The sequence below is a fragment of the Mucilaginibacter lacusdianchii genome, assembly GCF_009770985.1.
GTDB lineage: Bacteria > Bacteroidota > Bacteroidia > Sphingobacteriales > Sphingobacteriaceae > Mucilaginibacter > Mucilaginibacter lacusdianchii.
The window spans coordinates 1-57,671 of record NZ_WSRW01000005.1 but is presented as its reverse complement, the minus strand read 5'-3'; the positions used below and the strand labels follow the sequence as shown (position 1 = coordinate 57,671).

The 57,671-nt window shown below is 47.5% G+C and carries 51 protein-coding genes; 22 read left to right on the top strand and 29 right to left on the bottom strand.

Annotated features, from left to right (window positions below; all coding sequences use genetic code 11):
• Positions 1-220: 220 nt before the first annotated feature.
• The 6 genes from GPM24_RS19835 to GPM24_RS19810 all read right to left on the bottom strand — a co-directional run bounded on the left by GPM24_RS19835 (position 221) and on the right by GPM24_RS19810 (position 5,660).
• Positions 221-685: a plasmid mobilization protein gene (locus GPM24_RS19835; protein WP_158829052.1), complete on the bottom strand. Its 465-nt coding sequence runs from the start codon at positions 683-685 to the stop codon at positions 221-223.
• Between the two features lie 97 nt (positions 686-782).
• Complete coding sequence (locus GPM24_RS19830; protein ID WP_158829050.1) at positions 783-1,724, bottom strand: DUF8464 domain-containing protein; 942 nt, start codon at positions 1,722-1,724, stop codon at positions 783-785.
• An 11-nt stretch (positions 1,725-1,735) separates the two neighbouring features.
• Entirely contained in the window at positions 1,736-2,053 is a 318-nt protein-coding gene (locus GPM24_RS19825; protein WP_158829048.1) for a hypothetical protein, read from the bottom strand.
• Between the two features lie 584 nt (positions 2,054-2,637).
• Complete coding sequence (locus GPM24_RS19820; protein ID WP_158829046.1) at positions 2,638-3,474, bottom strand: RteC domain-containing protein; 837 nt, start codon at positions 3,472-3,474, stop codon at positions 2,638-2,640.
• A gap of 100 nt (positions 3,475-3,574) precedes the next feature.
• A complete protein-coding gene (locus tag GPM24_RS19815) occupies positions 3,575-4,984 on the bottom strand; it encodes a cysteine peptidase family C39 domain-containing protein (protein ID WP_158829044.1) in 1,410 nt (469 codons plus the stop codon).
• Between the two features lie 34 nt (positions 4,985-5,018).
• On the bottom strand, positions 5,019-5,660 hold the full coding sequence (locus GPM24_RS19810; RefSeq protein ID WP_158829042.1) for a hypothetical protein: 642 nt from the start codon (positions 5,658-5,660) through the stop codon (positions 5,019-5,021).
• A gap of 105 nt (positions 5,661-5,765) precedes the next feature.
• Between GPM24_RS19810 and GPM24_RS19805 the strand changes: the two genes are divergently transcribed.
• On the top strand, positions 5,766-6,392 hold the full coding sequence (locus GPM24_RS19805; RefSeq protein WP_158829040.1) for a rhomboid family intramembrane serine protease: 627 nt from the start codon (positions 5,766-5,768) through the stop codon (positions 6,390-6,392).
• Positions 6,393-6,420: 28 nt separating this feature from the next.
• Here GPM24_RS19805 and GPM24_RS19800 read toward each other — a convergent pair whose 3' ends face one another.
• The gene (locus GPM24_RS19800) at positions 6,421-6,585 is read right to left on the bottom strand and encodes a hypothetical protein (protein WP_158829038.1); all 165 of its coding nucleotides are present in this window, start codon (positions 6,583-6,585) and stop codon (positions 6,421-6,423) included.
• A 131-nt stretch (positions 6,586-6,716) separates the two neighbouring features.
• Here GPM24_RS19800 and GPM24_RS19795 point away from each other — a divergent pair, with 131 nt between their 5' ends.
• The 4 genes from GPM24_RS19795 to GPM24_RS19780 all read left to right on the top strand — a co-directional run bounded on the left by GPM24_RS19795 (position 6,717) and on the right by GPM24_RS19780 (position 8,307).
• On the top strand, positions 6,717-7,061 hold the full coding sequence (locus GPM24_RS19795) for a helix-turn-helix domain-containing protein (RefSeq protein ID WP_158829036.1): 345 nt from the start codon (positions 6,717-6,719) through the stop codon (positions 7,059-7,061).
• 84 nt (positions 7,062-7,145) lie between these two features.
• Positions 7,146-7,352 (top strand): DeoR family transcriptional regulator, encoded by a 207-nt coding sequence (locus GPM24_RS19790; RefSeq protein ID WP_158829034.1) that lies wholly within the window; start codon positions 7,146-7,148, stop codon positions 7,350-7,352.
• Positions 7,353-7,388: 36 nt separating this feature from the next.
• Positions 7,389-7,838, top strand: coding sequence for a MauE/DoxX family redox-associated membrane protein (locus GPM24_RS19785; RefSeq protein ID WP_158829032.1), 450 nt, complete (start codon positions 7,389-7,391; stop codon positions 7,836-7,838).
• 145 nt (positions 7,839-7,983) lie between these two features.
• Positions 7,984-8,307, top strand: coding sequence for a hypothetical protein (locus GPM24_RS19780; protein WP_158829030.1), 324 nt, complete (start codon positions 7,984-7,986; stop codon positions 8,305-8,307).
• A gap of 61 nt (positions 8,308-8,368) precedes the next feature.
• Here the strand turns inward: GPM24_RS19780 and GPM24_RS19775 are convergent, their stop codons facing one another.
• The 4 genes from GPM24_RS19775 to GPM24_RS19760 form a co-directional block, all read right to left on the bottom strand.
• Entirely contained in the window at positions 8,369-9,739 is a 1,371-nt protein-coding gene (locus GPM24_RS19775) for a RagB/SusD family nutrient uptake outer membrane protein (RefSeq protein WP_158829028.1), read from the bottom strand.
• A gap of 7 nt (positions 9,740-9,746) precedes the next feature.
• Positions 9,747-12,818 (bottom strand): SusC/RagA family TonB-linked outer membrane protein, encoded by a 3,072-nt coding sequence (locus GPM24_RS19770; RefSeq protein ID WP_158829026.1) that lies wholly within the window; start codon positions 12,816-12,818, stop codon positions 9,747-9,749.
• Positions 12,819-12,852: 34 nt separating this feature from the next.
• Positions 12,853-14,142, bottom strand: coding sequence for a TlpA family protein disulfide reductase (locus GPM24_RS19765; RefSeq protein ID WP_158829024.1), 1,290 nt, complete (start codon positions 14,140-14,142; stop codon positions 12,853-12,855).
• A 133-nt stretch (positions 14,143-14,275) separates the two neighbouring features.
• Positions 14,276-14,542 carry a hypothetical protein gene (locus tag GPM24_RS19760; protein ID WP_158829022.1) on the bottom strand — a complete coding sequence of 89 codons (267 nt, stop codon included), beginning with the start codon at positions 14,540-14,542 and terminating at the stop codon, positions 14,276-14,278.
• Positions 14,543-14,826: 284 nt separating this feature from the next.
• Between GPM24_RS19760 and GPM24_RS19755 the strand changes: the two genes are divergently transcribed.
• The 13 genes from GPM24_RS19755 (at position 14,827) to GPM24_RS19695 (ending at position 36,501) form a co-directional block, all read left to right on the top strand.
• Positions 14,827-15,090, top strand: coding sequence for a helix-turn-helix domain-containing protein (locus GPM24_RS19755; RefSeq protein WP_233268911.1), 264 nt, complete (start codon positions 14,827-14,829; stop codon positions 15,088-15,090).
• Between the two features lie 369 nt (positions 15,091-15,459).
• Entirely contained in the window at positions 15,460-15,699 is a 240-nt protein-coding gene (locus tag GPM24_RS19750) for a helix-turn-helix domain-containing protein (protein ID WP_158829020.1), read from the top strand.
• Positions 15,700-16,093: 394 nt separating this feature from the next.
• A complete protein-coding gene (locus GPM24_RS19745; RefSeq protein ID WP_158829018.1) occupies positions 16,094-16,687 on the top strand; it encodes a hypothetical protein in 594 nt (197 codons plus the stop codon).
• A gap of 105 nt (positions 16,688-16,792) precedes the next feature.
• Positions 16,793-18,808 (top strand): methylation-associated defense system DNA methyltransferase MAD2, encoded by a 2,016-nt coding sequence (gene mads2 / locus GPM24_RS19740; protein WP_158829016.1) that lies wholly within the window; start codon positions 16,793-16,795, stop codon positions 18,806-18,808.
• Positions 18,805-20,175, top strand: coding sequence for a methylation-associated defense system restriction endonuclease subunit S MAD5 (gene mads5, locus GPM24_RS19735; protein ID WP_158829014.1), 1,371 nt, complete (start codon positions 18,805-18,807; stop codon positions 20,173-20,175). Before mads2 ends, mads5 begins: the two co-directional genes overlap by 4 nt.
• A complete protein-coding gene (gene mads6, locus GPM24_RS19730) occupies positions 20,160-24,299 on the top strand; it encodes a methylation-associated defense system protein kinase MAD6 (RefSeq protein WP_158829012.1) in 4,140 nt (1,379 codons plus the stop codon). The genes mads5 and mads6 overlap by 16 nt, the downstream gene beginning before the upstream one ends.
• 5 nt (positions 24,300-24,304) lie before the next feature.
• A complete protein-coding gene (mads7, locus tag GPM24_RS19725) occupies positions 24,305-25,867 on the top strand; it encodes a methylation-associated defense system protein MAD7 (RefSeq protein WP_158829010.1) in 1,563 nt (520 codons plus the stop codon).
• A gap of 102 nt (positions 25,868-25,969) precedes the next feature.
• Positions 25,970-31,291: a methylation-associated defense system ATP-binding protein MAD8 gene (gene mads8 / locus GPM24_RS19720; protein WP_158829008.1), complete on the top strand. Its 5,322-nt coding sequence runs from the start codon at positions 25,970-25,972 to the stop codon at positions 31,289-31,291.
• Positions 31,288-32,007 carry a PP2C family protein-serine/threonine phosphatase gene (locus GPM24_RS19715; RefSeq protein WP_158829006.1) on the top strand — a complete coding sequence of 240 codons (720 nt, stop codon included), beginning with the start codon at positions 31,288-31,290 and terminating at the stop codon, positions 32,005-32,007. The genes mads8 and GPM24_RS19715 overlap by 4 nt, the downstream gene beginning before the upstream one ends.
• Before the next feature lie 218 nt (positions 32,008-32,225).
• Positions 32,226-32,663 (top strand): hypothetical protein, encoded by a 438-nt coding sequence (locus GPM24_RS19710; RefSeq protein WP_158829004.1) that lies wholly within the window; start codon positions 32,226-32,228, stop codon positions 32,661-32,663.
• A 472-nt stretch (positions 32,664-33,135) separates the two neighbouring features.
• Positions 33,136-34,557 carry a DUF262 domain-containing protein gene (locus GPM24_RS19705; RefSeq protein WP_158829002.1) on the top strand — a complete coding sequence of 474 codons (1,422 nt, stop codon included), beginning with the start codon at positions 33,136-33,138 and terminating at the stop codon, positions 34,555-34,557.
• Positions 34,547-35,086 carry a DUF262 domain-containing protein gene (locus tag GPM24_RS19700; RefSeq protein WP_158829000.1) on the top strand — a complete coding sequence of 180 codons (540 nt, stop codon included), beginning with the start codon at positions 34,547-34,549 and terminating at the stop codon, positions 35,084-35,086. The genes GPM24_RS19705 and GPM24_RS19700 overlap by 11 nt, the downstream gene beginning before the upstream one ends.
• 65 nt (positions 35,087-35,151) lie before the next feature.
• The gene (locus tag GPM24_RS19695) at positions 35,152-36,501 is read left to right on the top strand and encodes an HNH endonuclease family protein (protein ID WP_158828998.1); all 1,350 of its coding nucleotides are present in this window, start codon (positions 35,152-35,154) and stop codon (positions 36,499-36,501) included.
• Here GPM24_RS19695 and GPM24_RS19690 read toward each other — a convergent pair.
• The 6 genes from GPM24_RS19690 to GPM24_RS22330 form a co-directional block, all read right to left on the bottom strand.
• Entirely contained in the window at positions 36,498-36,857 is a 360-nt protein-coding gene (locus GPM24_RS19690) for a hypothetical protein (RefSeq protein WP_158828996.1), read from the bottom strand. The genes GPM24_RS19695 and GPM24_RS19690 overlap by 4 nt on opposite strands.
• A gap of 147 nt (positions 36,858-37,004) precedes the next feature.
• Entirely contained in the window at positions 37,005-37,649 is a 645-nt protein-coding gene (locus GPM24_RS19685; RefSeq protein ID WP_158828994.1) for a hypothetical protein, read from the bottom strand.
• 376 nt (positions 37,650-38,025) lie between these two features.
• A complete protein-coding gene (locus tag GPM24_RS19680) occupies positions 38,026-38,526 on the bottom strand; it encodes a hypothetical protein (RefSeq protein ID WP_158828992.1) in 501 nt (166 codons plus the stop codon).
• Complete coding sequence (locus GPM24_RS19675; protein ID WP_158828990.1) at positions 38,523-39,740, bottom strand: ATP-binding protein; 1,218 nt, start codon at positions 39,738-39,740, stop codon at positions 38,523-38,525. Before GPM24_RS19675 ends, GPM24_RS19680 begins: the two co-directional genes overlap by 4 nt.
• A gap of 500 nt (positions 39,741-40,240) precedes the next feature.
• A complete protein-coding gene (locus GPM24_RS19670) occupies positions 40,241-40,801 on the bottom strand; it encodes a hypothetical protein (RefSeq protein WP_158828988.1) in 561 nt (186 codons plus the stop codon).
• A 43-nt stretch (positions 40,802-40,844) separates the two neighbouring features.
• A complete protein-coding gene (locus tag GPM24_RS22330; protein ID WP_255459137.1) occupies positions 40,845-40,973 on the bottom strand; it encodes a hypothetical protein in 129 nt (42 codons plus the stop codon).
• Positions 40,974-41,081: 108 nt separating this feature from the next.
• Between GPM24_RS22330 and GPM24_RS19665 the strand changes: the two genes are divergently transcribed.
• Positions 41,082-44,348 (top strand): hypothetical protein, encoded by a 3,267-nt coding sequence (locus GPM24_RS19665; protein WP_158828986.1) that lies wholly within the window; start codon positions 41,082-41,084, stop codon positions 44,346-44,348.
• Positions 44,349-44,626: 278 nt separating this feature from the next.
• On the opposite strand, the gene GPM24_RS19660 is transcribed toward GPM24_RS19665, so the two are convergent.
• The 11 genes from GPM24_RS19660 to GPM24_RS19610 form a co-directional block, all read right to left on the bottom strand.
• Positions 44,627-45,292 carry a DUF6904 family protein gene (locus GPM24_RS19660; RefSeq protein WP_158828984.1) on the bottom strand — a complete coding sequence of 222 codons (666 nt, stop codon included), beginning with the start codon at positions 45,290-45,292 and terminating at the stop codon, positions 44,627-44,629.
• A gap of 426 nt (positions 45,293-45,718) precedes the next feature.
• Complete coding sequence (locus tag GPM24_RS19655; RefSeq protein ID WP_158828982.1) at positions 45,719-46,525, bottom strand: PRTRC system ThiF family protein; 807 nt, start codon at positions 46,523-46,525, stop codon at positions 45,719-45,721.
• Positions 46,522-47,232: a PRTRC system protein B gene (locus GPM24_RS19650; protein ID WP_158828980.1), complete on the bottom strand. Its 711-nt coding sequence runs from the start codon at positions 47,230-47,232 to the stop codon at positions 46,522-46,524. Before GPM24_RS19650 ends, GPM24_RS19655 begins: the two co-directional genes overlap by 4 nt.
• 10 nt (positions 47,233-47,242) lie before the next feature.
• On the bottom strand, positions 47,243-48,196 hold the full coding sequence (locus GPM24_RS19645; protein WP_158828978.1) for a hypothetical protein: 954 nt from the start codon (positions 48,194-48,196) through the stop codon (positions 47,243-47,245).
• 11 nt (positions 48,197-48,207) lie between these two features.
• Positions 48,208-48,381 (bottom strand): hypothetical protein, encoded by a 174-nt coding sequence (locus tag GPM24_RS19640; RefSeq protein WP_158828976.1) that lies wholly within the window; start codon positions 48,379-48,381, stop codon positions 48,208-48,210.
• Between the two features lie 3 nt (positions 48,382-48,384).
• Positions 48,385-48,603 (bottom strand): PRTRC system protein C, encoded by a 219-nt coding sequence (locus GPM24_RS19635; protein ID WP_158828974.1) that lies wholly within the window; start codon positions 48,601-48,603, stop codon positions 48,385-48,387.
• Positions 48,604-48,615: 12 nt separating this feature from the next.
• The gene (locus tag GPM24_RS19630) at positions 48,616-49,170 is read right to left on the bottom strand and encodes a PRTRC system protein E (RefSeq protein WP_158828972.1); all 555 of its coding nucleotides are present in this window, start codon (positions 49,168-49,170) and stop codon (positions 48,616-48,618) included.
• 23 nt (positions 49,171-49,193) lie between these two features.
• On the bottom strand, positions 49,194-49,718 hold the full coding sequence (locus tag GPM24_RS22160) for a hypothetical protein (protein ID WP_199269814.1): 525 nt from the start codon (positions 49,716-49,718) through the stop codon (positions 49,194-49,196).
• A gap of 45 nt (positions 49,719-49,763) precedes the next feature.
• Entirely contained in the window at positions 49,764-50,807 is a 1,044-nt protein-coding gene (locus GPM24_RS19620) for a DUF932 domain-containing protein (RefSeq protein ID WP_158828970.1), read from the bottom strand.
• A gap of 76 nt (positions 50,808-50,883) precedes the next feature.
• Positions 50,884-51,276: a single-stranded DNA-binding protein gene (locus GPM24_RS19615; protein ID WP_158828968.1), complete on the bottom strand. Its 393-nt coding sequence runs from the start codon at positions 51,274-51,276 to the stop codon at positions 50,884-50,886.
• 5 nt (positions 51,277-51,281) lie between these two features.
• A complete protein-coding gene (locus GPM24_RS19610) occupies positions 51,282-51,551 on the bottom strand; it encodes a hypothetical protein (protein WP_158828966.1) in 270 nt (89 codons plus the stop codon).
• 358 nt (positions 51,552-51,909) lie between these two features.
• On the opposite strand from GPM24_RS19610, the gene GPM24_RS19605 reads away from it, so the two are divergent.
• From GPM24_RS19605 to GPM24_RS19595, 3 genes are read left to right on the top strand one after another with little or no spacing between them, the layout of a single operon-like run.
• A complete protein-coding gene (locus GPM24_RS19605; protein WP_158828964.1) occupies positions 51,910-52,350 on the top strand; it encodes a hypothetical protein in 441 nt (146 codons plus the stop codon).
• A gap of 55 nt (positions 52,351-52,405) precedes the next feature.
• A complete protein-coding gene (locus GPM24_RS19600) occupies positions 52,406-52,654 on the top strand; it encodes a hypothetical protein (RefSeq protein ID WP_158828962.1) in 249 nt (82 codons plus the stop codon).
• Between the two features lie 47 nt (positions 52,655-52,701).
• Positions 52,702-54,477, top strand: coding sequence for a hypothetical protein (locus GPM24_RS19595; RefSeq protein WP_158828960.1), 1,776 nt, complete (start codon positions 52,702-52,704; stop codon positions 54,475-54,477).
• A gap of 533 nt (positions 54,478-55,010) precedes the next feature.
• On the opposite strand, the gene GPM24_RS19590 is transcribed toward GPM24_RS19595, so the two are convergent.
• Positions 55,011-57,485, bottom strand: a complete 2,475-nt coding sequence (locus GPM24_RS19590; RefSeq protein WP_199269813.1) for a TonB-dependent receptor — start codon at positions 57,483-57,485, stop codon at positions 55,011-55,013.
• Positions 57,486-57,671 lie beyond the last annotated feature (186 nt).

Genomic DNA, 57,671 nt, shown 5'->3' with positions numbered 1-57,671 from the left:
TAGTGCAGTATATCGCACCATCGGAAGATCGGCGTACCAAGTGATTTAGGTATCGATATAAAGGGATAACCGGTGAACATTGGAGCGGCGGAACAGCCTACCTGTATAATGAGCTAACTGGCGATCGCCATAGCGATTTATCCCAATAACGGGCTATCTGGTGAACGATGGATCCGGGTAAACCAATAACCATGTATCTGCATATCGCCGGACCTGCAGATCAATGCATCTTACGGCTGGCAGGTAAACGCATCAGCTTTCTCATCACGATGTCTAGTTTTTGCTGCTGCACCAGGTACTGCTCAAACAGCTGATTGAAGTCACGGATCACGTTCTCGCTCAGCCGGCTTTGAAGATGGAGCGTATTGGCGTGCCGGGCAAGCTGATTGATATTGTGCCCGATATACCCCGTTTCCCGACCGAGCTGGTCCAGCGCGGCGATTAGTTCTTTTGAGTTGATCAGGATAATCTCCACATTTGATAGCGCCCGCTGGCGAATGAATTCCGTACGGGAAAGTCCCAGTTCCTTTTCCATCCGTTCCAACAGCTCCATTTCCTTCTCTGTGAACCGCACGTTGACGAATCTGGACTTTTTACCTTCCGTGAGCGGGCGGCGCCCGGTCCGCTTCTTAGATTCTCCCATAAAAAAACGAGTCGCGAGTTTTTTGTTTCCCCCGGCGGGCAAGATACTTTTGGTGTAACAAAAAGACATCTTGCCGTCCCAAAAACACAAGGCGATACGCCTTATGCATCACCTCCCGACGGAAAGTTTTTCGCGATGCTCACCTGCTGAACGGGACCCGCACCCGGTCAAAGATACCGGATGCAGCCGCTTTCGCTTCTCCCATTGCGGCGCCGGCTTCGAGCTTGGCATTATAATCGTTGTAGCCCTTGTACGCCGCCGATCGGTCAGTGGCATAAGGTAAGCGGGTTAAAAATTCCCGGGTAGCCTGCGTTCCTGTCTTGTCCAAATCAAAATAGATGTCAATAGAAGGAAAGCTGATGGCTTTACGAATCGCCTCTTGCAGCAGGGTAGTCGAGTTCAGCACGATAACGCTGTGATCATCACCGGGCTGTTCAGTCTTCCAGCTCAAAAAATCCATGAAGCCCTCAAAAACCGACAGGCGGCGGCTATCCCCCGGCAGAAAGGATATCCCCTTGAGCCCCATGCAGCCTTTGAAAAACCGGTTCCGCACTTCCCAGGACTGCAGCTCGTTCTGCCACCCGGCGGCAAAGTACTTCCGGCGCCCCCCTTTTCCATCATCGATTTGATAATAGACTTCCTGAAGATAATGCCGGGCAGCCGGATAGATGCCGCGGCGCGTGAGGTAATCGGTGATAGCCGGATGGGTACCCAGCGGTTTGATCTCATTTACTTTGTAAGTTGGGATCTTAACGGCTAATCGGGGACGCTTTTCGCGGGGGATGCTTCGCTCGCCGGAGAGTGTTTCCTGCAGCTTGGCCACCACCTCCCCGAAAGTAAGCTGAGGCCAGTAGGCCAGGCCGAAATCGATGATATTGCCACCTTTGCCGCTGCCGTGATCATACCAGACGCCCAGCACCTCGTTGACGCTGAGCGAAGGGCTGCGATCGTTATCTCGCAGCATGCTGACATACATCGCTTCGCGGCCGTGCTTAGGTACAGGCTGATAGCCCAGGCGGTCAAGTAAACCAACCAGCGAGGCGGTTTCCTTCAATTCCTTCACAATGTTTAATAGGCTCATATAACGGATGATTAAAGTTTCACTTTCTTAGGCTTCGGTTCCAGCTCTGCAAGGATTGCCTGGAGACAGGATTCCATCTCTGCCAGAACCGGCAGTGAATCCAGCCACAGCTTATGCATGCGGATAGGCCCGGGCTTGCCGGGATGTTCCATCTTGACGAGCTGCTGCTGTAGCCAGGTTTTGACCTGCTCCTTACCATACAGCTCATAGGCTTCCCCGCGGGACAGGTACGGCCCCTCGGTGCTGGCTTCAAGCGCTGTCACGACAATTTCTAATTTCGCGGAGGCGGCGCTCAGCCGCTTTTGTAGTTTTTTACTGATTGTTTTCATGCGCCGGCTGCGGGGAACGATCCCGTACAATGCACTTCAGCCGGCAGTTAGTTCGGGATTACTCACGTCGTATTCTACAATACGGGCCCGCAGGCCTGCCTTCGCGCTTTCGGTATATTGCGGCTTGACGCTCACCTTCGCGAAATTTCCTGGTGCTAGCAGGATAATGCTTCATCCCCCGATGTCAAAGAACGGCCTGGTCCCGCACGGCGGATCCAAGGTTCTTGGTGTGCAGTGCCAACGGATATGGCACGGTCACCGGGATCAAAATTGCAGGTATCGGCGAAGGTTATTGGAGGAGCTTTGGGGTAGTACCCCAAAATAAATTTCAATTAATTTCAGGCGCCAATTCCGGCCGCAGGAGGCAAAAACTTGGCAAGAAAAGCGGGCTTGAACGCAAGAAAACTGTTTTGGTGCAGCTGCCCGGAGGGGAGAGCAATGATTGCGGATCAAAAAGTCACCCTCTTGGGGTAGTTTTGGGGTACTACCCCAAAAGGGTTTTGGAAGCGCTTTCGTTCAGGAAGCCCGGCGAAGGCGGGTCAACTGCTGCAAGATTTGCTGTTTTCCGTAAAAGCAGCGACGCGTCAGGCCCCGTGATCTTCGTCCAGCTTCTGCTGGATAGCATTTTTCATGTGGTCTAAGAATTTGGTGGAACTGTAACGCTTCCGGCGCTCAATCTTGGCGAACTGGCGCTGCGGAACGCCGATGGAAACTTCCAGATGAACCTCAAACCACCTGACGATATGATTCAAGCTGGCATTACCGTGGTTGAGCTGTCCGGTCAGCCAAAGCCCGTAGATCACCTCGACGATGGCCAGTATTTCACCGGTCCAGCGGAGCCGGTCAGCGTCCGTCTGTTCTACAGGCAACTCCCGCCCTGCTTGCATGGCACCCAGCCGGCGGGTGATATGCACCTGCAGCCGTTCGTAGGCCATGAACCGGGCAAAAAGACTGCTCATGGGGGGAAGCAAGGGGCCGGCCTGGTCGGTCACTTCCGGAACCGGCAGCCGGGTGGCCGGTTCTGCTTGCACAAAATACAGATGGTCCAGCTCCTGAAAACCATTTTTATAGTACTGATAATAGAAGCTGTGCAAACGAAAGAAGCTCTGCAATCCTTCCAGGATTTCTTCCAAGTACCTGCTCACGACCTTGGTGGTTCCGATGGGCTGATTCATCATTAGATTATAACGCATGGCTTCTTCGATACGAAATGCCAGAATGCGGGGCCGGAGGTTCTTGAAGAACGCAATTTCTTCGTCTTGACTTTGAAAGGGATGCTCCTCGATCCATTGGCGGAACCGATGCAGTTCCGCATCAATGCGGGCGAGCGCCTGCGGATATCGTTCCTGTGGCGCCAGCCGGTCCAGCGCTTCGAGTTCATCCTCCAGGCGGCGTAAACTTTGTTCCAGTGGTGTTTCCATATGATGTTTGTTAGATGTTACTTACCGGAGAACTTGGCACAGCAGTGCCCTTGTCTGTTGCCTAAGCGGCAGGACCGACAGCGCAGTAAAAGTCATCCTGCTAAGGCTGAAGTGAATCCTGAAGCGTTCTTTGCAGCTGCAGGGCGGCGTCTGTCCCCTCGGCGACCACCAGAAGGGCGCTTTGCATGCGGGCAACCAGGGTCGTCAGGATATAGCTTAGGATAACGATCGTCATGAGTATCGCGTAGCTGATCTGCATTTGGGCGAGCTGGTACAGGCCGGTCACCCAGACGGCCGTTACGCTGCAGGCACCAAGGGCTTCCAGCCCGAGCAGCTCGTGAGACAGGCCCAGCAGGAACCGGTGTCGCAGCGCTGTATGCAGCTGCTGGTTCTGCTGATGGAGCGCCTTGCGCTGCTCTTCGAGGCCTGCGATCCGGATAGCTTTTATGCGGTTCACGTCCCTCACCAACACATTTTCAGCCGAGGCGTGCAGCGCCTGGAGCCTGGTCATTGAAAAAGATAAAGGAAACAGGCGACCCAGCAGGATCAGCCCAGTCAAAACGATATAGGCCAGCTCGACAAGACCTGCGGCAGGCACGTAGCTGGTTACGACCGCGATCAGGAATACAGCGGAAAGGATGTCGGGCAGAACAACTGAAACCAAGGTGAGCAGCGCGGATTTCACCCGCTGTATATCTAACAAGATCGGTCTTGCGCTTTCCGCGGACATGACCTCCCCAGCCGCCTCCTTCCCTGGAAAAAGCCGCTCCGTCAGCAGCTGCATCAGCCGGGTCTGCAGATCGGTCTCGATACGCAGCAGGATACGCTGGCGGAGGTAGCTCATCAGGATGCGGGAGAAACTGATCAAAAGCAGCAAGATCAGCAGGGCGGCGATGATGCGGCCCTGTAGAATGGCGCTGTCGCTCATGCCTTTCTGCAGCGTCCAGGAAACAGCAACCCCAGCGAACGCGCTCAGAAGGGTAAGGACGGGTACGCTGAGCAGCAAGCCCGGCGGAAAAGCCCGGTACGACCACAAAACGCGCCAGCCCGGGCGGCCGAAAGCCTGCGGATCGGGGCTAATGTCCGGAAAATACAGGGCGGCACGAAGCGGCCAGCGGCCGAGAAGTTCTTCCTCGCGCTGCCACCCTGCCTGGCAGGCCGGGTCGGCCACCAGGTACTGGAAGGTCCCGCAGCTATCGCGGCCGCCATAACATACCTCGAAATGGTGCTCCTGCATCGGGGTCAAAGTATGCAGGATGCAAGGCGAGGAAATTTTTCGCAGCGCGGGAGGATCCACGACAACCACACGGGCATCCAGACCGTGACTGCGCGCCAGGTCTTTGAGCTCCAGCAGCGAAAAGCCGCCAGGCGGAACGGGCACGCGGTCGAGTTCGCGGACGGCGGACGGCCTTCCGGCATACAGCAGAATCATCGCCAGGCAGGCCCGGCCGCAGTCATCTTCGGCAGACTGCCGGATAAAGGAACGTTTGATCAGACACAAATTCAGCATATCAGCGCAAGAGTTAGAAAAGTGGCAAATACGGTCAGCCGAGTTCCGGGAACAGCAGCAGCGAGCAGAAAGAAACAATACAGATCCAAATGACAAGGGCCGGCACATAGCTAAGCAGCACCAGCCGGAGCGCCTGCCCGAAAGGCAACGGCATCATGCAGCGGAGGCCCATGACCAGCAGACCCCAGTAAGCGAGCTCGAATACGTTGGCGGTCTGCAGGGCGTAGTACCAGTCCGCAGGGGCATCTGGAAAAGCTGACAGGACGGACAGGATATAGACGCGGTGCCAGTCGAGCAGCGTGCCCTGGGGATAATAGTAATGAAAGTAAACGACCTTGGCAGCCGCCCCCAGCACAAACACCATCTCCGCTGCCATCACGACCGAAGTTAGGGCAAGGAAAGATGCCTGCCGCCCGAGGAGAAACAGCGCGGTATAAAGCAGCAGCGTGATGGCACCGACCTTGAACATCAAGTAGAGCGCATGGTAGATGTAAAACCATTTTTCCAAACGGGCGTATAACAAAAGATCCTGTCCTGGGACGGCGGTCAGGGCCTGCCCGCTCTTTTCGTAAAAGTTCGGTGTTAAAATGACCTGATGGGTGACCGTGATGAGCAGAAAAGAGGTACCGAGCAATACGCCCGAGGTGATCAGTACCGGCTTGATAGGGTGTTCCATGACCTAAATTTTTTAGGTAAATTTCTGGCGGCTGCGGGACACTGCCAATCAGTCTCATGAATAAGTTATTCGTTAGGCTAATAGAACTTCAACCGTGAAATGATTATGATGACGATCCGATTACTGACAAATTCGCTTGCCACCATGCCCGTTACGCTGCTCATAATGCTGCTGGTGCTCATCAATAGCTGTATAGCAATGCTCGATCCCGGATTTTTCCTCAGATGCTTGCTGCACCCGGTGACGATCTGGCGACAGCATCAGTTCTACCGCTGGGCTACGGCCGATCTGGTGCACAATGACGTGGTTCACCTGCTGATCAATGAGGTTCTGCTGTTTTTTATCGGCGGGACGTTGGAAAAGTACCTGGGGACCGCTGTCGGCGCGGGAAGCCTGCGCTACCTTATCATCTATTTGAGCAGCATGCTGGCCGGCGCGGTAATGGCAACGATTATCAACCGAAACGATTTTGATTATTCTGCGACGGGCGCTTCGGGCAGCATCGTGGGGTGCATGTTCAGCTATATGCTGCTGCAGCCGGAGGAAATCGGGTTTTATGTGCCATGGATTGGCGGGATCAATAACCTGTTCAGTGCATTGATCCTGATTGCAGGCCTGATAGTATATCAGCTGCGGAGCAAAAATCCGGTGCTCAGTCAGGAGGTGCACTTTTTTGGGGCGGTGGGCGGAATCACTGCGACACTGGTTCAGTTTCCCCAGCTCATCCTTTAATTTCCGGGGACGAGCCCCGGAAATCAGACTACCACCAGCCAAGGCAGGATGGCCCGGTGGCAGCGGCCACTGCGCCGACCACGGCACCGGCTCCGCCGAAGAGGCCGCCCACGGTTGCCGATATGGCGACGTTGTAACCGCAGTTGGCACCGCCTTTGATCTGGGCGGCTTGAGCATCAGTTAACTCTTTCATGATAATTGAATTTGGAGGTTTCTTCCCCCTATTGGGAATTGCTTCAAAATTCCGGGCTCCGGATGCCGGAACCTAAAGGCTGAAATGGTAAATTATTATCTTTACGAATAGGATACGATAAGAATTTCGTTATGGAGACGATCGGAAACAAAATCAGAATACAGCGGCTGATGAAGAATTACAGCCAACAATACATGTCGTTTATGCTGGATATATCCCAGTCAGCCTACTCCAATATTGAAAGCGACAAAACGGAGGTGACACTCAACCGTATCTACGAGATCGCCGAAGTGCTGGAAATCTCGCCCTTCGTGCTGATGCCGCCGCCCAAGTTCAGTTTGGGGATTAACCTGGCCCATTATCTGAGGACGCTGTTCAAATTCCGCAAAGCGAGCAGCCGCAGGCTCGCGCAGAAAAAAATGCAAGCGTTGCAGATGGGAATTGTTTACAGGGACATTTCAAAAAACCTGGACTAATAAATTAAAAGCACGGCGGATTGCACGCGCCCCTCCTATTATCCAACTTTAGGCTGATCAAGCTAAAAGGAGATTGGAGGCCCTATGGATTACAGATCCTACGAAAGACGACTCGACTACATTTTGGAACTGCTGCAAAAAGGCCGCTTCGGGACGCTCGTGCGCGCGGCTAAGCGCTTCGGCGTGAGTACGCGGACGGTCAAGCGCATGCTGGTGCATCTGCGCGAACGAGGCCATGATATTCAGTACGACCGCAAGCAAAAAAATTATTTCATCAAAAAAGATGAGTGACATTTTCTGTCTTGGGTACAGGTCTACCTTTATTTCATGGTACTCAACGACAAAAGATCAGCCTATCTGGCAGAGCAGGTTTCCATGTTTCTGCTCACCTTTTTATGGGTATACGCAGCATCCAGCAAGCTGCTTGCTTTCCGCACCTTTGAAATTCAGATGTACCGGCAGGCCATGCCCCAGGAACTGGCTTTCCTGGTCATCTGGACATTGCCGGCAATAGAAATTTTGGCAGCCATCCTGCTGCTCATTCCCAAAACGCGGCTGGCAGGCTTCTATCTTTCGTTCGTGCTCCTGTGCCTTTTTACCGGCTACATTGCGCTGGCGGTCTTTCACTTTTTCGAAAACGTTCCCTGCTCGTGCGGGGGTGTCCTGCGCATGCTGGGCTGGAAAGAGCATCTCATTTTCAATACTTTCTTTTTGCTGTTAAGTTTTACCGGCATATACACGATTAACAGAGAAAGGAGACTCATCTGCACACATTAAATTATTTGCAAGCTGGATTCCGGCACAAGGTGCCTCAACCCGGCCAGGCCATGCTGAAAACCTGTGATAGAGTAAGCACAACAAGTAAATTCCATTCAATTAAAGTTTTTCGGGTCCTTTTTGATTGACAAAAGAACTCAGCAACATGAAACGTAAATTTTTAGGTTTGGCCGCGGTGATCTTAGCCCTGGGCGCGAGCGCATTCACCCTTCCTGCCACACACGCCACTGGCAAACAGGTAAGTTACAAATGGTTTTCCATCAGCGGCACGCGGACGCTCTCTCAAGCAGACTCGCCAAGTAACGCCACCTACCTGGGGGAAGGCGAAACGCCGCCTGCGGGCAGCGAAAATGACTGCAGCGGCAGCGGTCATCAATGTGTATCCGGCTTTAGCGCCAATCAGGTCACCAGCACCAACCAATTGAACGGTTCTCAGGTGCCGATGGCTATTGGCTATGAGCGTCAGTAGTCTCGCTCACGACCGGATGAAAAAAGGGAAGCCTGAACAGGCTTCCCTTTTTTATGAGGATTCAATAACCAGCATTCTGCTGAAGGGCGGGATTGGCACCAATCTCCGCCTGCGGGATGGGAAACCACTGTGCTGTGGTTCGCCAGCTTGGTTTTTCCGCCGAAAGCACCGCATCTGCCTGTCCTACACGTTTAAGGTCGAACCAACGGTTGCCCCATTCACAAAAAAGCTCCACTCGCCGTTCCTGAGCGATACCGGCCAGCAACGCGGCTTTATCTGCCGGGGCAAGACTGGTGAGCCCGGCACGATTTCTGACCTGATTCAGGTCCGCGCGGGCGCCGCTCAAATCGTCGAGATTGGCTTTGGCTTCGGCACGGATTAAGTATTGTTCCGCCAGCCTTAAAAGAACGTAATGTTCAGGAGTAGCCGTCCCGCTGGCCACATGTTTGTATTTATAGGGATAACTATAATTCTGCCCTCTGATAGTACTAGATCTGATCCAGTTGGCTTTGCGCAGATCGCCGGCTTGGAAAGCATCCAGCAAATAGGTCGTCAGCACATATCGGGGCGTTACCGTCGCGGAAGAAGGCACAAAATAATAAGCTTCCCAGGTTTCCCTCGGCGCGTACGTGGGCAGCAACTTCCAGATCGTCTCGCGACTGGAACTTAGAAACACGGAAGCAAGATTGCTCTCCAGCTGAAAGCTCCCCGAGCGGATGACTTCATCCGACTCCCGCAAGGCGGAAGCGTAATCTTTCTGATAGAGGTAGACTTTGGCCAGTAATGCGGTGGCCGCATAATAGTTCGCCCGCTGGGTAACGCCTCCTGTTGCGGGCAAGGTTGCCTGGGCATAGCGCAGGTCGGCCACAATCTGCGCGTACACTTCTTCGGCCGTAGCGCGCGGCAGACGTCCGCCGACATGATAGTCCGTCGCCAGTACCAGCGGAACGCCGCCGTATAGGTTGACGAGATAAAAATTGATGAATGCGCGGACACAACGGGCTTCCGCAGTGAGCTGTGCCTTCTGCGCTTCTGTCAGTCCACTGGAACCGGCAACGCCCTCGATACAGGCATTGGCAGAATACAGGATGCTGTAAGCGGTTCGCCACATGGTCGCGTTCGTGTTGTTCTGTACCGATATATTGTTGGCATAGAATTGCGAATTGACATCGGTGGTGGTTTGTATCAATTCGTCACCGGCAAGTCCGGGATAAGCAGTCATCCCGCCGGAGGTAAAACCCAGGCTAAAAGAAGGCATCATTTTGGTGTACATGCCGATCACTGCTTCGGCGGCGTTGGCACTATCGGCAAACACTTTGTCCGAAGTCAGCTGATTTTTGGGCGAATCAATATCAACCAGTTTCCGGCAGGAAGCGAAAAAAAATAAGATCAGGACGAGGTAAATGGCAGAGTAAAAAGAGTTCTTCATCATCGTTGATTTAAAGGGTGAGCTGCAAACCGCAGGCAATCGTTTTAAGGGGTGGCACGCCATAGAAATTTTGCGTTTCCGGGTCGTTGCCTTTGTAGTGCGTAATCGTAAAAAGGTTCTGGGCAGAGGCGTAAAGGCGGAGGTTTTGGATATGCAGCTTTTTAATTATCGGGTACGGCAAGCTATACGATAGCGAAACCGTCTTGAACCGCACATAAGAAGCATCGCTATACACGCCGCTCGACTGAAAGAAGTTGGATGCGGCGTCGTAGGCATCACCATACACCGTGGACAGCTTTTGGATAGCCGCCTGGTCCCCGGGCTTGCGCCAGCGGCTTTCAAACAAGGCAACCGGTAAATTCTGCTCCATTCCCGGCAGAAAAGTATAGACCTGCTGCAGATAATTGACGCCCATTTGTTTTTTGAACTCGATGAATACATCCAGCTGAAGGCCTTTATACCGGAAGCTATTTTGAAATCCGCCATAAAATTTGGGATCGACATTAAAAAGCAAAGCGTAGTCGTTCAGGCTTCCACCACCAGGCGCAACGGGCGATGAGGTCAGTTCGCCGCTGGCATTGAGGAACTGGAACAGCCCGGTCTGCGGATCGACGCCAGCGGACCGAAAACCGGCAACGGTGCTGAGCGATTGTCCCAGAAAATAGGTGGTGGCATAGCTTGATGTGGCTAAGCCGGGAAACGAAACCAGTTTGTTGCGTGGCAGCGAGAAATTAACGGCGGTATTCCAGGAGAAATCTTTGCTTTTGAGGTTCACGGTCTGCAATACGAGCTCCAGGCCGCTGTTTTGCACCACCGCATCCCAGTTTTCCGTGACGCTGGCAAACCCGGTTTGGGAAGGCAGCTGATAGCTGATCAGCTGGTTGCCGGAACGATTGCGGTACCAGGTCGTGTTCAGCAAGATGCGATCCTTGATAAAACCCAGCTCCAGGCCGATTTCAAGCTTGTGAGTGGAGGCCCAGCTGAACGCGGGGTTATACAGATTCTGCGGCAGGTAGCCCAGCGAGTTGTCATACGTAGAAGTGGTCGGCGCCCATCTGGAGAGATACTGGTAATCGGCAACCGCATCATTTCCGGTGATACCGTAGCTGGCCCGCAGCTTTCCATAACTCAATAAGGGCAGGTGGTCACGGATGAACGACTCTTCGTTAAAGAGCCAGCCGGCACCGACGGATCCAAAATTGCCGAATTGCTTGTTGGGTCCGAACCGGCTCGAACCGTCGCGGCGTGCATTCAGGCTCAGAATATACCGATCGTTGTAGCGGTAGTTGATCCGGCCAAAAAGGGCTGCGTACCGGTACTCCGTGAAAGCGTCCGTAGCTGTCTGGGTGGCAGCGCCGGTAATGGACTCCAGAAGGTTGTCGTTGATATAGCCCGTTCCGCTGGTTTCTGTTCGGGTGTTCAGATTGCGCTGTACCGTTCCGCCCAGCAAAACATTGAGCAGACTTTTGCCTTTGGCCTTTTTGTACTCCAGTTGCGGTTCAATGATCCAGGTAGAATAATCATTACTGCCGAACCGGGTAGTGGCCTGCGGAAAATTCATCGGATTCTGTGCGCGGACCGGCGTACCGGCATACTCGTGGCTGTCAAAGGTGTTGTAACCCAGGCTGGACCGTAAGGTCAGGCCGTCAATTAGGCGATAGTTCAGCACCAGGTTACTGTTGAGCAGATTACTTTGGAGATAATACTGCTGCTGCAGAAAAGCCAACGGGTTATCCCCGGCGGTGACATTATTAAAGGGAACCCCTTGATAGGACCAGTTTAAATGCCCTGCGCCATCCACCAGGTCAGGATAGTTAGGGTCAAGGCTGAACGCCATCAGCAGATTTCGGTTGTTGGAGGAATTATTTTTATCATAACTATACCCTGTCGACAGATCGAGGCTGAACCGCTGGTTGGCCGAGGCATGATGCAGGTTGAAGCTAAGATTGGCCTTGTTGTCCGCGTAATTACCTGGAAACAGATATGTATCACGGTTGAAGCCGCCGCTCAGGTAGAAGGTCGTCGCAGCGCTTCCGCCGGACACCGAAGCGTTCAGACTGGTATGGTGGGCGTTATTATTTAAGAACTTCTTTTTCCAATTGGTATAACGTAAGGTGTCAAATACCAGCAGATCGGGCGCATAACCCGGATCATACAAGGTAAGATTGGGAACAATGCCATCATTGGCAAAAGCCTCCCGCCGCATAGCCAGGTACTGCGGCGTAGTCAGCAGCGGCATGGTATGTCCAACAACACTGATTCCCTCGGCCGCGTTCAGGTTGAACGCCGTTTTGCCCGCCGTCCCTTTCTTGGTCGTAATGAGGATGACCCCATTTCCGCCGCGGGAGCCGTAAATGGCGGTCGCATCGGCATCTTTGAGCACCTCGATGCTTTCGATATCAGCCGGATTGATACTGCTGAAGGGGCTTTGTCCGCCATAGGCATTGTTAAAATTACCGCCGATGCCCGGTGAAACAATGGATGGAAACTGATTGACGTTGCCGTTTTGGGGAGAAAAAGGAACGCCGTCAATGATGAAATAAGGGCTGTCCTTGGGAGATAGCGTGTTCGCTCCGATTTTCAGGGTATTCTGGCCACGTACCTGGACGTTTACGGATGCGCCGGGCAGGCCACTCGTCGAGGCGATCGTCAAACCGGCTACCCGGCCCTGTAGCGCACTCAGCGGATTGGAGACCGGCTGTTGTGCGATTTCACCGGCGGTGACCTTGGTGACGGATCCAACGTTATACCGCTGGGTGTTCGTACCGTAAGCGATCACCTGCACCTCATCGAGCTTATTGACGCGGACGTTCAAAACGGCCGTAAAATCGGCCTGTCCATTCCATTCCAGCTCGGCCGGCTCGACGTTCACGCCACTGAATCCGAGTACGTGCAGGCCAGCAGGCAGCATGAGGGTGAACGCCCCTTGTTCATCGGTCAGCGTTAGGATGTGGGTTCCCTTGACCGTAACCGTAATGCCCGGCAGGGGTTCGTTTTGGCTACTGCGGACATGGCCCTTAATGCTTTGGGCAATGGTCCAACAAGGCAGAATAATAAAGATAAGGATATGTAAAAGTTTCATACGGGTTTAAGGTGAGATAAGTAAAGGGGAAAAATTAATCCGGCTGCTTGTCCTCTTTGAGGACGAGGAAGGACAGCATACGGGTGGCAGGCACGAGGCGTAAGCCCTGTAGCTCCAGGCTCTTTTCCAGCGCCCGGTTCCCGGCCTGGCGGGCTGGTAGCCGGAGCGTAATACCGCCGGAGATCCCGGTTTCATTGACGACCGGGAGGGCATACACCTCATTCAGGTGCTCAACAAATTCCACAATCGGTAAATTTTGCAGGTAGATCGGCTGTTCATCCATATCGTATAGGTTGGTGGAAACCGTGTCTCCCGGCGCGCTTTGAGGGTTCCTGCGCCCGGACCGGACTAGTACGAGACAGGGCGCCTTGACGACTTCACTGTCCAGCGACACCTTGAAATACCGATGCAGTTCCTCTTGGATGAAGTGGAGGGCGTCAGGTCTGGACAGCGGCGGAAAAGAGGCTTCGTAAATGAAAGTATTGCGCGCTTTCCAGGCTGCCGAGCTGCTATCCAAAGCATAGTCCTCTGGATGCGCTACCTGGTAGTGTATACGGTTTTTACCGAAATGGGCATACGCCGGGCTGACGAACTGCAGCATTTCCAGCTTGGATTGATTGACGAAAAGACACCGGTTGACGAGCCCGCTGGAAGCTGCGTCGAGTTGCATGGCTGCAGCCAGCCCGCTTTGAAAGGGGGTGACGATTGTACGGAATAGATAACGGTCCGCCTCTCCCCCATTGCCGTTCAAAAAGACCGGCCGCCTTCGATCATAAGCAATATCCCGTTTTTCCTGGACACGAATGCTTCCATTGTGGATCACGCTTTCAATGTGCCCGGCAGTAAGCGCTTCCGCATCCGTGATGGCCACCACTTTATTTTGGAAGACCCATACATAATGCGGAATGCCGCGGTGCGGGAACAGCCGCGTCAGCAGCGTATCCTCATAAACGGTCGGAATTTTATGCAAGGATGGACGGCGGTCATAAAAGCGCTCGATGATGGCCTTGGTATCGTGGTTACCCCTGCTATTGACGCCGATAATCTGCAGCTGCTTGGCATAGCGGCTTTGCAGGGAGTCATTTCTGGGAAAGGCAGCAATACAGGACCCGCACCAGGTGGCCCAGAAATCAAGAACTACAAGTTTGTTTTTAAAGTCCGTTAAGCGAAGTGTGGGCTGGTTGTAATACAAGAAGGAAGTTAACAGCACATCCGGTATCTCCTCGCCGATGTTGACCGTATGGAGAGCCGCGGATGCCTGGCTGTAGGCACGAAAGTTCAGGCATAGCGATGCCAGGACGATACAGATCGTTAATTTTTTCATGAGAAATAAGCAGTGAAATGAATAAATAAGGGAGAGAGCCTGCCGTCGGATAGATTACCAAGCGGCGGCGTCCGCTTTACTCAGGCGGGCAGATCAGCAGTAACCAAGAGAAGGCAGGATAATACACCATGGGTTACGAGCTTTGAGGGTTACCGGATGGAGATTGGGCCTGGTGATGCGTATAGGCCGCAGAAACGAACTCAATCAGCTGATCGAAGGCGACAGCTACTTCCTCATCGGACATTCCGCCGCGAAGCGCACAGTCCCTGGTCACCCAGCACTGAAACATACGCCAGAACAGCAGCTGTACGGATTCGGGGGAGTTCCGTTTGAAGAAAGTCTCTAGGACTGTCTTCCATGATGGCGAACCTGAATTGTTTTTTATATATACCGCTTCCATATGCTCAAGGATGTGGTAAGCTGAGCGGGTCCTAGAAATAAGAAAGCCATAGGCGTGGACTCAACTTACCGACTTAGGGCACGTGAGAAAGCCCGGCCACGATAAGAGAGCCCACACCTATGGCGTGGGCACTTCACTTATCATCTCGCGGCATTAAAAATTTCTCACGTTTCTAAGTCGAGATTTAAGCGAATACCAATATTTTATAATATTTAGATATCGCAAAACAAATATAATAAAATTTAGCAAATGCGGTACGTTAAATCCGCAAATTTTCACATTTATTGGATGAAATTCATCAAAATTTAATTCTATCGGCCTTGAAAGGTAATTTCAAAGAACTTCAAGAACTGTTTGGCTCTAATTTGAAAAGGATTCGAGAAGAAAAAAACTTATCGTTAAGAACTTTAGCTGCGAATTGTGAGCTTGATGATAGTCAAATCTCAAAAATTGAAAACGGAAAAAAGAATATACAGCTTTCTACGATTTTTGAGCTTGCCAAAGGGCTAAATGTGCCCCCTAAAGAGTTATTGGAATTCCCCGTTTAGCTGAGGAGATGCCTTCCCAGCAACTACCCGTCAGACAGGTTAAATTAGCAAGCTGTGAGAAATTTAAGGCGTTGTTAATAGAAGACTTATTTAATCCACTTGAAATATATTGCCAAATAAACTATCACCCAAAGCACAATAAGCGCTAGACCATAAATTATCTGCTTACGAATTCTTAGACTTCTTCTGTTTGGAGCAAGTCCTGGTTTACTTCGCATGTTGGGATATGCTATTGGTTAGTGTACAATGATAATCAAAAGTTATTAAGGTGATATTATCTTTCCGAGAACAAATTTAACAAAGTGTGGGGATATATACCCACACTTATAAATATTGAAAAGTCAATTTTCGCTACAGTAAACACTGTGGATGGATAGCGACAAACAAAAAGAATATCTTGTTATATTAGGTAGGCACTTGGCATCGCTGCGCAAAAACAGAAAATTATCCTACAGAAAATTAGCGCAACATTGCGATATTGACTACTCGGATATTAGAAAGTATGAAAAAGGCGAGATCAACATGACGTTTCTTACCATGATTGAGTTTGCCAAAGGACTCGATGTACCGTTGAAGGAAATTTTGGATTTAGAAATTCCTGTTGCTTAGCAATTTATAAAGGTCTTTTCAGAGTCGATTTCATCATCCAAGTAAACCTATGTGATTGGAATTCATGCAATATGCCTTAATAATTTTCAATAAGCGGCCAGATTAATGATTGCGTATCTAACCAGCAAATTTTAAATCCATTCACTTATTGGCCTTACTTGGCTTCCACGAGACAAAGCCTCTTCTTATACTGACAGTCCTGTCATATTAATACAATCGCTGAGTAATTTTTGTTAAAACTTCTAATGCTTGTTTGCTCAAATGGCTATCAAATCCAATTGAATTTTTTTCGAGTAACGCGACTTCTATGATTTGACCTTTTGATATCTTGCACGATTTAGCCTGTGGTGACAAAGTTTTGAAATGTTAAGAAAGAGTATATATTTGTTACATCATGCAATACCCTAACCTTACGATTTCTCTGAGAGGACACTTCTTTAAAAAAGAGGCGTTTAGTGCCAGGGAGGTAACAGGGGCTCCAACAGCATGTTTACTGAAGTTGCTAAATTGCTCAATCAACTTGAGTTTAAACGGACTCGAACAATTCCTTCCGATCTATCAAATGTACCGCAATTTATATCCATTCAATGGATTGGCATTTAAAAACGAAATGTCACCCAAAGTTAAGATTATATATTACACAAGTAGAGCCGTATGCCAAAATAAGCTTAGTATCTGGGATAAAAGAACACTTAGCGGCATCAGCGATAAAACCCTATCCAAAAGGCATTATTCTTGCAATGTTGATAGGCAGTTAGAAGAGTTGCATTCTGACCGTACGCCCTCCGGCACGAAGATGAGCTTTATTTCCTTAAAAGAAGAGATCAAAGCACGCGACAACATACAACAATACAAAGCAGCAATCTTTGCTTCCTTGTTTTCCGAAATTCCAGTAGTGGATACCCAAAAATTTCGATCCCTTCGCAGAAAAACAGTATTTTTAAGTTCATGGCTCAATAACAAAAGATTCTCATCATCTTCAAAATAATGCGAATCTTAAATTTAAGACGTTGATTATAAATAACTTGCATTATTATGTAAACAAGGATAGAAGTGAAGATATAATGGAACTCCTACCAAATATAAATTATTAATGTCGATCGAAAGTTTAGAACAGGAAGATATAATATTAGAAGATAACCAACTGGTTTGCATTCTAACTAACGAAATAAAAAAAGTCAAAGCGCAAGAGCTAAATCTCCAATCTGTGATTCTCATGCTAAATGAAGAATACGGCTTTGACTTAGCGGATATGGCACGTGATTACTCCATACTTTTTACTGACCCCGAATCGGGAAAACAAAGAAAGCAGAAAATAGATCTTGTCATATTCGAAAAAAGCAAACCGCATCAACAGGAATATATCATTCGGATTTGCATAGTGCAGGATGACAAAGTCAAAGAGAACGACAAGCAAAAGGGAGTAAGAGCGGCACTTGAAAATGCAATGGCAGCTGTCGAAAGTTGTGAATTTGGCTTATGGGCGAACGGATCGAGTTATCACTACTTGCAAAAGGAGGACGATGCAATGGGATTTGACTTCGAGTTTGTGGATTTGTCGGACTTTCCGGGAGAAGGTGAAAGTCTTGACGACATTGATCGAGCCGATCGCTCTTCTAGTAAAAAGCCAGCCAATGATTCGTTAATGAAAGTTTTCAAGCGTTCACATGACTATATTTACGGTAATGAGGGACGTAAGAAAGATGCTTTTTGGCAGCTGTTAAACTTGATCTTTTGTAAACTTTATGATGAAAAGAGGAAGTTTATGTTCTCTGATGAAAGCTTTCGTCGTAAGTTTTGGGTTGGTGTAAAAGAGCAGAACACTGAAGATGGCCGGAGAGCGGTAGCCAAGAGGATAAAAGGTATCTTCGAAGAGTTAAAAAGAGACGAAATCTTTTCTGAAGTTTTTGATGGAAATGAAGCCATCGGATTAACAGACAAAGGCATAGCTTTTATTGCAGCTGAACTTTCAAAATATTCGTTTTTAGATGCGTCAGTTGATGTGAAAGGCATGGCTTATGAGACAATTGTAAGCAATACACTAAAACAAGAGGCCGGGCAATTTTTCACTCCGCGGAACATTATTAAAGCTATGGTGGAGATGATGCAACCCACCGAGAATGATCGGATACTCGACCCAGCCTGCGGTTCTGGTGGTTTCCTCGTAATGGTACTGGACCATGTACGTCGACAGATTGCATCGCAATTGTACCCAAATTTATCTGGACCTCTCCTATCCGAAAAGTTCAATTCTAAAGAGGTTAACGAGCGAGTAAAGAAATATGCAGAAAATAGCATCTTCGGTTTTGATTTTGATCCGGATTTGAAGAAAGCGGCTCGAATGAATATGGTTATGGCTGGTGATGGTCATGCAAATATCTTTCACGTTAATTCCCTCGCCTATCCTAATTGGGAGCATCCTGAAGAAATAGAAAAAATCCAATCGGCCATTGAAAAGAGTTTGTTGACTTTGAAGGACGTGAAGGAGGGTCACAAAAATGATGCAAGAGGGAAGTTTGATCTAGTGTTTACTAATCCTCCTTTTGGTGCAAAGGTCAAGGTTGAACCAGAAATTGCGAAGCAATACTTCCTTTCGAAGTACAGCGATGCACCAGAGGTTCTCTTTATAGAAGCTTGCTACGATTATTTGAAACCAGGGGGGAAAATGGCTATTGTTCTACCAGACGGAATTTTAGGCAATCCCAACACATTCCCAGTCAGGGAATGGATTTTAGATAAATTTAAGATTTTGGCATCCGTGGATTTAGCTGTGGAAGCATTCTTACCGCAAGTAGGAGTTCAAGCATCTTTACTCTTTCTTCAAAAGAAGACGGAGTTAGAAAGACAATTATCCCAGGAGAGAGGTGAAGACTATGCTGTATTTATGGCAGTTGCCGAGAAATTGGGAAAGGACCGTCGAGGTAATCCAATTTATATGCGAGACGATGACGGATCAGAAATACTTTTCGACTTCGAAACTCAATATGTGATTCGTAAAAGAGATGGCAGCCTTGACCTCAAAACTAGGAAAGAGAAATTAAGACTATTAGATGACGACCTTCCAAAAATTTGCTCGGCTTTTTTGGAATCGATCCAGGAAAAAAAATGAAAGTCATTCAAGTAAGCAGCAACTGGGTCATAAAAACTGGAGTGAGACTGGATGCATCTTTTCATTTAAGTGATGGGGTTTCGACCAGACGTATTCTAGAACATACTTGTCCATATCGTTTAACAACTCTAAGTGCAGAATCCTTCGAGTTGTTCAAAGGAAATATTCACAAACGCGTATATGTTCAATCGAAGGACTTCGGTCATATTTTTTACTCCGCTTCTGATCTATTTAAACTAGAGCTTGAATCCGGAAAATATGTTTCGAAAAAGCATTCACCTCACTTAGCCGAGTTAGAATTAAGAGCCAACTGGATTTTAATAACTCGCTCGGGAACTTTGGGTAAAGTATTTTACACTACAGCGAATCACGATGGCAAGATCGGGACAGACGATCTTGTTCGCATCAACCCTGCTGAGAAAGAAATCAAACGCGGCTATCTCTATGCATTTTTGGCCTCACGATACGGTTACGGTTTAATTACACAATCAAGTTACGGTGGCGTTGTCAAACATATAGAGCCTCACCATATTAAAGATATACCGATCCCTATCTTACCAGAAAGTAAGCAAAAGCTAATTAACGACTTAATCATTAAATCATCTAACTTACGCGTAGAAGCTAATGTATTAATAAAAGACGCCGTAACATCATTAGAAAGTGCTCTTCCAACAGTTATTTTCGACAAGATTTATATTACGAATATTAAGTCTAGAACAGCTCACAACTCAAGGTTAGAAGCAACTTTCAACACCAATTCTATTCAAAAATTTTATGATGAGGTAGCGAAAAATGGCATTCCAACATACACTATAAAAGAGCTATCCAAAGAAGTTTTTACTCCAGGAATTTTTAAGAGAATACGGACCGAAAAAGCTGAAAACGGAATTCCCTTTTTCAGTGGCTCTGACCTTCTATCTCACTATCCAGTTTCGGAAAATCATTTGTCCAGAAAGATGAAAAATATTAGTAATTATATTTTGAAAGAGGGATGGATTGCAATTCAAGATGCTGGAACAATTGGTTATGTATCTTACATTACTGATTTCTTGGATGGCGTATCTGCAACAAACAATTTAGTGCGTATTGTGCCAAATGCCCGAAAGAACTACAATGAATACATCTTTTGCTTTCTAAAAACTTCCGTGGGACAAAAATTATTAAAGACGTTAGAATTTGGAAGCGTGCAGAAGCATATCGACAACAATCAAATCTCGAATTTTTGTGTACCAGTAATCGAATCTCTTTTTGAGGAAATAACTGAAAAAGTCAAAGCTTCAATGAATAAGTTGAGCGAAGCCTGTTTTTTAGAACAAGATGCCATACAACAAGTCGAAACAGAAATAGAATCATGGCAAGAATCATAAAACCGCCCTACTTCGACTCGGTGGTCAATGGTGGAGAGAAACGCCTGCTTGATTATTTGGAAGTAAATCTTCCAGATACTTTCTTTCTGATACCCAATGTCGAGATTGCGTCCACCAACCCGAGAAACCAACGCACCCAGTATTGGGAGTATGATCTAATTGTCGTAACGCCTCACGCTATATATAATATTGAAAATAAAGATTGGAAAGGGCGAATCGAAGGTGATGACAATTACTGGTACTTGAATGACCGGCAAAAGCCCAATCCGTTAAAAACAGGCAGACAGAAGACAGCCATTTTGGCGTCGAAGCTAAAAGAGCATGACCCTTCCTGGGGGAAAGCCTGGATACAAAACATGGTTACGCTATCTTTTCCCAATGCTTTTGCGCCCTCGCTCTGGCAGGAAGCGGGCAAGCTCACCTTTCAATTAAATGAGCAGTTGCTGCATTACCTGATTGATCCAGGGCAGGTCGGGAAAGAAGCGGACGAAATAGAAGATATCTGTAAATCTATCGTTCAATATTTGGACGGCACGCAGAGCCAAAAAAAACCCAATGAGAAACGGGAGGTCGAAGGCTACGAAATTATTGAAGTCCTTCAACAGGAACCGAATTTCACTGAATATCTCGTCAAACCCAAAGGCGTTACCTCATCTATTAGGAAAAGGGTAAAAGAATTTTCCTTACAGGTTGCCGGCTTATCCCAGCAGGAACTTCTTCGGAGGGAAGAAGCGATTAAAAACCAGTATAAAGCCTTGCACAAGATTAAGGCGAAACCCTTCATCCTGAATGTTGAATTTAAGATTGATGAGGAAAACCATTTATTCTACGAGATTTCCGATTTTTTAGATGAAAATTCTCTTCGTGCAGAGGCTAGATCTAAAACGTTTACCTTTCAGGAAAAAATCAATATCCTGCGAAATGTAATGGCTGCGCTGAAAGAAGCACACAGAGAGAACATTTTTCACAGGGATATTAATCCGGATAACATCTATATGAGTAGTGGTTATGCGTATCTCGGAAACTTTGGTAAATCTTATTTCACGGACCACAACCAAGAGGGTTACACCGTAATGCCGACGATCACCGAATCGAATGCGACCCCCTACCACCCTCTTGAACTGACTGTGGGTGATGCGTCACGAGCTTCCGACATCTACTCACTGGGCGTACTGGCGTACTGGTTGTTTACTGGTGAAGAACCGTTCAGAACACCTTACGAGCTGGACAAAATGGGAGGTAAACTTCCGTTAGAAAAGCTTCCAAGCAGCCTTAACAAGGCACTGCCCAAATGGCTCGATGAATTGTGTGATAAAACTATCCTGACAGATGATTTCAAACGCCTGGACAGCATTGAACAAGTTGAAGAATTTATAGACGAAGCCTTACGGGAAAAGGACACCGCCCTCCCGGCCGCGAAAGCGCTTGTCCGGGAAGTTAATACGCCATTTGACCCGAACGAGCTCAAGGAAGGCGATCGACTGGGTGTCTACGTCATTCATCAGGTGCTGGGCAGAGGAGGCTATTCAAGAGTCTTCAAAGTGAAGCACCGGCTTCAGGATAAGTACTATACCCTCAAACTCTTTCACGAAAGCGTAAACGCAAACTCGGTGATTGATGAATATAAGGCTTTGATCGAGCTCAACCATCCGAACATTGTTAAGTTTGTTTGGAATGATGAAGCGCCGAGCGGCCAGTTTTATACCGTGATGGAATACCTAGACGGAGAAAATCTCAGTGCCTATACACGCACTGATGCCAAACTCCCTATCTACCGCGTATACCAAGTGGCATTGGACATTCTTCAAGCATTGGTTTCGATGCAAAAGCTGAGCAAACCGATCCTGCATCGAGACATCAAGCCGCACAATATCATCTGGGATAATGAAAAACGGTTTGTGCTTATCGATTTTAATGTAGCTTCATTCGTTGACGCAAACAAAGATTTCGTCGGCACAAACCCTTACCTCGCTCCAGATCTGATCACCAGTGGCTATAAGGTAAACTGGGACAAGTCCGCCGATACGTTTGCCCTTGGCGTAACCCTGTATGAGCTCACTTGCAAGCAGTATCCTTGGTCGCCGAGCAAAACCCCTAGGCTCAGTATGATGCCCAGGTATCCTAAGGACATAGAACCCCGCATCTCCAAGCAATTTGCAGATTTCTTGTATAAAGGTATCAACCCAAACGGTGCAGGACGCTATGCGGATGCGATGGAAATGTTAACGGCATTACAGGCAATCGGCGAAGACGGTATCTTGGCGCAAACGCAAGAAGAGCACCTGCCTGGTCTGGCCACGCCCAGCGAAGGTGATTTTCTTACTTATTTGAACTCCCTGTACAGCCAGTCGAAAAACGGCAACTTCGGAACCCGGGCCAGCGAGCACACCACCCCCTTCGACAGGCAGACCTATATTCATTCGAAGCTGGATAAAAAATTACTGCCTGACATTCTAGATGGCAAGTACAAGCTGGTGATCATCACCGGCAACGCCGGAGACGGGAAGACGGCATTTATCAAACGAATAGAACAACACGAGACTATCAGAGGCTTTACGAAACACCCGCATAAAAACGGTGCAATGTTTACCATCGACGGCGTACCCTTTGAAAGTAATTATGACGGATCGCAGGACGAAGACGAACGGGCAAACAACGAGGTGCTGGAGCAGTTCTTTGCCCCTTTCGAAGAACTCGAGCGTTATTCGGACGCGCGGCAAGGCCGTATTATTGCGGTTAACGAGGGTCGGTTAGTCGAGTTCTTGAAAACAACAGCCAAGCATTCCAAGCTAGGCGACACGATCGAAAACTATTTTTATAACGAGGGGCATTATGACCTGCCAACCGGTCTGATGATCATCAATTTGAACTTGCGTTCGGCAACCGCGCAGGATCACCTTGAACCGAGCCTTTTCCGAAAGCAAATAAAAGTGCTTACACAAAAAGAGCTTTGGTCCAAATGTACAGATTGCAGCTTGTCAGAACGGTGTTTTGTTAAGTACAATGTCGAGTCCTTAAATGACCCGGCTTCCGGTGAAGAAGTGATCTCCAGGTTAGAATGGCTTTTAAAAACGGCCAGTTTAAAAAGAGAGCTTCATTTGACTATGCGTGATTTACGGTCGTTTATAGCTTTTACCATCAGCCGGGATTTTGGATGTGCAGACATTGAAGCGCTCTACAGCAGTAGCCCGGATGACCCTGTAGAGCACTGGCAGTATTATTATTTCAACATTACGAATCCCGCAATTAATGATTCAGGCAACCAGGATCGCCTGATCAGCTTGCTTCGTGAAACAGACATCGGAGAGGTGGCCATTCCTGGCCGCGACCGCGACTTGTTTTTTGGCCATCACAAAAGCGCCGATTATTTAGAGTTTTCAGATCGTCAATACAATCTGCTGGATGAATTTAATGAGCATAAAATTTGGGTGCCTACACATGAGCAGGATCAAGAATTAATTAAGCGAATTCGGGATATTCAGAAAGCTTTCATTCGCCATCAGTACTTTGAAGGCAGATCGGAACTGTTAACCTCATCGGACAACCTGAGCAATCCCGGCAGCGAGACTACCCCTTTTCCCTCACATCTGTTACGCCTACCCTATCAATCCGTATTCCGCTTTGTTCGGGTTCTGACAGACGGCGGATTTGCTACAGGAATAAAAGAAAGTATATCTAGAGCAATATCATTAAACGAGGGCTGCGATAATCCGAATATCGACAGGAACTATCTCGTGCTGGCCTCCACCGATATACGTGACCCCTTTAGCAAATCTTTCCGTCTGTTTTCCCTTTCCAATTTTGAGCTTTTCGTCAACCGAACAGACCATTTGGTGAAGTATCTGGAATATGAGCCGGACAGCTTAACATTCCGGCATAAAGTCGAGAAACATATTAAACTGACCATTTCGCTGGATCTATACGAAATGCTGTTTTTCATTCAGCACGGCTTCAGTCCTTCCTTAAACGACCTTCGCGGAAAGTTTATAGAACTGATTATTTTCAAAAACCTGCTGGAAAACCTCAATTATACAGAGGTCGTTGTGACGGGCGATAACCTTAAATTCTATAAAATCAGCAAAGACGAGCAGGAACGTCTCCATGTTGAAACCCTAGACCTATAACACCGATGGCAATAAAGCTAAATAAAGATGATGGTTTATTCCGCAATGAACTGATTTACACCGCTGATGCCAAAGCGGTAAATATTGACAACATACTGGTCAACTTATTCATGTTGCTCCGGCATGATGGAGGCAGACCAAAGCAACGGGCCCGCGCCGGCGCAAATTCTTTTATTGACTTGGAGACACTAAAACGTGTATTTGCCAAACAAGAGAAAGATGGCGCCATTACTGGTTTTAGTGAACATCCGGAAGCCGTTGAATTATGGATCAGAAGTAACTTGGTGAATATGGTGAACCGGGGCAACTTAGATAAAGAGAAAATTTCATCTCTCCGCCCGATTCACTTGGAAAGTTACCGCGTGCGTAATCCTGCGAATACGAGGGATTACAGCACGTCGGATCAAGTATACCTTATGCTGAGTGCAAATCCCAAGGTTAGGGAGGATCTGAAAAGCTTTCTGCTCGAGGGTTGGGACAAAGTGAAGAGCCAGATACAACCGAATACCCAACTTGATGTAGATAGTCTCGGACTGCTGCAAATCATCAAAAACGTAAATCCCGGGTTTCTGGACAGTAATTCCAACTTGAACCAGATTCGTCCATTACTCAACGAGCAAGCGGAACTTTACTGTGATGATGTGAGAAGGCTCCTGGTGTACAAATCGTTAATCCCTCGGAATGTATTGATTGATTATTTGAAGACGATCACCTCTTTTCACTTGTCCATATACTTACAAAAACTCGTTTTTACACTACCGGCAATGATCCAAGGGGGCAGTGATGCCGTAAGACCAAACTGGAGTGTGGTTGTCGATGTCACAGATGATTTTGAAAGCAAGGTTGCAAGGATTGCAGCGGCTGACGTGGAAAAGCTTAACAATAATATCTATGATTATATTCGGGCTACCTTCCAGATAAATGCTGCGCTAAAAAGGCTTAAACTGGATAAAAATAATTCTAATCACCTGGCTCCCGCGTTACGCTTACTTAAAGAAAAGACACCTGACTTTGACATTTATTTTGAAACGTTATGGGACAATCTTTATGCTACGCTCGATGCTGAGGATAAAGTTTTAATGAGTGACATGGTTAAGTACGAGGACACCTACTTTGATCGATATATGGAACTCATTGTCAAGGTTCGGGGAAATTACCAGTATCGGTATCACCTCCAACTGTTAGATAATCTATGCCAGAAAAACAATGAACGGGGCTTTTTGGCACAAGGTAGAAGCCGCAAGCATCCTAGGCGATTTGTACTGGGCACCCGTTTACTGGAGACGCTCGTTCAAATACTCGTTTTAGACTCGGACGGAAAGAAGTTTTACACCAAAAGCCTTTCCATCGAAGAACTTATGCAGAAAATAAAAGATCGATATGGCTTAATTATTAATGGGTTGTCGGAAGATAAATTTAAAGATGCGGACTTGAATACTTACCTGGCTTTCAAAGACAACGTGGAAGCGTTCAAATCCAAACTTCGGCAAATCGGCTTTTACAATGACCTGAGCGATGCTTATATCTTGCAACGGATTCGTCCACGTTATGAATTAAATACTTTGTAGACACGCATGACGACAACAATTACGACTTATTATACCCGTATAATCGAACTGATACTGGAATTATACCATGACGATCTGAGTAAAGCTATTCCCGGTCACTGTATGAAAATTACCGGGTTGGGCTCCAAAGAACTGTTGGTTCTTTGGACACTCATACAGGAACGGTATCCTACAATTGACACCTTCATCATTGCCGATGAAAGCACAGCAGATGCAAAGTACATTACAGCAACAAAACTCATAGAACTAAGGAACAAGCAGGATGCTCCGCTTCTGGTGCTTATTCCTTCTAACAGTCGCACCGCTGCTGAAGATTCTTATGGCAACGCTACGTTTAAGGAAATTTCTTTGGAGGGCATCGAACCGGAACTCAAAAGACAACTCCTGAAGGATATTCCTTTGGAATTTTCAACCGTAATCCGGACAGAAATATTGGGCTATTTGGGCAAATCCTGCCCGGACGCCAATGTTATTTCTTATCTGTTATCGTTAGAACATACTGGTTATTCAAAGGAGGCGATCGGTAATCAGCTATATAAACTGGATCTGCTGCCCGATGCTGCTCTACTCGACAATGAAGGTAAGATCCGTTCCCGTCTAAATTTTAATTCCCAGAGTGCAAATCTGCTCAGCTCCTTTAACAAGCCGTTATATGACCGGATTGCAGAACTGCCACTTGAAGTAAACACCATTCAAAAAGACCTAGTCGACTTTATCAAAGCGCAAAAGCAAGCAAAAAGCACTTCCGAAATTTGCCAAATTATTTTCGAGCAATATCCAAGGCTGAACTTTGCTAACTGGAAGATACCAGATCTCGACAACAATCAAATTCAGATTTATGCCGACACATTAACATCAAGTGACTTCGTCATTGAAGACGGGAAGCAGGTACTGAAGGCACAAGGTGCCGCCGTAGCTAAGGTTAAGGTGAGATTCAGCTTTAACCGGAGCCCCAAAGACATTCCTAATCTTCACTACTTCAAAATTACGCTGATGGCGGTGAACGGCGGCGCGGGTGAGGAAATTCAGGTCTTAAAAAAAGTGAAAAACACCACGGCCATAAGCAAATCGCGCGATGTGACAGTGGATTTGAGCCCAAACCTACTGGATGAAGGTTCGTATTTTCTTAAGATTTGGGCGGAGGATGAACACGGAAATATTCTAAATGCCAACGACAACTTTAAAAACCCGGATATTCAGGAAGCTTGGGAACAGGTTACCAAAGAAAATCCAAGTACCCTTAAGAGCTCCTTCAACTACAAATTAACAAGCGACACTGAAGACTTTTACTACGTTATCGAAGACAATCCAGACAAAGGCGAAAATGACCGAAAAGACAAGTTGAGCAATGTCTTACAAGCTTATTTCAAGTATCGTATCGAAAAGTTGAAAGCCGGGCTGAATGCCCCACTGCCAAAAGCATCGCAGGCATCAAACCTTTGGATCGCTGACCTGACCAAACATACATCGACTTTCTATATTAACTATTCGGAGAAGCATAACTACCAGATCAACCTGTCTTCAAAGCTTCGGATCATCGAAGATCTGTTGCTGCAAAACAAGCGGCAATTCGGTCAAATTAAGGCTGTGCTGAAGAGCAATTCTTCAGCGTTGGGTTTTCAGAGCATTCAATTTCAACCAAGCGCACTCGGTTCGCTTATTCCGGAAAGCTTGCAGGACCTCCGCGCTGCACTTTTTGAAAAGATCGCCCAATCGAATGGGCAGAAAAATGGTGTTCTTGAAACAGCAGACGTATTTAATTTCTCGGAACTGATCAAGAACTACGTTCATGAGTTTCAGGAATGGACGTCACACTTGGGAAAGCAGATACAGGAAGAAAGCCAGCATGAGCGGAATGAGTCCAACCTTCAGGATGTGATCACGGAAGTTCAGGCACTCGATTTGGTTAAAATCAAAACGACCTTGCCGGATGGCAAACCTACAGATGCTTATCTACTGTCCCCTTTGCACCCACTTCGTCTGGCTTGGTGGGTAGAATTGCTGGACTTATTCGAAAAGTGGGAAAAAAGAACGCTCGAACATCCTGCCTTTCAATCATCCTGGCAGAATAATCTGGCAGACCTTTTCGCCGGGCAGCTGTCTCCTGCACTCAATCCGTTGGTATTTGTTGAACCGGCGACTTTCAAAGCATATCATTATACCGGAGAGCTTGCTTATGGCTGGGGCTTATACTTAAATGTACTTACGGAAGAATCAGACAACGGCATGACTTCCATCTCCAGACAACTCAAAATCTACTTTCGGCAGCTATTCAACATTACGAGCGAGAACTTTGTTGAGACAGACGTTAGCGCGGGGCTTGTGATTAAGCATATCAAAAATTATTTAGCACAGCATGCTTACACCGACAAACTGATCGTCAACCTATTCAATGCTGGGGATGGAGCCATTTTTACACAAGCTTTGATTGAACTCGAAAAGCAGCTGAATTTCGAGAACATCAAATATGAAGTCAGAATCTTTAAAGGAGACGACAAGATCATTGAACATGGAGGCGCACTGAAAGCATTGATTAACCCGGAATCCAACATTTCCGAAGAAGCCGAAGCGTTTGCACAGCCATCTGCAAACCGACTATTTCCAAAGCTCCGGTTTTCTATCAACAACATTACAGACTATCTCAAATCGCCCGGTCAATTCACCTCGCATCTGAGCTTCCTGGTGAGTCCCTTTCCCTTGACTATAGAGCTGGTAAAACCATACAGAACCGATCGAAATTTTTATTTAAACGGCCTTCTGGTAACACCGACGGTGAATGTGGAGGATAGTGGCAGCGAAATCCAATGGAACCGTTATATTTTAGGAACGAACCGGGGGAGCGCTCGACTTCAGGCTGAACCGCTCGGTATATCCCTGTTTTACAATCTGCAAAGTTTCATTGCTGGCGCTTTGGCATCAAAACCGACGGAATCAATACCCTCAACTCAATTGCGGTTGAATGACAAAGACAAAGTATTGTTGACGCACTTGCATGATTATTCAGACTGGGTAGTAACGTTTGATAAGAACATGGGACCACAAATCTTTGACCGGCCCTCTAAAGGCGGAAAAATTCCATTTCTTCTTGATTACGTTCCGGGCGAGGATATGGCAGGCATATCAGCATATCTGACAACGCGCCCCACCTCGGAGATTTTGGGTTTGTTAGGCCCCCACTTTGAGGAATTTGGCGTTGATGTGTATCGCGCTGAAGATGAAGAGCGTGTAAAAATGCTTTTGGAGGACATCAGATCTATATCAAGCTCGTTGGCGTTGCAACTCAATTCGTCCAAAAACAAAGCGTTTGAAGTTATAGGATCTGCGTTCACCAAAAGGGTCCTCGAGAAAAAGGGGTTTCTGGAGGAGTCTTTTTTTATTCCAATTGACCTGCACCACAATCTCTTTGAAAATCTTCAAAGCGAAAGCAAAAGCCGGGCGGACAATCTTTTGGTTTCTATTGACCCGGAAACCCGTTCAATCAACATCACGGTAATTGAAATTAAATGCAGAAAAAGTCTGATCGGTTCTGAACTATCCGAGTTAAAAATTAAAATGAGAGAGCAGATAGAAAACACTATCCATGCACTGCGCTTCCATTTCGATCCGGAGCATCATTTATCATTCGACAGACTTGATCGTGAACTGAAGAACAAGGAGTTTAAATCGCTTCTTACCTTTTATATGGAGAGAGCTTACCGGTATGAATTTTTGAGTGAAAACGCCTACGCCAGTTACCAAGGTTTTCTCCAAACCCTGGACGAAGGATTTCATCTATCCTTTAAACAGCTCGGCCTGATTTTCAATTACTCTGCGGAAAAAAAACATCTTAAAGAGGTAGTAGACCATGAATTGACTTTCTTTCTGTTTGGTAGAAAGCTGATTGACGACATCCTCGATGCCAACTCGGACCTAAACACCCGTCGCTTGGAAGACCACGAACTGGATGAGGAACTCGGGCAGGCACTTGGAAGCAGCACACGTTTAAAACCGTTCATGCAAAGACTTAAAGCGGGATCCTGGGATGCTCAAGCGCAAGAAAAAGTCAAGCCGTCATTTCCTGAACCGAAAGATGGGCGGGTCATCCCGGTTATCAGCATCCCGGATGATCACGACCAGGAAGCTGATGCCCCCTGGTCCATAGACCAGTCCCAGCAAGAAATTACAAAAGATCAATTCACGGGAATCGCTGAGACGCCCGAGGGTATTGAAGCACCCCAATTTGATATCCTGATCGGCAAAACCTCCGACAGCGCACAATACGGCATACTTGGCGAAAGCATCCATGGTAAGAAGATTGCAATGGACCTAAGCGAGACGAATACGATCAGCTTATTCGGCGTACAGGGCGGCGGAAAAAGTTACACTATAGGAACTATATCGGAAATGGTTTTAAAGCCTATCAGAAATTTAAATACGCTGCCAGCGCCTTTGGCAGGGGTAATTTTCCATTATAGCGAGAGCATGGATTATGAACCGGAATTTACCTCGATGACGCGTCCTAATGATAAACAGCGGGAGTTGCAGCTGCTGAAAGACCGATATGGCGCAAGCCCTACCAGTATAGACGACGTTATTATTCTCACGCCTAAAGATAAACTTGACGAGCGGCGAACGGAGTACCCTTCCTTGGAAGTATTGCCCATCGCATTCAATTCAAGAGAGCTAAGTGTTCAGGATTGGATGTTCCTCTTGGGTGCTATTGGTAACGACTCCACTTACATTAAGCAATTGAAAGCAATCATGAAAGAATTAAGGCGGGAGTTAACTCTGGAGGGAATAACACAAAGCGTTGAGGACTCGTTGTTACTAACCAACACACAAAAAGCTCTGGCCCGTCAGAAATTAAGCTTTGCGAGAGAATATGTTGATGATAGCCTGACATTAAGAGATGTGCTTAAGCCCGGACGGTTGATTATCGTCGATTTAAGGGATGAATTTATCGTTAAGGATGAAGCCTTAGGCCTCTTTGTTATCATGCTGAATATATTTTCGGCGGTCAAAAATTTGAATGGCGTACATTTTAACAAATTTATTGTCTTTGATGAGGCTCATAAGTATATGGATAATAAGGAACTGACCGGTAATATTGTAACGGCGATCCGGGAAATGCGGCATAAAGGTGTCAGTATCATGATCGCCAGTCAAGATCCGCCTAGCTTGCCAAACGAAATTATTGAACTAAGCTCAATGGTTCTTTTACACAAGTTCAACAGCCCGCAATGGTTGAAACACATTCAAAAGTCTGTTACCCAGCTATCCTCCTTAACACCCGCTGATATGAGCTCGCTGGTACCCGGAGAAGGTTTCTTGTGGGCAACTAAAGCTACCGATCGTGGCATTTCGGCAAAGCCACTGAAAATAAAAACTCGTCCTCGTGTGACGAAACACGGAGGAGCAACAATCCAGGCAACGGGCGGTAAATGAGGGCACAACAGATATCACATAAGGGGAAACGGCAGACTAATGAAGACTTGGTCCTAGAACGTTTTTTTGAGCAAAATACCTACTTTTTTTCGATCATCGACGGCATGGGCGGTTACGGAAATGGAGATCTAGCCGCCCGAATGATTGCAGAAAACATGGAAACATATTTATCCACTGTCTCAACGATTGGTGCTTATCATATTCAAAAAGCAATCAATAAGTCAAATTTGGCAATCCGGCAAAAAAATGCAGAGCGATCTATCCAAATGGGTGCCGCCCTCGGAGGCGTCATCTTAAAGGACCGCCAAGCCCTCTTCTACTGGGTGGGCGACGTTAAAATATTTCATTTTAGAGGCGGCAAGCTGATATTCGAATCCAGTGCACATACTCTGGCGAATGAGTTGCGCCAAAGCGGTTCCATCACGGCTGCAGAACGACTCTCGCGCTATAAGCATGTCGTGACCCGATCTATAAGCGGAGACAGTAAATCAGCTGCAGCGGATTTTCACGAGACGGTCTTTTCTCCGCACTCCGACCTCATCATAGTTTGCACGGACGGCGTTCATGATTTGTGGGACGGACTGCAACTAGAAACGATGATCCAAGAGAACCATGAGGAAACGTTGCTAGAGGTATTGAAAACAAGGCTTCTGCACGAGGCTGCTGATAATTTCTCTTTGGGATTACTCTCCAGCCAAACGGTGGCGAACATTTAAAGAGATTGGTTCGCCAGTCCCTTGGACAGGCTTCTGGGTTCTTCTCACTGAACTTAACGGGGTTGCTGCTCATAGGGTGAGCAACGGAATTTATTCAGCTGTTTTGGCTTGGCGCCTGTGTAAAAACTCGAAGGTGATTCGACCCTGCTCGCCCTATAGATGACTAAGCATTTAACTTAACCTGCCGTCGTATAATACTTTTATTCAAACATTTATTCATGCAAATCATGCAGATCGAAATTGCTATTCCTGCAAAAGAAGAAATCTTTGCAAAGGGTATCCCATTAAGTATTGCTGCCGAAAACGAGAGCTGGTACGGTAGGCAACTGGGTACTTATATAAAAGATTCCGGCGTCTATATTCATCATGCTAATAACATCATATTGTACGTGGGACAAACTTCCAAAGAAGGAATTTGGGGTAATTTCAATGTACGGCTTCGCAGGGAGTGCCAGTTGAAGGCTGCCGGCAACAGTTATCTTTACCAGTTATTGAGAGAACAGCACCCTGCCGTCAAAACTAGCCTTTACAATTTTGGCGAGGTCTATTCTATGTTTCAAGGGGAAATTCGCGATCAGCTTAGTCATGAACGCCTTACGCTGATTCTGGAACAGTTTATGATTGCGGCCTACCAACCACGAGGCAATCGACGATGAGCGGCAATCATAATAAATCAAGTCAATCGGTACGCGTGACAAAAGTGTAGAATAGCTTGTCTAAAGACCCTGTGTTAGATAACATTACCTAAGTAAGCATCTCGCAGTGCAATCAGATAACAAGATTATCACTCATAAAGAAACTGTGACGAGTCTTGATACCGCCGAGGGAATTAGCTCATTCCTACAGCGCATGCGGCGGAAAGATTCGAGCTGTTGTGAAAAACAACGTATTACAGTGTCCTTGCAAGGCCGTACAGCAAAAGAACTCGGGTCTGGATGATGGTTGGGGTGCAGGAGCTGATTAGAAAAAACTAGGAACAGCCATAATTAAAATCATTCAATAGGTGCTGCCGAGGCCGCAAATTCATCAGGTGACTACCCAGCCAATGACACATTTATATTGCGGGTAATGCAGGTAAAAACTATCTTCATCGCGTTACCACTGCGCATCTTAAACTGACACAAATTCATGAGTGCTCCGGCCAGACCAATAAGAGTTAATGTAACCAGCCTTCCTGGCATTTTTGCCGGCAAAGACAAGATTATTATTCCCGAATATCAGCGGCCTTACGAATGGGGAAAAGCGAAAACTGCAGAACTGCTTGCTGACTTGGAAGACTACTTCCTCACCCAAAATTCTTCATCTCCCTATTACATGGGATCTGTCTTATTTTTTTATGACCATAAAGAGAAAGCCTACGAAATAATCGATGGACAGCAACGTATAACTACCTTATTAATTCTCAAGAAAACCGTTGAGGAGACCCTTTCATCCAAACAGGACATCGAATTCAAATCACATTTGTCGTTCAAGGCCATCAAGGAAACCGCTGACTTCGCCAAAGATCAAAAAGCGCTGCTAGACCGTCTGGCAGCAAAAGACATTTTCCGAAAACTGGAGTTTACGCAGGTGATAACCTACTCTCAAGACGATTCTTTCCAGTTTTTCGACACCCAGAACAACCGGGGGATCGGGCTTGATGCGACCGACTTTTTGAAAGCATATCACCTACGGGAAATTTCTTCGGAAAGCTTGCAGGAACGTTGCGCCGTATTATGGGAAAAAGCGGCCGGCAGAAAAAAAAAGGAAAACTTCTTGCATGAGCTCTTCTACAGGTATTTGTATCGCGCGCGCACCTGGCGAAGCAAGAATGTTGCCTTTGAAAATAAACCCCGGGTGCTTGCCACTTTTCAGGAACAAACGGAAAATGCGGCACACCGGAATGAATACCCGCTTTTTGCAAACGTGTATAACCGCAGGGCCGTCAGCCGAAGGTATGCCGAGGATGGATCGTTTGAAAACATCACCAGCAGCCTTATCAGCAGCAATCCGGAATTTTTCCCCTTCAATCTGCGTCAGCCCATCTTCAAAGGTTTGCATTTCTTTCATTATACCCAAAAATACAACAGCCTCCACAGCTTACTTTTTGAACCGAATGAAAACCGAAGCGAAGCCCTTCATGAGCTTTTTCGATTTTACAATAAGGTGTATTCGGAAGACATGTCCGTTTATCTTCGGAATCTGTTTAAGCTGGCCGTCATGATGTACTTTGATAATTTTGAAGATGACCGCATCCTCAAATTTGCCTATCACCTGGACTATTTGATTGGAAGCATCCGTATGGGGCAAAAGTTGATTAAAAAGGAATCCGCACAACTTTTACTCAAGAGTCCCGCTCATAATTTACTTGATGTTATTGCTTATGCCTACAGTCCCGTAGAAATATTTGACTTTATTACGTCAATACCTGAAAAAGAAGCGGTCTACAAAGGTATTAGGAAGTTAAGTGATGACAACGTTCGCGGTCGTTACCGCAACAGAGTCGTCGCCTATTTCCAGAAGAAAAAATCAGATTTCACATACCGCAAACATTGGCTTCATGAAAAATAGCGTTCATTCCACTTTAGTTTCGGTCAAGGACATCATTGGTTCCAAGGCGGTATTTAACATTCCCCGGTACCAAAGATTGTACGTTTGGACCCATGAACAAGTCAATATGCTGCTGACAGATTTTTTTCAGGCGTGTAAAGAGGATAGGAATCTTTTCTATCTGGGCAGCGTGCTCATTGTAAAAAAATCAGACGACGAGGACTGCTATGACCTGATCGACGGGCAGCAACGTTTTACCACATTGTGGCTGCTCAGCCTTATTCTTGGTGGTGAACTGAGCGAATTTACTTCTTTAGGCAAACAGTCAAGGCTCAGATTTTCCATCCGGGAGGAGGTCAAAGCCTACTTTGAAGCATCTCTGAACAATAAGACCATCACGCCGGCAATGGATGAGAACATCGAGTATGGCAGCTTGGCAAGAATTGTTGAAGCCAAGATACAGATACAGGGCTTCATTGAGAAGAAATTTGCGGCAGACAGCGACGCCTTAGTGATTTCCGAAACTTTGTATGTCACCGAGTCAAGTTGATTGTTTCTTTAGTGCCAAATTCAGCACATCTGAATAAGCTTTTCGAGGTGATAAATAATCGGGGGATGCAGCTACAGCACCATGAGATCCTGAAAGCCTCTCTGCTTAGTAAGATTGTGCGCAGTAAAACGTTGCGGATCAATTACGGCAAGCTTTGGGATGCCTGTGCCGACATGAATACATACGTGGAACGAGCGTTACGACTGGAAGCAGGTTCTTCCGTCGCGAAATTCTACCATGAGGGAACAGGCCGGTATGACTTCAATCAAATCTTAAGCATGATGAGCGAAGAGGATATCTCTGCCAAGCCCTTAAGGCTTTCCGAAATCATTGACAGCTACAAGCCCAAGCACATTTCACAAAAGCGTAAGGTGGAGTTTGAAGAGCATCCCGAAACGACGGAAGACGCTTTCGAAGCCGTCAGGAGCATATTATCTTTCCCGCAGTTGCTGCAACACACCTTACGAATCCATCGCAAACGCCGTGGCAAGGAAGATATCACGCGGATCAACGAAAAGGAACTGCTGCAGAGTTTCAAGGCCACTCTGAAGGAGATGAACGAGGAAGAGGCATTGGACTTTCTTAGGCTATTGTTCGAAGTGCGGGTCTGCTTTGACCGGCATATCATCAAATGGGTGACGATCGCTCCCAATGAAGAGGTCCACTTGCTCAAAAGGCTGGTGAGGAAAAACAGGGACTATGGCAGTAAAACCTATTTTCATCTGCGTGAGAAAACAAAGGAAGTCGAAGACTTTGCACTTTTACAAAGCATGCTTTACCATACCCAACAGATAACCACGCAATACTGGTTGACACCTATGTTGATGGAAATGCTTAAATCCAATGATGAAGGAGCGCACTATCGTTATCTTCGCAAGTTGGACAACTACCTGTACAGTACAGGGAAGAAAGAAGAAGACGCTGGCATTCGGACCTGGCAATTACTGGATGCAAAGATTCCCTCCCCTGCTCCGGAATTCAGGCTGGAAATTTTAATGAATGCTGATGGAACAGGTTTTGCACATTACTGGTTTTATAAACTGGAATTTGTCTTATGGTTTCTAAAACGGACAGACCATCAGGATTGGAGTAACTTCCGTTTCACTGCAAAAAACTCGATAGAACATGTGTCACCGCAGAAACGCCTGCCTCAGGATTTTAATGGCGTCAGTTCCACGTATCTGGATACTTTCGGTAACCTTGCATTGGTTACCCGAAGCATCAATTCCGAATTTGGCAACAAAGAATACAACGTCAAGCGTAAACAATTCCTTAATAAAAAAGAGGATGGGAAACTGGAATCATTAAAATTAGACATCATTTATAGAAGCCCTCACTGGAATGACGACCTATGCAATAAGCACCGCCATGACATGATCGAGTTATTGAGACAATACTTAAATATTTCGATCTAATTCCCTGAAGCACGCTCGAAATACCAGTTACGGTTTTTCGCCTTCCGTATGACTTTACAGTAGGGTATCAGGTGTAAAGCATCATTTTCGTCAAGTAGGCGGATAAAATCTCTTATCGGTTTTCCTGCCCTGTGGTCTTTTGCAAAAATGCCTTTCATAATAAAGAGCGGCATCAAATTTTTAGCCAGCTCGATATCTACCTTTCGGTTGACAGCAAAGTAGTCCCTGACGATTTGATCTATTCTACCGGCAAGATGAATTGTGTGATTTTCCATCGCATGCAATTGTTGTCCCTGCAAAAGTAAACAAATAGAAGCATCCGTTCCATTGAATGATAATGGGTTAAAGCCGCTCACTCACGAGCTTCCACATTAAGAAGCACGGAAACGAAGCATTATATCATCTGCAATAGATTTTCCAAATAACAAAAATAACCGCCTACCTCTGATAGCCAAAAATTTTCGTTGTATAGAGGTAGGTGGATTTTCAATTTCTCGCGACAATTAATCAATACCGTGTTTTAGCCGGAAATTTGGGTCGGCCATATGCCCGTAGTAAAAAGTAGGCTTGACCTCAAGCTTTGTATAACCTATACCACCCGCGACTCGGGAAAGCTCTATCTCTACTTTGGAATACCTTTGCGGATTATTCGTATTGGTTGGGTAATCAAATATCACGGACATCCGGACACCGGATTGAATCGTTTGTAAATCAACATGAGAAATCCAGTCCATTTCTCTTATGTTCTTTCCAAACATCCTGAACTCCTTTGCACGTTCCTCTACAAGCGTCAATGCTAGGTCCTGAAAGCCTGTCCATACTCTCCCTGAAAATTGTTCATCGGCGATGATAGGTGCGTAAACGCCTTTCGCAAGTATATTGCTGGACGGAAGTTCTGACGGAAGGTTTTCCAGGGATAAAAGGCGTTGATCAACCAGAGATGTTGCGGGGTTTAGAATGATGATCTCCGCATCCGGTAGATTACTAATAGGACATTGTTTGTCCGCGATCAGCGCGGCACGCGACTTGTAGCCAAAATACGCTGACACAAGCTCATGTGCATGTGAGGATTTTAATTGAATGCCGTAATTGTTTTGAGTGAAGGCGCGTAAGGAATCCGCGCAAGTTTTGGTAATTTCAAGTTTCATAGCAACCCTTGTTAATAGCTGCTGGACTTTTCAGTCGTCGAGAGTGTTTAATGACAACCATGCCAGCGATTTAACAAAAATTTGCTGTTTGACTTGTCGGTTATTGATTTATCTCGCGTTTCAGTCACTCACAACTGGGGCGCTCGATTCCTTTTCGAAAGTAAAAGGAAAATTCGAATAACGCAAAAGGAATTTAAACAAATGGGAATGGATCTATCGTTCATAAATACAAAAAGCGTCCATGATCTCGTATTTGCCAGGTCTTCATAAGCCGTAAAGTTGAGTTTGAGGACTTAACTATCGTAATCGAAGACCGCCATTTCTGGATTGAAGTTGCGCGTAAATGTGGAAAAGAGATTCAATGAGTACTAAATCATCATTTCACCGGAATTTCACCTTGTTTATCCATCCGGAATCCATAGGTCCGGAAAAACCGAAGATTTTCTTCATTATCGATCACCTTGAAAGACAAGAACCGCTTATTACATTGATATGCTTTTTTGTACCGAAAAGGTGCTAGATCGTGATTCGCACGAAGTAATTGAATAGTATTAACCAGCTGATCGGTCGATTTCTGCTGCCATCCCGCATGCATTCGGTCTTTTAGCTCAACCAGGTAAAGGCACAATGCAGTTGTCAGCATGCCGTCACATAGACTTTCCTCATCCTTAGTGCCTTCCTTGAATGCTTTGATGCAATGATCCAGAGGTGTAAAGACAACAGCTACGTGATCTGGATTAAGAATGGTGGCGATCCACTGATCGGGGTGTTCCGTATCACTGTAAGCCTTGGTGTTATTCTGGTCGTCGCAGAGACCAAAAACCTCATCATGACGAGCTGCTTCCCTGCATTCGGAAGTCAGGAATTCAATGTTCATAGCTCCTGCTCAATCTCCAGTAAAGTATCAAATGCCTCGTTACCGGCTGATAAAAACTGGTTAAGATAATTTTTGTCGGAAGGAATTCCTTCAAAGTTCGGCAGATCACAAATGCTTCCCCTTTGCTCATCAAACTGATACACAGCCACCTCCTCTGCTTTCAAGGTGGACTCTATAGGTACCACCCGCTTGATTTTATCCAATAATTCTGTTGGGATATCTCTTTTCAGCAATGAGCCTGCCTGGATCGCAATACTCAGGAAATTGATGATATAGGGACTATGTGTTGTCACCACCAATTTATTCTGTTCATGCATATTTTTAAAGCGAATCAAACTGTTCAACACCTGCTGCTGGGAGGACGGGAACAAGTTTTGTTCTGGTTCCTCGACGATATTGACAAAAGAGGAATAACTGAAACGGCTTGAGAGATATTCGAGCGACGCTTTCCTGACTTCATCCGAGATGTTCGGATTAGCGAACAGATCTTCAATTTCGCGCCGGATCCGCTTACTTTCTTCTATGCTCAGATCTTGTGTGGACTGACTTGTTTTCTTGTTAAGAGAAGTCGCCAGATAGTGTGAAACTACATATAAAGGCACGAATGACTGAAAGCCACTTGATGCCTGGGTCAGGTTGATTTGGTAATCGCTTCCGCTGATATAGGAGGTCCGGGTAAGTTCTTGGTATTCAAACTTCGCGTCATTTACAGGAAGATCCACCTGCCCACTGAGGCTTTCCAAGGCAGCGATGAATTCATCCGAGAAAGTATAAAGCGTGGAGGGCAGGCCTTTCAAAACATCAACATTTCTCACAGAACTCAGGAAATTACGCTCGGAAGGAACATACATGATCTTGGGGAAAGCATAACCGTTCTCTTCATTTTTTTGAAAAGTAACTTCGCCACGGACATAAGAAATAAAATAAGCTCTCCCTTCGTACTCTATAATGGAATCCGGACGGAGATAGTGCTCGATATTCTGATAACTGACATGACTTCTGAATTGCCGCGCGTCAAGTCCCTGGCTTCCAAAGTCCCCCCTGACCAAGGCCTTTTCAATCCAGGACATCGTAGAGATCAGTTTTGCCACTGTACTTTTCCCTGACCCTTGATTACCAATAAAGACCGTCATGTTGCTGATGTCAAGCCACCCATCATTAGACCGATAACCTTCCCTAACCGGACCGACATTTTGAATGCGAATTCTGCTCATTGATATTCCTCTCAACAAATTTAAGTATTTTAACACGTCCATTTCATGTATGTGTTAAAATAACTGTCTTGTTCTTGAGCCAATGCTTCTACCCGATCAGGCAGAAACCTTTCCCTCTTCCCCGCTTATCAAATCTCGCTCAGTACAAAGCAGGGTGAACGGCATGAACCGTCCCTTCCTTTAACAGCGAAGAGTCTTAGTCGATCTGTATACAAAAATATTTCAGTTGCAATTCGGGAAAGCAAATCAAATGAGCCAAGCGGATGATAACGTCCCATGCGTATTCACAAGGATTGAAAACGAACAGATTTAGTTATTAACAAAATCCACGATCACTCAAACTTATCAACATTTACACACTTAGCTTTCATTAAACTTGGGGATTCATTATTTTCGAGAAAATGATTATATGAAAGCAGCATTAACCTTTAGCCTAGTTGTTCCTGATGAGTATCCGGACATTCCGGTGGATCAGCCCCAACCAACGACCACAGAGCTTCCTAAAGACATAAGATAAGCAGGTAGACGGCTGTGGACAATAGAGCGGTGATCCCGGTCCATTTGAGAATCTGGGAGAACCGTTCTATCCGTTCAGCATTTTGTTTTTTGTTGTAACTAATTCTATGCTGGCAGTTTTTGATCTCATTAATTTTAAGGATCAATACTTTATCAGGTGAAGAACACTCCCGTGTCAACACACTTTTCACTGCTATATCTCTAGGCTCGCGTCCAACAACCATGGTATTCCTGGGAAACACCAGTCTGATCAAAAAGAACAAGTTCACACAACAAGCAATCACTAACAACAAAAAAAATCCAACGTTCAGGTAAGTTTGCTGAGGTCCTTTGTGTAGTTCCGTGATAAGAAAGCTGATAATTGTACTGGTCACCGGCACCATGAACAGCAGCACAGTAAAAGCCCGTGTAGTTGTCTTATCTGCTATATCAAGCGTATGACGGAGTGCTTTGTCCCCCTGATCCAAAATATAGTTCGCTAATAAGTCATCAATATTTGCTTTGTCTTCTGTATCCAGATCCCATGGCGGTGTGTCGTTTGTCATGTCCAAAAAGCGCTATTGTAAGTTATGAAATGTAAAAGTAAATTTATCTCAGCCAATCGGTGATAGAAATAAACGTATTCAAATTAGCGTAAATCACGCGCTCGTTAAGCGGTTGCAAAGGATCTGTTTCCAATGACGAGAAGTAAGATGTGAGCACGTTCGAAAATTCCATCTTTAAATATTCGAATAATATGGGAAAATGTGAAACCGAAATATTCTCGATTTATTAAATTCCTAACTTTGCTTTCAACTATTGTATCGACCAAACCTGTCCTTATTTATGAGTATCTCGAAACTCTTCTTATTTTCAAAAAATGCGGATGCCACAGCTACAGAGCAGGGCTTTCTTTATCAGAAATTAACCACTCTCAAAACTTGGCTTCAAAACCGGATCAATAACATTGATGAACGTATTTACTGCGACCTGGAAGACGACATCTTTCAGCGGGACTTGATTAAACACCAGGCAAAATTTAGGCAAATCAAGCTCTATTCTACCAACTTCTCTTTCTCAAAAGAAGAGATTCAAAAAACACTAACGCATTTCTTCATGCTGTTCTGCAAGGGTGATTATCTCCACGACGAAGTAACATTCGCCTTTGAAACCAATTCGGGCATTGCGCGGGAAACACGAGGAAACGATGGTGATCTGCTTAGGGAATGGGCAACCGATCAGGGCAATATCACAGATGAGCAGATGGAACGCATTCTTGAAAGGGTAAAACCTATTATTGATGAGTATATCAGTGAGGCATACCAGAAGTTGATGGATGCGGAATCTAAAGCCCAACTGCAAGAAGCGAAAAATATCTATGACCAGCTGCCGGACGAGGTATGGCGTAAATTTATCAAATCCATTAAGTGGCAGTTCGACCAAGTGAATCAGTCGGAGGCTATTCCAAAGTTGTATGAGGAAATAGAAGTCTTGGTACCTGATTTACCGGTGACAACAGGTGCACCTGGTACATCGGTAGCTTTACTATTATACGATATTACAAAAAAGACAACGGAAAAAGATCCGGAACAAAAATATGTAACGAATCAATCGCTTGATTTATTGCTGTTAAATGGCGGCAACGAAAAAGATCAATGGTATGCCAATGCGCTTCAAGATTGGTCCGGGGTTACCGAACTGGGGGCGTTTAATTTCGGAGAGTTTCATGAAGTAATTAATGCGGCAAGATATTGCCGCTGGGAAATGCATAGAAGCGGCCATGCCCAACAATGGTGTCGTCTGCTAAAGCTTTACATTAAAAAAGAAGATACGCTGACGGTAAGTAGAAGGAAAGCGATTTACGAGTATATATTTCTTTTGCTGTCGCCTGACCCGAAAACGGGAAGGCCCGGCGGAACAATGGCTGGTCAGCAACGAATAATTAAATATTATTTTGGGGAGTTTCAGCATCGAAATCATGCAAGGGATATTGAAGAAGACATCACGATGCTGCAATTGGTGCAAACCCACCGCATGCGAGATACTAACTTCCTGAGCAGCGAGGAAATCGAGGAATGGCAGAAGTTAATCGCTCAGAGTATAGAGGAACTTTTACAAAACGCACGAAATGCGGACGAGAAATGTCTGGCGCTTGAATTAAAAGGACATATGCTGAGCGCGTTTGACCCGGAAGTAAAGCCAAGCGAAAAAATCAATGATGCCATTGCCGTTTACCGGGAAATTATTCCGCTTTTAGAAACGGCTAAGACCTACAGTATATCCCGCCTTTTTGACTTATTAGGTCAGCTGTTGTCGATGTTCATCCTTCATGACGCGGATGAGGAAGCGATAGAAGGCTTGGAAGCATTCATCATGGAGATACAGGATGCCGCCAGCAGAACTGGCAGGCAGCATGATGCTGCTCACGCGTTGGTCGAAAGGGGCGCTATTTACCTGCAAAAGAAGAATGCGAAAAGCTTCCTTAAGGCATTGGAGTTGTTTCATCAGGCCAAAGCCTTGTGGAATCTCGATGAAACCAGGGAAGGGTTTGTACTGGCGCTGCTGAATATTTCGCAAATATATGCAGGCTTGGGTCTGCACCTGGCCGCAAAATACTACGGCTTGTGTGCCGTTTGGGCCTCCACAAGCTACGGCGATGCTGCCATCTTCAAGCGGATCAGTGACGGGTTCACGATGGTCTTCCATGCAGATTTCCATCAGGGAAGCTGGATCAGCGCGCTGGAAGATTATTTTCAGTATATTACATTCCGTCTGGAGTTCAGGCCCGAAACGCTCGATCTGGAAAAAGATGAGCAATTCAGAATTACATCAATTGAGATCGCCGGCCTAATCGGCTTGATCCCTGTCCTGCACCCGGAAATGTCGGAATACATTGAAGTCTACAAGCAGAGACTAGGCTGGGTTTATGAAACGCATCTGCGGGGAATGGTGGAAGCATTTACAGCAAAATTCCAAAATACAGATTCAGGGGCACTATTTGTCAAAGCGAATGTCAGCGGCACTCCCTTGAATGATGTTGGACCGAAAAGGAATTTGCGTTTCAAGGTTTTAGGGATGGACTTTTGTCTGCATTTCAAGAATGATGCGATCACCAATGCAGTTGCGGAAGAGTTTGGGGCGCTTTTGCAGATTACCCTTGCGGAACTCGGCCTTCTTCAGGCAGATCTACACTTTCTCAACGTTGCTGTTCGCGTTAATATCACCGCCGGAGGAGATTATAAGATGTCTATTGACCAGGAACCTGACCACGAGAACACCATTTTTAAACTGAGCATACCTCCGTTTAGCGGAACTGAGCAAGCGGACATTCAAAAGCACTATGGTTTTCTGGCTACCAATATTCAACTACTCCTCGAAAATTTAACCCTACTGAAAACTGATGAGTTTGAAGCTCTTTATGCTGACATCTATGCCAAACAAAAGCTTGGTGAAAAAGGGTTAGCCGTCAACACTTATCAAAAAGTCTATTTTAACTTACAAAGTATCGAAGATTTCAATGAAAGCCGGAGAGAAGCACTTCCGGCATTCAGCAGCGAGGACTATTCAACAAACGTTCCGGATGTCTTGCCCCCCGTTGACGGGTTAAGCAGCAAATATAGCGCTGAGTTTTCTAACAAGAAGATCAGTGAACGGTACGATAATTTAAAAATGCACCTGCATCTGACTTTGAAGAAATGGGAGAACGATGATCGGTCTAAATCCAAGATTACTGAATGGCGCAAAGCTGGGTGGCTGGATTGGCAAATTTTAATGACCTTATCCAATTTTATTCTTAATAACAAAGCTCGAATCATGTCCGGTACACAAGGAGCAGTGGGCCAAGATTCACAAAAGAAATTTGAAGCGGAGTTCCTGCGCCTGAATGCTATAGACGAATCAGCATGTTTCATGGACATTCCCATTGAAGTGATCGATTATCCTGAGCTTGACTTTTGGCTCGAAAAAATGCCGGTAGATACATTGCCTACATTTGGGCTGCAAAATGGTATGCGTTGCCCTAATTTTAAGGCCATTCGTGCTTTTCTTTCGCAACGGTTTGCATTTGACAAAGACGACCTACCAAAGGATAGCCCTTTATCCGGCCTTTCATAGCACGAACGAGGAGTAAAATACGGTTACTTATTTTTAAGAAAACCTCGAATGCAATGAATAGCTACGAACGGTCAAGTTCTTACCCTAGGCTTATTTCTGATGTACTTTCGCAGGTAAGGCTGGTACGGATTCGAATGGTATGGAAGAGCATGCCTCGGGTTCGTTATTCGTGTAGGTAAACTGTATTTTGAGGGCTTGCGAAGAATGACAATTTACCGGGCAAAGAGTTCTGAAGATAGCAAAAGTAAAAACACTGCGATAGGGGTATTAGCGTACTTCTACCACTTTACGTCCTTAAACCCAGTGTAATCAATCTCAAATATCCCACAACCAAGCTCCTGAGCAGTTCGCGCTATCTTGCCGTTTAAATTATTATAAGTTGGCCCCCATTTTTCTGTTTGGTTTAACAGATAAGGAATATTTCTAAAACGGGTCTTGTTCGCATTCATCTCCAGATAATCCATCTGGATCTGCTGATTAAAATGCCATACCCATTCATGATTTACATTGAGTGCATGAGGTCCGATAAAAGTTTCAATGTGCTGAGCGCCCTTTCCATCATATTCGTGGAGCGCTTTTTTTGTCCAAAATTCCAACCGGGAAAGGCAAGTCTGTTCTTCTTCGTCTGTGGCTGTATAAGCTGCATTGAATCGCAAACAAGCTAGCGTGAATAAGAGGTCTATCCAAGAATAGTTGAAGCCAAATTCAGTTACATGAACACCAGATGCAATTTCTACAGGCCGCATCAACCTGGTTTCCTGATGAGCGTGCCTGACCTCGTAGGCGATACTATGCAATATCCTGGTTCTGCCACCTTTTGCATCGTCAGTCCATTCACCATCTCCTGCAAGTTTATGAACTAGATCATATAAAAATCGAAAGTCATCTTCATCTCCCCAGATGGTAATCCCGGTGCCGCGTTTTGTACAAGTTGCTGAAAACATGATGATGCAAAAATAGATTCTAACTAACGAATATCAACTCTCTAACGGGAAAGATTGTAGAAAGCCAGAATCTCTTTTGTATTCAATAGTGGCAATCACCCAAAAGGATTTAGATCTAACGTTCAACTAACCTTACACCCGTAATTGATGGGTGATTCTCAGGCGAAAAAACCCGTCAGAATGTTAATTCCACGCAAATGTACCTCTCGAAGCGCACCCCGCCAAAAAAAGTCGTCTATAAATAAGCTGGCATTTCTTGCCTGCGCAAGTGATGCCACCCTTGTTTGCCCGGAAGCCTGTTGCGATGTAAAGAAGCAAATGCCTGCAGGGCGCGCCAGTTCGCACCCGGTGCCCCCGCTTCGCAATTGAGGACGTGGTCTATCCCCTTCCGTTGTATCTGCTGCCTAGTAAAAACCAAGCAAAAAGCTACCTTATCAAAATCGGCATGGCCCGGAAGTCATGCAGATTCAAAAAGAAGCCCCGGTTATAAAGGATGCCCTCCCGGAACAACAGCCACAGCAAAGAGGCACCCATGTTAGCCAGCGTGGAATTGATAAACAAATCCTGCTTGGTGAGCGCTTCCGCCAGCGAGCAGCTTGGCGTGTCATTTTTTGCATCCGCGTTTTCCAACAGGGCTTTAAACGTTTCCGTCACAAAAGGCAGGTGGCCGCAGGGCTGGTGCCGCTGTGAGGGCGGCTGCGTCAGCTCGCCGATGGTGGAAAGCAGCACCTGACCGGTGGTTTTGCTGTTACCCAGATCCATCCAGTACAAAGGCCGGTTGCGCTGGTAGCTGTGCCGATCTTTATACTCCCCTAAAATGCCAGCAATGGCAAACCGGGCGGCAGCCGTATCGACGCAGGAAACATACAGGTTGGCGGCTCCCTCGTCTTTCAGACCGCTCAGCGTTAAGGCGTCGAACCTGCGCGGAACCGCTTTCCAGTTCGTGCCGAAAAAACGGTTCAACCGCGTGATGAGGGCAACGCCCTTGTTCATCCCGATCTCGCTCTGGGCAAACAGCTGCCTGCCGAGGTTAGCCGGGCTGACGGTATCATCATCAAATACGGTGACCTGCAGGCCGGGATAGTCGAGGGCGAGCATGCCCTGGTGCATCCGGGCGAGGCAGGTCAGCATCTGGCTGCCCGTACCGCCTGCGCCGATGAGATGGACCGTGACGGGATTGGTGGGGTTGAGCAGATAGTAGTCGGTGAAATGGACAGGCGTTAAGGTATTCATGGGAGGAGGTATTTAAGTTGATATTGGGTTTCGATCAGACGGTCTTGCGGAAAGGGTTCGCCACTGGAACAGAGGTGCTGCCAAAGCTGCACGATGTTGCCCTTGATGGGGCCTTCGCTGTGGATGGTGTGGCTGAAGTAGCTGTTATAAAAGTCCTGCTGCCACCCTTGGATGAAGCGTTCGAGGCTGCAACTCGCCGGGAATTTGACCTGCACGTTGCCCATGCACACCTTGCCATCCTTGTACACGTTAAAGAAGGGCGCTTTGCAGAGGGGCGTTTCCAGCGTAACCGTCTCCCCTTTCACGGCAAACACCTGCAAACTGTTTTTCCCGGCTTTCCAAATCAAGCCCGGCACCCGCGCCCTGCCGCTGGGGATGGGTAAGGAAGGGCTAAACAGGAGCGTTTCCTCCCGCGGCGGGGTGTGCCACAAGGCCCAGCCTTCGCCGGGATGGATGTACAACACATAGGATGGCAACAACCCTTCGGGCATCAAAAAACCGCCAGTCTTTCGTTCGCTGACCCGCAGCGAACGGGCTAAAGCCGTGCTTTCCCGGACGGACAGCGGATGCGCGTTGATGGGGCGGCCTGCACTGTCCATGTCATAGCTTTCGATGTAGTAGTCGGGTTCGCTGCCTTGCTTTTTAAAAATGACCAGTGCCTTGTGCGGATGGTACAGGTGGCCGAAATCAGCGGTGATATTTTGCATGGGGTTGGATTTATAAAAGGGTACACAAATCGTTTATCAGGGAGAACACGGCGTATTCGTAGGCCAGTTCGTCCCGGTAAGGTTCTTGCGGGATATGAAAATGGGTCAGTAGTTCCGGCTCCTGCTCCCCGCTGCGTTCGTTAAAGTCGTTCTCCACCATCTCTATCAGCATCTCCCCGAGTGCCCCGGAGGTACTGGCCACAAAGCCGATATATTCGTGCATGCAGATGGCAGAACTGTAGCTGTATTCCCCGTCCTCATCACTCACCTCGCTGGCATGGGCAAACAGGCTGGCACCGGGATATTGCCGTGAAAGGGCAAGCATGGTCTTCGCCACTTCGAGCGCGGCCAACTGTTCCGGTGTTTCGGGCTCGAACGCGGCAATCAGGTCAGGAAGCCGGGGGATTAACCCCGGTTCCATTATTCTGGCCTGCACGAAGTCCCCGGCCAGTTCAGCCAGCCTTTGGTCTTCACGCTGCTGCGTGTAAGCGCCTGGCTCTTCCTCCTCGCCCTCGTCCACCCATTCGCTGAGGATTTCGTAATTGTAGGCCATATAGGTATCCGCCTCGCGGTAATAACCAATCCCCGCTTCCCGGTGCAGGTAAGCAAACACGGCGGTCAGCAGTTCCGCAGTTGCGGATTCCCCCGGCTGCTGCCACAGCCGGTAAAGCGGCACCACCGGGATGTAGTAGGCAAAGTATTCCCGCCGGATACGCTCGCGGACAGACAGGCAAACGCTGCCGCTTTCCTGCCGTACGATGAACAGTTCTCTGGCACGGTCTGCTACGGCCAGGGCCGCGCGAAGTTCCTGCGCCGATACCAGCACATTGTAAGGGTAAGGCAGCCGCTGGCGATTAGCGAGCTTTAGCCCATAGTGCTGCCGCAGGTAAGCGAGCGAGCTAAAGTAGTCATGCTCTGCGGCCGAACGCTCAGGCAGCGCCGGGGTAGTTTCGTATTTGGGCATGAACGCATGCGTTAGAAAACCATCGGCAGCAGGTGACGCGGTGCGGCGCGCGGACGGTTTTCCCTGACCGCCTGCGCGTCCGGCAGGCGATCGAGGTCGTTGAGGTTGGCGGCGATTTGCCGGTGCAGTTTCCATTGGGCTCTGGTTCGGGGTGAGATTGTAAAGGGGTCTTTTCGCTTATTCATGGTCTATCCTTTGGTGCCGATGGTGGAGACAAACTCGAACTCCTGCACATCGTCGCGGATTTCAGGGCCGACAATTTTGGCGGTGGTGAGGATGGCGTACAGGCTGGAAAAGTGGTTACATACCGCTTCCGGGCTGAAATTTTCATTGGGGTCATCCAGTTTGATTCGGATGCCGTTTTCGGTATGGATAAATACACGGGGGAGTTTTTGGACGTCTAACATAGTCTTTGGGGTTTAGAATAATCGGATTTTGTTCAGTTGCTCGCGGCCGGTTTCCAGTTCGGCTCGCAGCTTTCTTAGTTCGGCTGCTTTGTCCGGGTGTTCGGCTTCCGAAGGCAGCAGAGCCAGTCCCTCGTGGTATTTGCAGGCGGCTTTGAGTTCCGCGATGGTTTTCATCGCCTGTTCGTACGCGCGTTTCCGTTCGGCTTTGGCGTCCGGCATTTCGTGGTCGGTATCGCCTATGGGTGCGGCAGTTTTGGCCGCCGCCTTTTTATCCTGTTCCATTCTGGAGGCGGCTTTGGCTTCGGCCACACTTTTCAGGTGCCCTTCCATGTTGGACAGCAAGCCAGCCACCTGCCGCGCAGGCTGCGTGATTTGGGCAAAGAAGGCCTCGTCCAGTTCTTCGGCGGTTCCGCTCAAGGTTAGCGGGATAATGCGGCTGGCGGCTTTGTCCCCACAGGCGGCCGTGAACATCGCAGATACCACCAGGCTGCCGGTTTCGGTCAGCGTGATGGCCAGTTTAAAAGTGCCGGGCGCCTTTAGCCCGGCTATTTGTTTGAAAAAATTCATTGTCATAAAATTTGTCTTTGGGTTTATTCGTCTTTGATAATCACCAGGTGGCTTCCTTTCATCCGGTAGATAAAACCGCCATTGGCCACGAGGCTCCGGCGGCGGAGTTCGTGCGCCTCGTCGTCCCATTTAAGATCCGGCAGCCCGTTCGCTCTGCCCACCAGTTCTTTGTTGGACAGGTATTTGAACTGCCGCTTGGTAAACTTGTCGGTGTCGGTTTCTATCTTCTTCAAATAGGACAGGTAACGTCCGGTGAGGTCAAGGCCTTTTTTGAAGGTATCTTTGGCTTCGTGATAGCTTTCTTCATAAAAGCGGATGATGCGTGCGGCGAGGTCAATTTCCCAGCGATAATCGGCATTGCTGCGCTGCTCGTCCATCGTGCAATGCTCACGGAGGAGTTCGAGTTCCTCGTCAGGGTCGCGCAGGGCGAGCAGGGGCAAAATAAGTTCTTCGACGATATAGCCCTGTTCGGGCGCGCTGCTGCTGTCAGCCACGCATTTCAAAAATTCACCGCCTGTCAGGGTGATATACAGGTTTGAACGTGTCATGTCGGTATTTTTTAGGAAAGGATGATGACTCCCCCTCTTTGAGGTTTAGTTGATGATGAAATGGTTTACTTGCAGTTCCTTGGCAAAGTCGGTGCAGAGGTCAAAAGCGGCCTGCCCGCGCTGCCTGCCTGTCCCGTCCAGGATGGATTTGAGTTTGGCCTCCCCGTCCTTGTAGGTGCGGACGTTCTGAAAGTACCCGGTCACGGCGTTATAAGCACCGAACAGCGTTCCGGCAGTGGTTTCGGCCTGCTGCGAAGGGGCGCTCAGGGCGTATTCGCAGACCTTGTCCACCATACCCCGGTAGACGCTGGACAGTTCATCCGTTCTGCCATTCACCAGATGGTCGAGCGTTTCCCGGTTCGGCACCATTGCCACCTCGATGAGGTGCCTGACTTCGCGGTCGGTCATGCGCACCTTCGCCCACTGGTTAAAAATGCCGCTGAGTTCGTCCGTCATGCGGTTAGCGATGCCCATGAGCTTGTGCGCCTCGGCCAGCCGTTCTTTCGCGCCTGCGGTATGGCGTATTTTGATGGCGTTGGTGTGGTTGCGCAGGGCAGCGTTCAGCGTATTGTTGCAAACTACTCTGACCGGGGTAAATGCGGCGGTGATGCTGCCGTAACCATCGTGCGAGGTGGTGAGGAACAGGTATTTCTCGATGCAGTCCTCGCGGCCTACGCGAATATAGCCGGGCAGCTTGGCGGTGATGAAGATGCGTTCGCCTTTGCCGAGCGCGCCTGCGGTCTCGTACTGGATGCCCTCGCCGCCCACGATGCAGTCAAAAAAGCTGAAGGCATCGACGTTCTGCACGATTTCGTAGTCCTTGCCTACCGTTCCGAGTACGGCAAAGTTATCGGCGCGCACGGTGGCAAACTTTTCGGGCACGTGCTGTTTGTCTGAAGTCCGGCCCTCGGGGTCGTAAGCATACATGGGCCATTTCTCAACGGTATAATCGAGACCGGCAAAGCGTAAAGCCTCCGCGCTGGTCGGGTAATCTTCCACAATGGTGCCGAGGCCATGCCAGGCCTTTTCCTTCCGGCTGAAAAAACTGTATTCGTTGTTTTGGGGGTTGATCGCTAAATGGTGTGCCATGATACTGAAAATTGTGGGAGCGTTTGCGCGCTCCCGTGTTTAAACTGAATGAATGGTAATGGTGGATTGGAATTGCTCAGAAAGGCAGGTCGTCATCATCGGGTGTCTCGCCGCCAGCCGCTGCTTTCTTGTCAGCCTGCGGGTTTTCCGCTGAGCCTTTGGCCGCCGCAGAAAAGAGCTTAATGTTGTCCACGTTGCATACCAGCCGCGGGTGAACAATGCCTTCGCGGTCCGTCCAGGCCTCGGCTTCCATCCATCCGGAAATTTCCACGACGGCACCTTTGGTCAGGTAATCGGCCAGACCGGGGTTGATCCAGTACGCGCATTCGACAAAGGCGGTCTTCTCGCGCTTCTCGCCTGCTTTGGTCGTATAGCGCTGGTTCAGCGCAACGGTGAAATTGGTTACTTTTTTGTCGCCTTTAAAGGTGGCAACTGCTGCGGGGGCTGTTAATCTTCCTGTGAATAACATAACTTTTAATTTTTAGTGAATAAATTTTGTTCGCTTTTCTCTTTCGGGTCGTGTCTTTTTTGTTGTGATTTTTTCAAAAGAAAAACCGGAAAAAAGAAAGCAATAGGAAGTGCCGGCCGGGTAGCAAGAAGGAAACGGAATAAATCCCGGAGGGTGGCGCAGTGAGGTACGAACGCAGCCATTATGCCGTAGTCTTCTTGCCACCCCACCCTCGCTGCCGGCAAGATATTAGCTGCGCTTTTGCCCGGTTTGAATGAGAAAATCAAATCAAACAAACGCTAAAATGCCTTATAGAAACCGTCAGGGATAAAAGCGGATACCGGCTTAGGCGCTTAAGGCCTGCAAGCGTATGAGCGGATAGCCCGGAACGATGGTGACGGCAGCAGACCAGTACCGTTCCCGCACACCGTTGATGTCCGGTGGCCAGCGCGGGCAAGTATACCGGCTTCCAGAGGCAAGAAAGACTTTTTACTCGCCTTTTTCAAAAGCGGAAAGGATCAGCGGCGCGATGTAAAGCAGGATTTGGGAAGCGCACCAGGACGGCATGCACCGGATTAAAGAATTATACGCAAAGTTGGCAAATGGCCCTCAGGCCTCTTATCTTTACCGAAAGTAACTTAATAGCAGACCGTTATGAGATTCTTTCAATTGCTGCTCAGACTCTTCGGTTTCAAACCGCGCTGGAACGGAACCCCGGAAATGTTCCTGGCCATGGTCTTGGAAATGCAGTCCAGAAACAACAAAGAGTTTTCGGTGCAGGAGGTGCTGCAGTGGGGAGAAGTCATGCAAAAGGTCATCCAGGTCGACTTAAAGCCTTACCGAAGCTTCGCAGACCTGGTGCAGCACGGTCAACCAGACTTCTCGCTGGTAGAGAAAGTAAGAGGTAAAATGGATGAACTCAAACACCGGCAGGAACTCAGGCAGGCTATCTATGGCAAGCAGGCAGACCTGGGCGATGACGATGTGATGAAGAGCGACGCTGAAAGCGCCGTTTTCGCCAGGCGTATGGTTAAAGACTTGTCCCGTTACGTGCAGTTCCCGGACAGCGAGCACAACCAAATCAGTAAGTTGTAGACAAAGACTGGTTCGGATCTCACCACCCAGCGCTGGAAATTCGTAGTTTTGAAGGATGATCAACAGCTTCGTCACCGAGGTGGAGGGCACCTCCTTCGAATTCATTACGATGAATATCCAGCGTCTGCAACTGTACCAAGTTTACGTGCAGCACGAGGGACAAAAGGCCCGCTTTCACATGCAGATCAATGCGCAGGGCTATTTTCGGATTACGATGATGGAGGCCTGTCCTGAACCCTACCGCCATTTGGAATCCCTGCTGAGCGCCGCCATCCTTGCCCAGGGCCCGGAGAAAGTGGCTTAGGTCTGGCTGAATTGAACTATTGGTAAACTGATCCTGATTTTTGTTTAATGCCTCTTCTCTTATTCAGCGAATTGGGTGAGTTCACAGCGGCCATCCGCGCTATCCGAAAAACTTTTGTCCAGGCACTGCCAGAAGATATCAAGTTTGCTGCCGGGTATGATACCATTGTCAAATATGCCATCCGGCAGATAGACATCGGACTGGCGATTGACCTGACTGACCCGACAGCGTTAAATGAATGCTGTGCACGCATTCTGGAAAAGCTCGGCTATTACTCGGACGGTAAGATACTGGACCCGCTCTGGGATGGCCATACAGCCTGGTCCGCGCCGGTCTTTCATTACTTCCGGCATGTGCTGGGATTTAACGACCTACCCAGAAATATCTTGGGGAACATTGACCGCCTGGTCCGTGAAGACCTCCGTCAACTGATGACGTTGATCCAGTTTTATGAAAGTTCGGAGAAGGCCGTAAAGACCTACCTGGCAGAAGGAACAGTCCGCGGCGAACACGAAGACAAGATCCGCCTGGACTTTTATTTCCGGTGTCTGAACGAACGCAATATTATTGTAGAGTACCTGACCTTCGGCATTGAAAAGCGGGCGTTTGAAAGGTCCATGAATGACGATCTGCTGGGCGGGCAGCCGGGCGGCTGGATCGCAGAATATCAAGACCGCCCCTACCGGTGGTGGATGTTTAATCCAAAACGATATTTCGATTACCGGCTCATTGATTCCAGCCGGCACCGTTTACACGGCGTCAACGCTGCGCAGTTTTACCAGCTGGAAGCGTTACGGGAAACGGGCGACCGGGCAGCGTTCTACGCGCAATTGTCCACGATCAAACCACCGGCGGCGATATTCCACCGCATCCGGCAGAACCTCGAGCCCTTGAACCATTTACTGAGTGATCGAAAACCTATTTTTGAAGAATTGCAGCAGCTGTTCGAGCACAGTTTCTGGTATGGGTTTACGGCACTGGCATTGCCGCAGGTGGAGGGCATTTTTTCAGACATGACCCGTTTGCTCTCGCCCGATAAAAAATTTAGTTCCCTGCCCCACAAGGTGTCTGCCGTACGGCCTTTTTATGATTACCATGAAAACACGTTCGATCATTTTGAATACATCCTGCCCCGGCTGCGGAACCGGTTCTTACATTTGGGAAACGTGGAGGGAGATGACTTCGGGCTGCGGGCCCTTGAGCTGCTGTATGATCTGGATTATATTCTGGATGTGTTTAACAGCTTGAAGGACGACCAGATTACGCTGATCAACCTGCTCAATAATCACCCGGAATTGCATCTGATCGCAATCAACAATTACAACAAGCTTTTTCAGATTTTGAAGTCTTTACGGCAGCGCCAGAAAAAATACCCCACGAACAAGAAGCTGTCTGAAGTCCTTGCCCGCTGGGACCAATATGAAAAGGAGGTTCTTTCACAAAGCGGGATATATCTGTTGCGCTGGAGTCTGCTTAAGTTCGGACTGAAAGATAAGACGGTTGAACTTTTCAATGCATTGTCAGTGCTGACAAAAGACTTAGCTCAGCCCATCGACCTGTACCGCATCAAGTTGAGCGAACTCAGACCCAAGGTTGATACACTGAAGGCCGCTCTTGGCGATCAGCTACACGCTTACCGGGAGCAGTATAACGACATTATGGACATGTACGCTTTTCTCGAGCAGTTCAGAGAGCACTTGCCAACGTTCGATCCGGATCACGCAGAGGAGCTGGTTAGCTTATACAAGGAGGAAAAACGCCATGACCGGATGGGCAAGATGCACCTACTGAAACCTCTATTTACAGACACGACAGCTTCATAAATGCATGCAGCGAACTTTAATCAACAATTCAAAAGCTGCGGATCAAAGTTCGGACGGACCGTATGGTCCCAAACAAATGCTGTTCAATGACAAGTATTTACCGGCTCCCCTGCTGATACATGCAAAGCAAGTGCAAGCAACTTGCTAAAGGATCCCCTTTTAAAGAACGTTTTTATAAACCAGGATCATCTCGACACAGAAACCCTCCTTAAGCATCAATCAATCACTTGTCGCCAACGATGCCTGTAACCGTAATGCTGCCTGTAGTTCTCCCATTGTCCATGCAACCATGTTTTCGGATATTATTCAAAGTGTCGAAACTATTTGGACGGCCTTGATATGCTTACAGCGATTTAAGGAAAGTGTCCATCGGCCGGAGCTCAATAGGAGAAATATTCTGATGATCATTCCGGCATTTCTCCCCGTGTTCGGTTCGCTACACTTCGCCCGTATTAGCGATCACCACAAAACTGAAACGGCACGAGGCGCCAAACATCCTTTTAGCCTCTCACTTGTTTTCTCCGAATGAACAATTACAGTTGATACGTTAAAGTCGTATAATATAAGCCGCCAATAGACGGTCCTCCCAAGAAAGAGTAATAATACTGGTTCAGCAGGTTGGTTGCGCCCAATTTTACGTTAAGCTTGTTTTTCAGGAAGTCATAATTCATTTGGGCGTCCAGATTCCCATAGCCGGGCACTTGTCCGTTGACGAGGAAGGACCTCCAATAGAAACTGCTCTGGTGCTTGTAGGTGACCGTAAAGCTTAGGCTTTTGAGCACATGTTCAGCACCAAGGGAGATATTGGCGATCCACTCGGGCGTATTGAAGCCGTCTTCGAAACCATCGGTGTTTTCCGTACGGCTTAGTTTAGCATAAGAGACATTGCCGCCCAGCGTATACCGGTTCCAGAACAGATAACTCAGCCCCAGGCTGCCGCCATAGTTATGCACCACGCTGCGTGAGTTGGTATACATCCGGTAGCGCGTTTGCTGGTTGCGGTTATTGAGGTAGTACGGGATCGAATCCGGTAAAGCGGTGCCCGGCACATTCATCTCCACCTGCGCAATAAAGTTGTTGTACCTGTTATAATAAAAATCAGCATCCACTTTTAACGTACGGGCTAAGAATAAACCTTTGTACCCCAGCTCAAAAGAATTAATGTGTTCGGGCTTCAAATAGCTGTAATAGTTTTTGGTCAGTTTACCTTTCTCACGCTCAATGGCCTGTGCGGTAGTCAGGCCGCTGTTATTGAAGTCATTGGTGACGGCTGCCTGGAACTGATCAATGGAACTGCGCAGGTACGCATTTTCAAATACCCCGTCCGACATCACTCTTAAACCACCCACCCGCTTCACACCGCCACTGTTGACGTTGGAATAAGCCTCGAAGATACTCGGAAAGCGGGAACCGCTTTGGTAAGACATGCGGACGCTTTGATCTGCATCGGGCGTAATCACTGCCGTAAAGCGGGGATTGTATTTGATTTCGAAATAGTCGTTTTTGTCGGCGCGCAGCGTAGCGGTCAGTTTCAGCAATCCGTTCCATACACTTTTACCCGCCTGAATAAACCCGCCTGTTTTGCCGTAGGTAAACGTATCATAAGTTTTACCGGGCGCCGGATTGATGAAATAATTGCCGTCCGGCTGTATGATATAGGTTTGGTAATCCACGCCGGCAAGCAGGTCCAGCCCGGTTCGCTGCCGGAAATCAGCGCCGATAGCTTTCGCGATATCAACTTGGGCTTCACCATGCACCAGGTCATCTTTCACACGCAGCGCCGAGCCAATATCCCAATTATTGATATCCGCCAGCTCAGTCAGTGTATTTTGAAAAGCGGCGGTACCGGGTTGCAGCCTGCCACGGTCGGCAGCAAGCCGGGCAGCATTCAGTGCCTGTAGTGCCGATGTACCCGGTACGGCCATCGCGCTGTTGAATGCGCTGGTGTAATCGGCATACCAGTTGTCGTCCGACTTAAAGCGCCGGTCCTGGTTTTCGGCGGCAGAACGCAGGTTGTAAGATTTGCCTGTATTTTCGCTGGTCATAAATGCCCGGGCCTGGAAAATGTCATTTTTTACTTCGACAGCATGCTGTTGTAAAATGTAATCCTTTAGCGCAAACCGGTTGGCGCGCTGGTATACGTTATCCAGATCGGCTATCCGGTAAGTATAGATGATTTGCGTACCGGGCGTGATTTTATAATAAAGGCCGAGATCGGCTTTGATGTTTTGGATATTATAGTCGGTTACATCCTTTTCAGCATACCCGGTACGGGCCACCACATAACGCCTTCCTCCTAAAGTAATGGTACGCCGGTTAGAAGATTCATTACCGTAACCGTTTACCGGATCATAGGCCGGGTTGTTGATGCCACCCGGCAGGCCTACACCCGTGTTGGCTCCCCCATTCAAGTCGGTACGGTTATCGGCTATCCAGTCAGTTCCGCGGGTGTAAGCAACGTTGATCTTGAAGGCGAACTTTTCTGAAAGTTTTTCAGCCATACGGAAACTGCTTTCGGAAAACATTTTGGCCGGCGAATTAGGATCACTGACATGGTTGACCCCGGTTTTCTGCTGCACGGTGATACCAGTGCTGGTAAATGGATTCTTGGTGATAAAATTGGCCAGTCCGTTAATGGCATTAAGGCCGTATAACGCCGAGGCCGTGCCGGGGATGATTTCCACGCGATCAATGTCCAAATCGGTTGGGCCCATGGCATTGCCGATAGGCGCACCAATGTGCGGCGCCTGGTTGTCTATACCGTCTACCATCTGTGTAAAACGAACGTTCGTGGTATTGGCAAAACCCCGTGTATTGATGATTTTGAAGCCCAGACTCGGCGTGAGCAGTTGCACGCCCTTCACATTTTCCAGCGCATCGAAAAAAGAAGGTGAAGCGGAACCTTTAAAAAATGTCCCATTTACGTTTTCTATAGTAACCGGCGATTTCATCACACTTTCTGCCGTTCGGGAAGCCGAAACGACGACTTCCTGCAAAGCATGCTTCACCGAGTCGGAACGTTTGATTGTATCCCGCGGGATTTGGGTTTGTGCATGAAGCCTTGCTGTGCTTACAGCGCATGCGAAAAGAAGTAGGACAATTCTTGTGTAATAAATTTTGATCATAGGATAGATGGTTGTCAACGCTAAAAAGAAGGCAAGCCCGATTTTTCGTTATTCCCATATGGGAATAAC

What these genes read in the sequence shown, in the direction of transcription:
- GPM24_RS22330 (WP_255459137.1), bottom strand. Translation starts at nt 40,973, where the DNA reads ATGGAATTTTCGAACGTGCTCACATCTTACTTCTCGTCATTGGAAACA.
- GPM24_RS19695 (WP_158828998.1), top strand. Translation starts at nt 35,152, where the DNA reads ATGCAGCTACAGCACCATGAGATCCTGAAAGCCTCTCTGCTTAGTAAG.
- GPM24_RS19750 (WP_158829020.1), top strand. Translation starts at nt 15,460, where the DNA reads ATGGATAGCGACAAACAAAAAGAATATCTTGTTATATTAGGTAGGCAC.
- GPM24_RS19710 (WP_158829004.1), top strand. Translation starts at nt 32,226, where the DNA reads ATGCAAATCATGCAGATCGAAATTGCTATTCCTGCAAAAGAAGAAATC.
- GPM24_RS19675 (WP_158828990.1), bottom strand. Translation starts at nt 39,740, where the DNA reads ATGAGCAGAATTCGCATTCAAAATGTCGGTCCGGTTAGGGAAGGTTAT.
- GPM24_RS19660 (WP_158828984.1), bottom strand. Translation starts at nt 45,292, where the DNA reads ATGTTTTCAGCAACTTGTACAAAACGCGGCACCGGGATTACCATCTGG.
- GPM24_RS19790 (WP_158829034.1), top strand. Translation starts at nt 7,146, where the DNA reads ATGGATTACAGATCCTACGAAAGACGACTCGACTACATTTTGGAACTG.
- GPM24_RS19600 (WP_158828962.1), top strand. Translation starts at nt 52,406, where the DNA reads ATGATCAACAGCTTCGTCACCGAGGTGGAGGGCACCTCCTTCGAATTC.
- GPM24_RS19685 (WP_158828994.1), bottom strand. Translation starts at nt 37,649, where the DNA reads ATGAAACTTGAAATTACCAAAACTTGCGCGGATTCCTTACGCGCCTTC.
- GPM24_RS19805 (WP_158829040.1), top strand. Translation starts at nt 5,766, where the DNA reads ATGATGACGATCCGATTACTGACAAATTCGCTTGCCACCATGCCCGTT.
- GPM24_RS19810 (WP_158829042.1), bottom strand. Translation starts at nt 5,660, where the DNA reads ATGGAACACCCTATCAAGCCGGTACTGATCACCTCGGGCGTATTGCTC.
- GPM24_RS19595 (WP_158828960.1), top strand. Translation starts at nt 52,702, where the DNA reads ATGCCTCTTCTCTTATTCAGCGAATTGGGTGAGTTCACAGCGGCCATC.
- mads8 (WP_158829008.1), top strand. Translation starts at nt 25,970, where the DNA reads ATGAAAATTACCGGGTTGGGCTCCAAAGAACTGTTGGTTCTTTGGACA.
- GPM24_RS19770 (WP_158829026.1), bottom strand. Translation starts at nt 12,818, where the DNA reads ATGAAACTTTTACATATCCTTATCTTTATTATTCTGCCTTGTTGGACC.
- GPM24_RS19655 (WP_158828982.1), bottom strand. Translation starts at nt 46,525, where the DNA reads ATGAATACCTTAACGCCTGTCCATTTCACCGACTACTATCTGCTCAAC.
- GPM24_RS19785 (WP_158829032.1), top strand. Translation starts at nt 7,389, where the DNA reads ATGGTACTCAACGACAAAAGATCAGCCTATCTGGCAGAGCAGGTTTCC.
- GPM24_RS19815 (WP_158829044.1), bottom strand. Translation starts at nt 4,984, where the DNA reads ATGCTGAATTTGTGTCTGATCAAACGTTCCTTTATCCGGCAGTCTGCC.
- mads7 (WP_158829010.1), top strand. Translation starts at nt 24,305, where the DNA reads ATGGCAATAAAGCTAAATAAAGATGATGGTTTATTCCGCAATGAACTG.
- GPM24_RS19645 (WP_158828978.1), bottom strand. Translation starts at nt 48,196, where the DNA reads ATGCCCAAATACGAAACTACCCCGGCGCTGCCTGAGCGTTCGGCCGCA.
- GPM24_RS19700 (WP_158829000.1), top strand. Translation starts at nt 34,547, where the DNA reads ATGAAAAATAGCGTTCATTCCACTTTAGTTTCGGTCAAGGACATCATT.
- GPM24_RS22160 (WP_199269814.1), bottom strand. Translation starts at nt 49,718, where the DNA reads ATGACACGTTCAAACCTGTATATCACCCTGACAGGCGGTGAATTTTTG.
- GPM24_RS19780 (WP_158829030.1), top strand. Translation starts at nt 7,984, where the DNA reads ATGAAACGTAAATTTTTAGGTTTGGCCGCGGTGATCTTAGCCCTGGGC.
- GPM24_RS19670 (WP_158828988.1), bottom strand. Translation starts at nt 40,801, where the DNA reads ATGACAAACGACACACCGCCATGGGATCTGGATACAGAAGACAAAGCA.
- GPM24_RS19650 (WP_158828980.1), bottom strand. Translation starts at nt 47,232, where the DNA reads ATGCAAAATATCACCGCTGATTTCGGCCACCTGTACCATCCGCACAAG.
- GPM24_RS19705 (WP_158829002.1), top strand. Translation starts at nt 33,136, where the DNA reads ATGAGTGCTCCGGCCAGACCAATAAGAGTTAATGTAACCAGCCTTCCT.
- GPM24_RS19680 (WP_158828992.1), bottom strand. Translation starts at nt 38,526, where the DNA reads ATGAACATTGAATTCCTGACTTCCGAATGCAGGGAAGCAGCTCGTCAT.
- GPM24_RS19630 (WP_158828972.1), bottom strand. Translation starts at nt 49,170, where the DNA reads ATGAATTTTTTCAAACAAATAGCCGGGCTAAAGGCGCCCGGCACTTTT.
- mads5 (WP_158829014.1), top strand. Translation starts at nt 18,805, where the DNA reads ATGAAAGTCATTCAAGTAAGCAGCAACTGGGTCATAAAAACTGGAGTG.
- GPM24_RS19605 (WP_158828964.1), top strand. Translation starts at nt 51,910, where the DNA reads ATGAGATTCTTTCAATTGCTGCTCAGACTCTTCGGTTTCAAACCGCGC.
- GPM24_RS19820 (WP_158829046.1), bottom strand. Translation starts at nt 3,474, where the DNA reads ATGGAAACACCACTGGAACAAAGTTTACGCCGCCTGGAGGATGAACTC.
- GPM24_RS19760 (WP_158829022.1), bottom strand. Translation starts at nt 14,542, where the DNA reads ATGGAAGCGGTATATATAAAAAACAATTCAGGTTCGCCATCATGGAAG.
- GPM24_RS19665 (WP_158828986.1), top strand. Translation starts at nt 41,082, where the DNA reads ATGAGTATCTCGAAACTCTTCTTATTTTCAAAAAATGCGGATGCCACA.
- GPM24_RS19620 (WP_158828970.1), bottom strand. Translation starts at nt 50,807, where the DNA reads ATGGCACACCATTTAGCGATCAACCCCCAAAACAACGAATACAGTTTT.
- GPM24_RS19800 (WP_158829038.1), bottom strand. Translation starts at nt 6,585, where the DNA reads ATGAAAGAGTTAACTGATGCTCAAGCCGCCCAGATCAAAGGCGGTGCC.
- mads6 (WP_158829012.1), top strand. Translation starts at nt 20,160, where the DNA reads ATGGCAAGAATCATAAAACCGCCCTACTTCGACTCGGTGGTCAATGGT.
- GPM24_RS19745 (WP_158829018.1), top strand. Translation starts at nt 16,094, where the DNA reads ATGCAATACCCTAACCTTACGATTTCTCTGAGAGGACACTTCTTTAAA.
- GPM24_RS19715 (WP_158829006.1), top strand. Translation starts at nt 31,288, where the DNA reads ATGAGGGCACAACAGATATCACATAAGGGGAAACGGCAGACTAATGAA.
- GPM24_RS19615 (WP_158828968.1), bottom strand. Translation starts at nt 51,276, where the DNA reads ATGTTATTCACAGGAAGATTAACAGCCCCCGCAGCAGTTGCCACCTTT.
- GPM24_RS19765 (WP_158829024.1), bottom strand. Translation starts at nt 14,142, where the DNA reads ATGAAAAAATTAACGATCTGTATCGTCCTGGCATCGCTATGCCTGAAC.
- mads2 (WP_158829016.1), top strand. Translation starts at nt 16,793, where the DNA reads ATGTCGATCGAAAGTTTAGAACAGGAAGATATAATATTAGAAGATAAC.
- GPM24_RS19640 (WP_158828976.1), bottom strand. Translation starts at nt 48,381, where the DNA reads ATGAATAAGCGAAAAGACCCCTTTACAATCTCACCCCGAACCAGAGCC.
- GPM24_RS19795 (WP_158829036.1), top strand. Translation starts at nt 6,717, where the DNA reads ATGGAGACGATCGGAAACAAAATCAGAATACAGCGGCTGATGAAGAAT.
- GPM24_RS19635 (WP_158828974.1), bottom strand. Translation starts at nt 48,603, where the DNA reads ATGTTAGACGTCCAAAAACTCCCCCGTGTATTTATCCATACCGAAAAC.
- GPM24_RS19830 (WP_158829050.1), bottom strand. Translation starts at nt 1,724, where the DNA reads ATGAGCCTATTAAACATTGTGAAGGAATTGAAGGAAACCGCCTCGCTG.
- GPM24_RS19775 (WP_158829028.1), bottom strand. Translation starts at nt 9,739, where the DNA reads ATGATGAAGAACTCTTTTTACTCTGCCATTTACCTCGTCCTGATCTTA.
- GPM24_RS19825 (WP_158829048.1), bottom strand. Translation starts at nt 2,053, where the DNA reads ATGAAAACAATCAGTAAAAAACTACAAAAGCGGCTGAGCGCCGCCTCC.